The organism is uncultured Phascolarctobacterium sp. (assembly GCF_902463975.1).
Lineage (GTDB): Bacteria > Bacillota > Negativicutes > Acidaminococcales > Acidaminococcaceae > Phascolarctobacterium_A.
On record NZ_CABQHJ010000014.1, the window covers coordinates 1 to 57671 of the forward strand.

At 44.9% G+C, this 57671-nt stretch carries 46 protein-coding genes, 3 tRNA genes, 1 other RNA gene, 3 pseudogenes and 1 CRISPR repeat array (1 of these 54 running past the window's edge); of the genes and pseudogenes, 1 reads left to right on the forward strand and 52 read right to left on the reverse strand.

What is annotated here, in order from left to right; all coding sequences use genetic code 11:
• Nucleotides 1-205 precede the first annotated feature (205 nt).
• Nucleotides 206-1921, reverse strand: a complete 1716-nt coding sequence (locus RDW05_RS05505; protein ID WP_307978136.1) for a hypothetical protein — start codon at nucleotides 1919-1921, stop codon at nucleotides 206-208.
• 690 nt (nucleotides 1922-2611) lie between these two features.
• On the opposite strand from RDW05_RS05505, the gene RDW05_RS05510 reads away from it, so the two are divergent.
• A complete protein-coding gene (locus tag RDW05_RS05510; protein ID WP_307978137.1) occupies nucleotides 2612-4069 on the forward strand; it encodes a hypothetical protein in 1458 nt (485 codons plus the stop codon).
• Between the two features lie 183 nt (nucleotides 4070-4252).
• Here RDW05_RS05510 and rd read toward each other — a convergent pair whose 3' ends face one another.
• From rd to RDW05_RS05755, 51 genes and pseudogenes are all read right to left on the reverse strand, one after another.
• Nucleotides 4253-4411: a rubredoxin gene (gene rd, locus RDW05_RS05515; RefSeq protein WP_009146201.1), complete on the reverse strand. Its 159-nt coding sequence runs from the start codon at nucleotides 4409-4411 to the stop codon at nucleotides 4253-4255.
• A 136-nt stretch (nucleotides 4412-4547) separates the two neighbouring features.
• The gene (uvrC, locus tag RDW05_RS05520; RefSeq protein WP_307978138.1) at nucleotides 4548-6395 is read right to left on the reverse strand and encodes an excinuclease ABC subunit UvrC; all 1848 of its coding nucleotides are present in this window, start codon (nucleotides 6393-6395) and stop codon (nucleotides 4548-4550) included.
• Nucleotides 6392-9241, reverse strand: a complete 2850-nt coding sequence (uvrA, locus tag RDW05_RS05525; protein WP_307978139.1) for an excinuclease ABC subunit UvrA — start codon at nucleotides 9239-9241, stop codon at nucleotides 6392-6394. The genes uvrC and uvrA overlap by 4 nt, the downstream gene beginning before the upstream one ends.
• Nucleotides 9242-9387: 146 nt before the next feature.
• Nucleotides 9388-10110 carry an amino acid racemase gene (locus tag RDW05_RS05530; protein WP_307978140.1) on the reverse strand — a complete coding sequence of 241 codons (723 nt, stop codon included), beginning with the start codon at nucleotides 10108-10110 and terminating at the stop codon, nucleotides 9388-9390.
• 166 nt (nucleotides 10111-10276) lie between these two features.
• Complete coding sequence (gene sepF / locus RDW05_RS05535; protein WP_021720754.1) at nucleotides 10277-10651, reverse strand: cell division protein SepF; 375 nt, start codon at nucleotides 10649-10651, stop codon at nucleotides 10277-10279.
• 112 nt (nucleotides 10652-10763) lie between these two features.
• The gene (gene typA, locus RDW05_RS05540; RefSeq protein ID WP_040565367.1) at nucleotides 10764-12590 is read right to left on the reverse strand and encodes a translational GTPase TypA; all 1827 of its coding nucleotides are present in this window, start codon (nucleotides 12588-12590) and stop codon (nucleotides 10764-10766) included.
• A gap of 266 nt (nucleotides 12591-12856) precedes the next feature.
• Nucleotides 12857-12930, reverse strand: a tRNA-Trp gene (locus RDW05_RS05545).
• Nucleotide 12931: 1 nt separating this feature from the next.
• A tRNA-Gly gene (locus RDW05_RS05550) sits at nucleotides 12932-13006 on the reverse strand.
• 2 nt (nucleotides 13007-13008) lie between these two features.
• Nucleotides 13009-13085: transfer RNA gene (locus RDW05_RS05555), tRNA-Asp, on the reverse strand.
• Nucleotides 13086-13271: 186 nt separating this feature from the next.
• A complete protein-coding gene (locus RDW05_RS05560; protein WP_307978141.1) occupies nucleotides 13272-14078 on the reverse strand; it encodes a hypothetical protein in 807 nt (268 codons plus the stop codon).
• 1237 nt (nucleotides 14079-15315) lie between these two features.
• Nucleotides 15316-15606 (reverse strand): CRISPR-associated endonuclease Cas2, encoded by a 291-nt coding sequence (gene cas2 / locus RDW05_RS05565; protein WP_293847684.1) that lies wholly within the window; start codon nucleotides 15604-15606, stop codon nucleotides 15316-15318.
• 10 nt (nucleotides 15607-15616) lie between these two features.
• The gene (cas1c, locus tag RDW05_RS05570) at nucleotides 15617-16648 is read right to left on the reverse strand and encodes a type I-C CRISPR-associated endonuclease Cas1c (RefSeq protein WP_374111013.1); all 1032 of its coding nucleotides are present in this window, start codon (nucleotides 16646-16648) and stop codon (nucleotides 15617-15619) included.
• Entirely contained in the window at nucleotides 16645-17310 is a 666-nt protein-coding gene (gene cas4, locus RDW05_RS05575; RefSeq protein WP_307978143.1) for a CRISPR-associated protein Cas4, read from the reverse strand. Before cas4 ends, cas1c begins: the two co-directional genes overlap by 4 nt.
• A gap of 84 nt (nucleotides 17311-17394) precedes the next feature.
• A CRISPR array of direct repeats spans nucleotides 17395-19394; the repeat unit is 31 nt; unit sequence ATTTCAATCCACGCTCCCTCACGGGAGCGAC.
• 215 nt (nucleotides 19395-19609) lie between these two features.
• The gene (gene cas7c / locus RDW05_RS05580) at nucleotides 19610-20500 is read right to left on the reverse strand and encodes a type I-C CRISPR-associated protein Cas7/Csd2 (RefSeq protein ID WP_307978144.1); all 891 of its coding nucleotides are present in this window, start codon (nucleotides 20498-20500) and stop codon (nucleotides 19610-19612) included.
• Nucleotides 20501-22270, reverse strand: a complete 1770-nt coding sequence (gene cas8c / locus RDW05_RS05585) for a type I-C CRISPR-associated protein Cas8c/Csd1 (protein WP_307978145.1) — start codon at nucleotides 22268-22270, stop codon at nucleotides 20501-20503.
• Nucleotides 22267-22917: a type I-C CRISPR-associated protein Cas5c gene (gene cas5c / locus RDW05_RS05590; protein WP_304134997.1), complete on the reverse strand. Its 651-nt coding sequence runs from the start codon at nucleotides 22915-22917 to the stop codon at nucleotides 22267-22269. The genes cas8c and cas5c overlap by 4 nt, the downstream gene beginning before the upstream one ends.
• A 217-nt stretch (nucleotides 22918-23134) precedes the next feature.
• Entirely contained in the window at nucleotides 23135-25279 is a 2145-nt protein-coding gene (cas3, locus tag RDW05_RS05595; protein WP_307978146.1) for a CRISPR-associated helicase Cas3', read from the reverse strand.
• A 62-nt stretch (nucleotides 25280-25341) separates the two neighbouring features.
• Nucleotides 25342-26667, reverse strand: a complete 1326-nt coding sequence (locus tag RDW05_RS05600; protein ID WP_307978147.1) for a hypothetical protein — start codon at nucleotides 26665-26667, stop codon at nucleotides 25342-25344.
• Between the two features lie 135 nt (nucleotides 26668-26802).
• On the reverse strand, nucleotides 26803-28128 hold the full coding sequence (locus RDW05_RS05605) for a M18 family aminopeptidase (RefSeq protein ID WP_307978148.1): 1326 nt from the start codon (nucleotides 28126-28128) through the stop codon (nucleotides 26803-26805).
• Nucleotides 28129-28158: 30 nt separating this feature from the next.
• Nucleotides 28159-28992 (reverse strand): deoxyribonuclease IV, encoded by an 834-nt coding sequence (locus tag RDW05_RS05610; protein WP_307978149.1) that lies wholly within the window; start codon nucleotides 28990-28992, stop codon nucleotides 28159-28161.
• A 30-nt stretch (nucleotides 28993-29022) separates the two neighbouring features.
• On the reverse strand, nucleotides 29023-29673 hold the full coding sequence (locus RDW05_RS05615; protein ID WP_307978150.1) for an MmcQ/YjbR family DNA-binding protein: 651 nt from the start codon (nucleotides 29671-29673) through the stop codon (nucleotides 29023-29025).
• A gap of 57 nt (nucleotides 29674-29730) precedes the next feature.
• Nucleotides 29731-29994 carry a DUF1653 domain-containing protein gene (locus tag RDW05_RS05620; protein WP_307978151.1) on the reverse strand — a complete coding sequence of 88 codons (264 nt, stop codon included), beginning with the start codon at nucleotides 29992-29994 and terminating at the stop codon, nucleotides 29731-29733.
• Nucleotides 29995-30096: 102 nt separating this feature from the next.
• On the reverse strand, nucleotides 30097-30276 hold the full coding sequence (locus RDW05_RS05625) for a hypothetical protein (RefSeq protein WP_307978152.1): 180 nt from the start codon (nucleotides 30274-30276) through the stop codon (nucleotides 30097-30099).
• Nucleotides 30269-31549: a hypothetical protein gene (locus RDW05_RS05630; protein WP_307978153.1), complete on the reverse strand. Its 1281-nt coding sequence runs from the start codon at nucleotides 31547-31549 to the stop codon at nucleotides 30269-30271. Before RDW05_RS05630 ends, RDW05_RS05625 begins: the two co-directional genes overlap by 8 nt.
• A gap of 182 nt (nucleotides 31550-31731) precedes the next feature.
• Nucleotides 31732-32604 carry a hypothetical protein gene (locus RDW05_RS05635; protein WP_307978154.1) on the reverse strand — a complete coding sequence of 291 codons (873 nt, stop codon included), beginning with the start codon at nucleotides 32602-32604 and terminating at the stop codon, nucleotides 31732-31734.
• Between the two features lie 58 nt (nucleotides 32605-32662).
• The gene (locus RDW05_RS05640) at nucleotides 32663-33343 is read right to left on the reverse strand and encodes an RNase H family protein (protein ID WP_307978155.1); all 681 of its coding nucleotides are present in this window, start codon (nucleotides 33341-33343) and stop codon (nucleotides 32663-32665) included.
• Between the two features lie 269 nt (nucleotides 33344-33612).
• Nucleotides 33613-33804 carry a hypothetical protein gene (locus tag RDW05_RS05645; protein ID WP_307978156.1) on the reverse strand — a complete coding sequence of 64 codons (192 nt, stop codon included), beginning with the start codon at nucleotides 33802-33804 and terminating at the stop codon, nucleotides 33613-33615.
• Nucleotides 33805-33932: 128 nt separating this feature from the next.
• A complete protein-coding gene (locus RDW05_RS05650; protein ID WP_307978157.1) occupies nucleotides 33933-34097 on the reverse strand; it encodes a hypothetical protein in 165 nt (54 codons plus the stop codon).
• A complete protein-coding gene (locus tag RDW05_RS05655; RefSeq protein ID WP_307978158.1) occupies nucleotides 34090-34455 on the reverse strand; it encodes a hypothetical protein in 366 nt (121 codons plus the stop codon). Before RDW05_RS05655 ends, RDW05_RS05650 begins: the two co-directional genes overlap by 8 nt.
• A gap of 36 nt (nucleotides 34456-34491) precedes the next feature.
• A complete protein-coding gene (locus tag RDW05_RS05660; RefSeq protein ID WP_307978159.1) occupies nucleotides 34492-34944 on the reverse strand; it encodes a hypothetical protein in 453 nt (150 codons plus the stop codon).
• Between the two features lie 164 nt (nucleotides 34945-35108).
• Nucleotides 35109-35458, reverse strand: a transfer-messenger RNA (tmRNA) gene (gene ssrA, locus RDW05_RS05665).
• A gap of 103 nt (nucleotides 35459-35561) precedes the next feature.
• Entirely contained in the window at nucleotides 35562-39236 is a 3675-nt protein-coding gene (locus RDW05_RS05670) for an SNF2-related protein (RefSeq protein ID WP_307978160.1), read from the reverse strand.
• Nucleotides 39237-39322: 86 nt separating this feature from the next.
• Nucleotides 39323-39790, reverse strand: a complete 468-nt coding sequence (gene smpB, locus RDW05_RS05675; RefSeq protein ID WP_009146155.1) for an SsrA-binding protein SmpB — start codon at nucleotides 39788-39790, stop codon at nucleotides 39323-39325.
• A 2-nt stretch (nucleotides 39791-39792) separates the two neighbouring features.
• The gene (gene rnr / locus RDW05_RS05680; RefSeq protein ID WP_307978161.1) at nucleotides 39793-42156 is read right to left on the reverse strand and encodes a ribonuclease R; all 2364 of its coding nucleotides are present in this window, start codon (nucleotides 42154-42156) and stop codon (nucleotides 39793-39795) included.
• An 11-nt stretch (nucleotides 42157-42167) separates the two neighbouring features.
• A complete protein-coding gene (locus RDW05_RS05685) occupies nucleotides 42168-42629 on the reverse strand; it encodes a PaaI family thioesterase (RefSeq protein ID WP_307978162.1) in 462 nt (153 codons plus the stop codon).
• A gap of 28 nt (nucleotides 42630-42657) precedes the next feature.
• Nucleotides 42658-43398: an alpha/beta fold hydrolase gene (locus RDW05_RS05690; protein WP_307978163.1), complete on the reverse strand. Its 741-nt coding sequence runs from the start codon at nucleotides 43396-43398 to the stop codon at nucleotides 42658-42660.
• 312 nt (nucleotides 43399-43710) lie between these two features.
• Nucleotides 43711-43944, reverse strand: a pseudogene (locus RDW05_RS11660) (DUF4160 domain-containing protein); the annotation flags it as partial.
• A 23-nt stretch (nucleotides 43945-43967) separates the two neighbouring features.
• A complete protein-coding gene (locus RDW05_RS05695; protein WP_307978164.1) occupies nucleotides 43968-44246 on the reverse strand; it encodes a hypothetical protein in 279 nt (92 codons plus the stop codon).
• 99 nt (nucleotides 44247-44345) lie between these two features.
• Nucleotides 44346-44750, reverse strand: a complete 405-nt coding sequence (locus tag RDW05_RS05700; RefSeq protein ID WP_307978165.1) for a type II toxin-antitoxin system HicB family antitoxin — start codon at nucleotides 44748-44750, stop codon at nucleotides 44346-44348.
• A gap of 19 nt (nucleotides 44751-44769) precedes the next feature.
• Nucleotides 44770-44963 (reverse strand): annotated as a pseudogene (locus RDW05_RS11665) (type II toxin-antitoxin system HicA family toxin).
• A gap of 91 nt (nucleotides 44964-45054) precedes the next feature.
• Nucleotides 45055-45653 (reverse strand): annotated as a pseudogene (locus RDW05_RS05705) (zeta toxin family protein).
• The gene (locus RDW05_RS05710) at nucleotides 45625-45837 is read right to left on the reverse strand and encodes a hypothetical protein (protein ID WP_021720543.1); all 213 of its coding nucleotides are present in this window, start codon (nucleotides 45835-45837) and stop codon (nucleotides 45625-45627) included. Before RDW05_RS05710 ends, RDW05_RS05705 begins: the two are co-directional and overlap by 29 nt.
• 200 nt (nucleotides 45838-46037) lie before the next feature.
• Nucleotides 46038-46529, reverse strand: a complete 492-nt coding sequence (gene cptIN, locus RDW05_RS05715) for a type III toxin-antitoxin system CptIN family toxin (RefSeq protein WP_307978167.1) — start codon at nucleotides 46527-46529, stop codon at nucleotides 46038-46040.
• 299 nt (nucleotides 46530-46828) lie between these two features.
• Nucleotides 46829-48079: an S-layer homology domain-containing protein gene (locus tag RDW05_RS05720; RefSeq protein ID WP_307978168.1), complete on the reverse strand. Its 1251-nt coding sequence runs from the start codon at nucleotides 48077-48079 to the stop codon at nucleotides 46829-46831.
• 423 nt (nucleotides 48080-48502) lie between these two features.
• On the reverse strand, nucleotides 48503-50503 hold the full coding sequence (locus RDW05_RS05725) for a sodium-translocating pyrophosphatase (protein WP_009145825.1): 2001 nt from the start codon (nucleotides 50501-50503) through the stop codon (nucleotides 48503-48505).
• Between the two features lie 115 nt (nucleotides 50504-50618).
• Nucleotides 50619-50849 carry a preprotein translocase subunit SecG gene (gene secG / locus RDW05_RS05730; protein ID WP_210684771.1) on the reverse strand — a complete coding sequence of 77 codons (231 nt, stop codon included), beginning with the start codon at nucleotides 50847-50849 and terminating at the stop codon, nucleotides 50619-50621.
• 166 nt (nucleotides 50850-51015) lie between these two features.
• Entirely contained in the window at nucleotides 51016-52302 is a 1287-nt protein-coding gene (eno, locus tag RDW05_RS05735; RefSeq protein ID WP_210684772.1) for a phosphopyruvate hydratase, read from the reverse strand.
• 17 nt (nucleotides 52303-52319) lie between these two features.
• On the reverse strand, nucleotides 52320-53834 hold the full coding sequence (gene gpmI / locus RDW05_RS05740; protein WP_374111014.1) for a 2,3-bisphosphoglycerate-independent phosphoglycerate mutase: 1515 nt from the start codon (nucleotides 53832-53834) through the stop codon (nucleotides 52320-52322).
• A 55-nt stretch (nucleotides 53835-53889) separates the two neighbouring features.
• Complete coding sequence (gene tpiA, locus RDW05_RS05745) at nucleotides 53890-55815, reverse strand: triose-phosphate isomerase (RefSeq protein WP_307978169.1); 1926 nt, start codon at nucleotides 55813-55815, stop codon at nucleotides 53890-53892.
• Between the two features lie 18 nt (nucleotides 55816-55833).
• Complete coding sequence (gene gap / locus RDW05_RS05750; protein WP_307978174.1) at nucleotides 55834-56841, reverse strand: type I glyceraldehyde-3-phosphate dehydrogenase; 1008 nt, start codon at nucleotides 56839-56841, stop codon at nucleotides 55834-55836.
• 83 nt (nucleotides 56842-56924) lie between these two features.
• Nucleotides 56925-57671: the 3' portion of a sugar-binding domain-containing protein gene (locus tag RDW05_RS05755; RefSeq protein WP_307978170.1), read on the reverse strand. The gene runs 288 nt beyond the window's last position; only the last 747 of its 1035 coding nucleotides appear in the window; its start codon lies beyond the right edge, outside the window — the gene reads right to left on this strand; it ends in the stop codon at nucleotides 56925-56927.

Sequence of the window (57671 nt, forward strand, 5' to 3'; positions counted from 1 at the left end):
GCATTAATATCATCCTCTCTACTAAATTGATATAAGAATTGTATCGTAATACTAATAGCAGTCACGTTTCAAGCTAAAACCATTACCCATACTATTCATATTAATATTTTTAAGATGCGTTCCTATCATCACCCAATAGCTTTCTATCCTCTTATTTTCCTAACATAGTACTCACAAAAATACCTTCATCTGCTATGTATTCAGTCTATTTTTTAATAGGTGTCAAATACTTTCCTTCTACAACCATATTGTTAAAATTACTGTTATCAGAATAAACAATGTAAGAATAAGCTTGTTGCTCATGAGAAATCTTAAAATAGTCTTGTTTTAACACCATGCCATAGCTTTTACCATCTTTTTTTAACGAGCAAAAATAATCATCAGTTATACCTTCGGTACGTGACAAACTTCTATGATTTACTATAATCTTGTCACCGACAGCAAATTTTACATGTATATCTTTACCATCTTGGATATCTGTACCTGTAATAGGCTTTACTAAAGTAGCTACCGCATTAAAAGGATATTCATTTACCAATTTTACAGTAAATATAGTAGCTAACCTCTCATTGTCACTAGCATTAAAAGTTCTATGGATATTATTTGTAATATTATTAAAAGTAACGTTGTTTGCATTAAGAATACACTTCGTTCCTACTTCCAGCTTTCTATCTGCACCCGTATAATCTGCATATTGCGTTTGTTTTGCTATTACTTCATTTTTAGTTTCTCTATTTAATTTGTTCAACATACCTTGTTCAAAACTAACTTTGCTTTTAGAAACATCTGTCAGATGTAGTTTAGTACCAATATGCTGGTAAATAACATCAACAGGACTTCCCTTAGGAATATTTTTCGTTTTATAATAGTCTTCCTCTACCTTTTCTCCTTCCATATTTATATCAACATAAGCGAATTGATTAACAGAAACAGGATACTGAAAATCAAACAAATAATATCCTTTTTTATCTTTACCATCAGCTCTTTTTATTACAACATTAACTATATTTGTGTTATTATCAAGCGCCAATGCGTTTTTATCAAGATAATATTCCGTTTTTCCATCAACTGTGCAAATATATTCCCAATCTGCATTATTATCAATATTATCAAAACTCTGCAATTGAGTTAAAAATACTTTGTTCTCTGCAGCATTAATAACTCTCATAGTATTAAATGAATTTATACAACCTATAATTAAAAAGATAGAAAAAATTATTCCTACAATTGCATGTATCCATTTTTTGTATTTTTCTTCTAATGCTATTAATGTATCAATCCCATTACCATCGCTCGGGAAAAATACGGGTATCTCTACTTTATCCTGTGGTTCCAGCAATCCATTAAAATTAGTTTGTATATGCAAAGCGTCACTAACAACATCAACAGCTATAATTTCAGCAACTGCTCTCCCTATCCCCCAATTACCGTTTCTTGTATTTTTATTTATGTTACTGACTGCCTTATACATAAGAAAACCAGGTATAATCTTATTAATAATCCAAGCATTTAAATTCCATATCACTTTAAGCCAAAAAATAGGAGCTGCTAAAAACATAATACACATAGGTATCAAAAATATATTTAATTTATAGCCAGCATAATTTACGATTAAATAAATCCCTATATTAATAGCAAAGAAAACAGTTGCATAAAAGAACGACTTATAAAAAACTATATTGGTTTCATATATGTCATCCCAAATTTTAATTTTTATATCACGGTAATTATCGCAATAAGCCCAAAGTCCAAAAGTTAGTACAATCCATACGATAATATCAAAAAAATTATTCACTAATGCTCCAAATGGACTATGCCAAAAATCAAAACTGGTTAATCCTGAGATAAAGCTAATTCCCATAAAAAGTAAGAGCATGAAACCAACGGAAATTTTTCTATAATAAAAGAGTTCTTTAAGCATGATAATACCTCGCAATCATCACCATGAATATAAGCTTCAATTTATCAAACCTATTAATTTGATTTGCCTAATTACTTTAATTCGTAATCTTATAAAATTTAGGAGAACCAATAACACTTTTCAGAATGAGACTTTCACCTATGAATACTCCGCTTAGTATGCGAAGATGATGCTATGTCATTATAATGTGGGACACACAGCGATTAGCGTTCGAAAAGCCAATATCTATTTGATGAATTACCAAATTTCATGACTCTTCCCTCCTAATCAACTTAAGCTCAGTACGGTCAATAGTCAAATTGCCTCCACATTCATTTCGCCATGTTTTATGAAAAGAACCATTAAAGTATATCCTAGCTCTACAATCTGCGTTACATACAAAACCGAAACGCTCTCCGATGTATACTTCTAATACCCATTTTACCCCCCCCACTACACAATAGCGTTTTTCCAAAGTACTTGTCTTTTATTTCACAAAGCATCGCCATATAGGGGTATCTCTTATCAATCCTCTTTTATATCATTATAAAACTTCCATCATACTCTTAATTTTAACCAAATTGACATACATCTGACACATGTGACAACTTTTGTGACAGGCTTTTTGCATATTCAAGACTTTATTATTGTCACAAATTCATCTATAATATATATATTGACGATGAACTATTTTTAGGGAGGGTTTTGCTTATGACATTATTTGCAGATACGCTCAAAAAGTATCTAGAAACCAAAAATACAACAATTTACACTATCTCAAAAATTAGTGGTGTAGATAGAACAATGATACAGCACATGAAGGTTGGTAAGCGTATGCCTGCGAATGTTGCAGACGTAACTGCTATTGCCAAAGCCATGATGCTCAACCCCAGTGAAACAGCAGAATTACTGCGCGCCTATCATATATCACATATGGGAGAAGAAAACTTTTTCCGTCGTGAGCACGTCAGCAAAATCATCTCCGGTTTTTACGATATGAATTCTGCCGACGAGCTTGTGATTCCCACAGGCGTACAGGATATGCTCGATATGCAGGAACAATTAAAAACTATCAACGGTCAGGCTAATATCAATCGCATTTTGAAGGCGCTTTTGGAAATTGAAGCCAATAAAAAATCAGGCCACATCAAACTCATGGTGCAGCCTGAATATCAGTATGTTTTCGATTGTCTTACTTCCATTGATTTTAACCGCAACAATACGCTTGTGGAAGCAATTATCGTTTTTGATAAAAACGAAGGACATAAAGGCACAACCTACAATCTGAATATCCTGCAAAAGCTTGTGCCAATTTTATTCCAATGTGAAGTTTTCCATCCTTACTATGTTTATGATAATGTTGATACACTGTTCAACAACACCAGCATGCTGCCGTTCAAGATTATCACCAGTGATTTCATGCTGGCAGTGTCCTATGAACAGGATAAGGCTGTGCTTTGCAATTCGCAGGATATGGTAGCACTCACCGGTAACACCTTTCAAAAAAGCCTCAGTGTTGCCAATCCTATCTGCCACACCTTCCATCCTACTCCGGAGGAATATTTGCAATCTACCTTCCTCAGCGATGAGGAAATAAACGCTGAAGAAGTGCATGAGCTTTTCTACCAGCCTTGCTTCCCCAGCTTCTGCCCGGAAAGTATCCTCATGGATAGATTGAACACTGACATTATCCCGCCAGAAATGCAGGGAGTTATTGCCGATTACTTTGCTAAAATCCGCTCAAAATACAGCTCTCACAGTATTTCCTTTACGCTTGAAGGCTTAAACCTCTTTATGGAAACAGGACGCGTAACAGAAATCCCTGATTTCATGTACACCTACCTGACGCCGCCGCAGCGCCTGGAGCTTTTAAAGAATATTATCAACAGCGTTGATGATGGCACCTTCACGCCAAGGATTGTGCGTAGCGAAAAGCTCTCCGTACCTTCTCCCATCTGCATTTGCGCGCCAAGCGAACAAAATATTATTATATATTACTTCAGTCACAATAAAGGACAGTATATCTTCCATCTGCAGGAATTGAGCTTGGTGCATGCATTCCATGATTTTCTAGTTTACCTGCCGGAAAGCAGCATGGTTTATTCTGAAGAGGAAAGTAAAGAGCTTCTGCATTCTGTCTACGAGAAATACAATAATCTTTATAATTGATAAGTAACATCAAAGAAGTTGAGGCAACCCAACTTCGACAAATTAAAGAATCGCTAGAGTTAAGTATTTTTTAATTTTTTGCACTAAAAAACCAGTGGAAATTTACCTGACGGTAAAGCTCCACTGGTTTTTCTTTTAAGGTTAGGTTTTATCCCAACCTCGTTTGCTATCTACTCTTAAATTTTACATTTCCGAGAATTGGTCCTTGCCTACGCCGCAAAGAGGGCAAACCCACTCTTCCGGTACATCTTCCCAGGCAGTGCCTGCTGCAACTCCGTTATCGGGATCGCCAACCTCAGGATCATACACATAACCACAAACGTCACATACCCATTTTGCCATAAGCTTCGTCCTCCTCTTGCCATAGCCTGCGCTTTTAAGAAAAGCTAAGCGCGAGCTACATAATAATTATTATTTTTGACCTATAATTATTATAGCATAGTATGCGAGGATATTCTGCAAAATAGCTGTGAACCTTTTACTGCAGCGCCTGCTGCTTTTCCGGCAAATCCAAACGGAAGAAATCGTACAGCGTCTGCGCCGCCGCATGGTTCATGCCCTCTACCGCAGCCAGCTCTTCGACGCTGGCTGCCCGCATAGCGTCCAGCGTTTTGAAGGCCTTCCACAGCTCCTGGCGACGCTTGGGGCCGATGCCCTCCACATGGTCGAGCACGGAAACAAGATTACGCTTACCGCGCAGCTTGCGGTGGTAGGTAATAGCAAAGCGGTGCGCCTCGTCGCGGATGCGCTGGATGAGGTGCAGCGCAGCGCCATCGCGGTCCAGCATGATGCTTTCGCTTTGGTGCGGCTTAAAGATTTCCTCCTCGCGCTTGGCCAGACCTACTACCGGCAAATCATCAAGGCCCAAGCCGCGGATAACCTCCAGCGCCGAGCTCAGCTGACCCTTGCCGCCGTCGATAACCACCAGGCTAGGCAAATCCTCATAATCCCGGTAACGGCGGTAGACAACCTCCTGCATGGATTTGAAATCATCAGGCTTGCCTTCTGCCGAAACGATTTTATACCTGCGGTAGTCTTTTTTACTGCTGGTGCCGTTGCGGAACACAACCATGGAGGCAACGGTTTCGCTGCCCTGCGTATGGCTGATATCGAAGCAGTCCATGCGCTCTAAAGGATGCTCCAAGCCCAAGGCCTGCTGCAGCTCTTCGGCTGCCTGCAGGTCATTTTTCAGCGATAGGCTGCCCTTACGCAAGCGTTCGTTCAGCAGCTTGACGGCATTTTCATTTGCCAGCTTCAGCAAATCCTTTTTCACGCCGCGCTGTGGCAGCAGCAGCTCCACCCGTCGCTGCGCCTTGTCCGCCAGCCACGTTTCAATAAGCTGTTTTTCTTCCTCCTCGGGCAAATACGGCAGCACCACTTCCTTGGGAATAAAGGTTGCCTCGTTATAATACTGCTTAACGAAGGCTGTCATAACCTCCTGTGGCGAATCGCCGCCGTCGGGCATAAAGAAGTTATCTCTGCCGATGAGCTTGCCCTTGCGCACGAAGAACAACTGCACGCACAGTCCCGTCATATCCTGCCCCAGGCCGAAGATATCCATATCACCGCCGTTATTGGTAACAGCCTTCTGCGCTTCATTCAAACGTGCCACAGCCTGCAGCTGGTCGCGCAGTCTGGCAGCCTCCTCAAAGGCATAATTATCCGCTGCCTCCTGCATCTGCTGCTTCAAATCGCGCTCCAGCTCCGTCGTGCGTCCGTCCAGCACCATGCAGACGGATTTAATCATCTTATGATAATCCGCCTTGCTGATGTAACCGGCGCAGGGCGCAAGGCAGCGCTTAATATGGTAGTTCAGACATGGTCGGTCCGGATTCATTTTGCGGCAGGTGCGCAGAGGGAACATGCTGCGCAACAGCTTTACCGTGGCATGCATAGCGCCGGCGTCAGCGTACGGTCCGTAATAACGTGCGCCGTCACGCAGATGTCTGCGCGTAACATATAAACGCGGAAAATCCTCCTGCAGCGTAACCTTAAGATAGGGATAGGTTTTGTCATCCTTCAGGCTGATGTTGTAACGCGGGCGATATTTTTTGATCAAATTACACTCTAAAATCAGCGCTTCTACCTCGCTGGAGGTAACAATCGTTTCAATCTCCGCTATTTTCGCCACCATCGCCTTTACCTTCGGCGTATGGCTGGCCAGATTACGGAAATAGCTGCGCACACGGTTTTTCAGCACAACGGCCTTGCCGACATAGATAACCTTGCCGGAGGCATCATGCATCAGGTAAACGCCAGGCTTTTCCGGCAGCACTGCCAGAGCATTTTTTATATTATCGCTAAAGCCTGCGGCTAATTCTGTCATACGTACCACCCGTTCTTTTTCGCCTTAGCCAGCTCCTGCTTTATGTACTGTCCGGTGTAGGATTTTTTGACCTTCGCTACCTCCTCCGGCGTACCACTGGCCACCAAGGTACCGCCCTTGTCGCCGCCCTCGGGACCGAGGTCGATAATGTAATCCGCCACCTTGATAACGTCCAGATTATGCTCGATGACGATAACGCTGTCACCGCCTTCTACAAGACGCTGCAGCACATCCAGCAGCTTGTGGACATCCGCAATATGCAGGCCTGTCGTAGGCTCGTCCAGGATATACACAGTGCGTCCAGTACTGCGGCGCGAAAGCTCCGTTGCCAGTTTAACGCGCTGCGCTTCGCCGCCGCTTAGCGTCGTCGCTGCCTGTCCCAGATGAATGTAGCCAAGGCCTACATCCTCCAGCACTGCCAGCTTGCGGTAAATGCGCGGCTGGTTCTTGAAGAACTCGCAGGCCTCGCTTACCGTCATATCAAGAACCTCCGCGATGGATTTGCCCTTGTAATGCACCTCCAGCGTATCGCGGTTGTAGCGTGCACCGTGGCAAACCTCGCAGGGAACGTAAACGTCCGGCAGGAAGTTCATTTCTATCTTATTCATACCATCGCCCTTGCAGGCCTCGCAGCGTCCTCCCTTCACGTTAAAGCTGAAGCGTCCTGCCTTATAGCCTCGCAGCTTGGCCTCGTTGGTCTGGCTGAAGAGCTCACGGATAAAATCAAAGACGCCGGTATAGGTTGCGGGATTGGAGCGCGGTGTGCGTCCGATTGGGGACTGGTCGATGTTAATGACCTTATCCGTATATTCTATGCCCTCGATGCTGTCATGCTCGGAAGCACGCAAGCGTGCACCGTTGAGCTTGGCAGCCAGGGAGTTGTAGAGAATATCATTTATCAATGTGGATTTGCCGCTGCCGCTCACGCCTGTTACCACGGTAAAGACTCCGAGCGGAATGCTGACATCAATATTTTTGAGATTGTTGGCGCGGGCACCGTGAATCGTCAGCATCCTGCCATCGCACTCGCGGCGATGCTTGGGAACCGGGATAAATTTGCGGCCGCTAAGATAGGTACCGGTAACGGATGCAGGCACCTGCTTAATTTCTTCCACCGTACCCTGTGCCACTACTTCACCGCCATGCTCGCCTGCTCCCGGACCGATGTCGATAATCTGGTCGGCAGCATACATCGTTTCCTCGTCATGCTCAACGACAATCAGCGTATTACCCAAATCACGCAGATGCTTGAGCGTTTCCAGCAGCTTGCCGTTGTCGCGCTGGTGCAGGCCGATGCTAGGTTCGTCGAGGATATACAGCACGCCTGTCAGACCGCTGCCTATCTGCGTTGCCAGACGTATGCGCTGCGCTTCGCCGCCACTGAGCGTACCGGCGCTTCTGTCGAGCGTCAGGTAATCAAGGCCTACGTCATTGAGGAACTGCAGGCGTGCCATAATCTCCTTCAGCACCTGATGCGCAATTATTTGCTGCTTCGGCGTCAGCACAAGCTTTGTAAAGAACTGCAGGCAGTCGCGCACCGTCAGTGCCGTAACCTCGCAGATATTTTTACCGCCGATAAGAATTGCCAGAGCCTCCGGCTTCAAGCGGCTGCCATGGCAGGCCGCGCAGGGAGTGCTCGTCATAAACTCCTCCAGGTCCTGACGCATAGCATCGCTGAAGGCTTCACGGTAACGACGGCGCAGCACGTTCAAAATGCCGTCATAGGTTGTGTTGTGCTCCTTGACCTCGCCCTGCAGGTTTTCGTACAGAAACTTAAACTTGCTCTCACCGGCACCGTCCCACAAAAGCTGCTGCATCTCGGGCGAAAGCTCATTCCATTTGGTGTCATAGCTATAGCCATAGGCAGCAAGAACTGCGCCCAACTGCTTCATGAAATAGGAATTCAGATTATTGCTGAAGCAGGCAATGCATCTTTCTGCAAAGCTTTTATCACCGTCAGGCACAATCAAAGCCTTGTCAAACTCCATATGCATGCCAAGACCGGTGCAGTCCGGGCAGGCACCGAAGGGATTATTAAAGGAAAACAGGCGCGGTTCAATTGCCGGCAGGCTGATGCCGCAGTCATTGCAGGCAAAGTGCTCGCTGAAAAGCTGCGTTTCCGTTGTTTCACCCAGCGTTGCCACCTCTGCAAAGCCGTCTGCCAGCTTCAGTGCCGTTTCTACGGAATCCGTCAGGCGCTGCCTGATGCCATCGCGCACCGCCAAGCGGTCGATGACCACCGAAAGGCTGTGCTTTTTATTTTTCTCCAGGCGGATATACTCATCCAGTGTGCGCACCTCACCGTCGATGAACATACGCACATAGCCTGCACGCCGCATATCGTCGAGCACACGCATATGCTCACCCTTGCGCCCCCGCACCAGCGGTGCCATCACCATAAAACGGCTTCCCTGCGGCAGCTCCAGCACCTTGTCGACTATCTGCTGCACGCTCTGCTGCTCGATGAGCTTGCCGCATTTAGGGCAGTGCGGTTCACCTGCGCGTGCGAACAAAAGACGCAGGTAATCGTATATTTCCGTTACCGTACCTACGGTAGAACGCGGATTGCGGCTCGTGGTCTTCTGGTCGATGGAAATTGCCGGGCTCAGGCCTTCGATGTAGTCCACATCAGGCTTGTCCATCTGTCCCAAGAACTGGCGGGCGTAGGCCGAAAGGGATTCCACATAGCGGCGCTGGCCTTCGGCGTAAATCGTATCAAAGGCCAGGCTGCTTTTGCCGCTGCCGCTGAGGCCTGTGATAACTACCATTTTATTGCGCGGTATTTCTACCGTTATATTTTTCAGGTTGTGCTGTCGCGCACCCTTTACAATTAAAAATTCTTGCATATGTTTTACCTCTGTTAAATCATGAACGAAGCTTCTAAAGCTGTTGATATCGATAGTATGTTTATATTATAGCACACTGCTAGGATAAACGCAGTAAAATAAAAACCACCTCAGCCTCAAGCCAAGGTGGTTGCAGTACTCAGATATTATTTTACTTCTTCATAAAGCGCGCGCACGCAGACATCTGCCAGCGCACCGATGCTGGAAACGCTGCGCTCCTGCGGCAGTCCGGATGCATCATAGCCAAGCGGCAGCTCGGTGCAGGCGGTCATTACAGGGATATCACGCTCAGCCCACAGCTCCTCTACCAGCTCCTTCATAATAGCGCCAGCCTTTGCCAGCTGGTTAGCCTTAACGCAGTTGATAACCTCCTGAGATTTATCGCTCTGCTCCTCATTCGGAATGTACAGAGTCAGTCCGCGCTTTTCGGCATATTTCTGGTACAGTCCGCAAGCACGTGTGCCTTTGGTGGACAGCATCCAGGCACCCTTTTCCGGAGAAAGCTCCTTGGCAGCCTTTACGGTTTCGTCAACGATATGCAGCAGCGGCACCGGCAGCTCGTCAGCGAACTGGTCGATAAAGAAGTGTGCGGTATTGCAGGGAACAGCAAGCACATCTGCACCCATATCGCACAGCTGCAGCAAATCAGCCTTCAGCTTCGGCAGCGGTGATTCCCCCTTGCCGAAAATTGCTGTGCCGCGGTCCGGGATATCGCAGTCACCGATCATATATACAACAGGATGCTCCTGGTCGCAGCTTGCCGGGCATCTCATAGTAAACTGACGCAGAAACTCTGCAGCAGCGGCAGGGCCAAGGCCACCGACAACACCTAATTTTTTACCATTCTTCTTCATTTTCATTTCGCTCATATATACCTCTTCTTTCCTGTTTAGCATTACCTGTGGAATTAATAAATTTCTTATAATTTTAGCACACCAGCCTATTATTTGCAAATATTGCCAGACTATAGCCATATGCAAAAAACCGTTGCTGGCCACCCCGCAAGGCGACAAGCAACGGCTAACTTTTTAATTATTATTTACTAAGCCAGGAACGTACACTGGAAGAAGCTCTTGTCTCTTCCTTATTAACCTGTACCTGTTCAGGTGCATAAAGCAGCAAATCATCGTTAATTTTTTTCACATCGGCATTTACTATGTAGCTTACGCCGTTCAGATAATCAAAAATGCGATATCTGAGCGCTTCGTCAACTGCATCAAAGCATACCATAATAGCACTGCCGTTCATCAGAGAATCTGCATACTCACGCACATCCGCAAAGGATTTAGGCGTACGCACCATAATATTCAAATGGCCGGATTTCAGCAGACGCGGACGGGTATATACCTCCTGCTGCTCTTCCTGTCCATCTGACCAAAAGAATTTCATTGCTGTATTTTTTAAACCCATGGCCATCAGCCTCCAAACCAAAACAGTTATTTAGACTATTATTCGCTGCCTATAGGCAAAAGTCCTGCTTAGTAATATTAATTGTAGCAGATTTTTAACAAATTGTCAAAAATTATGCCTGAACATTCTTCATACGGCCACGCATCTTACCGCGCTCCAGACGGTCCAGAACCTTCTTACGCATACGGATGCTCTTCGGAGTAACCTCAACCAGCTCATCGTCATTGATGTGCTCCAGAGCCTGCTCCAGAGAGAAGGTCTGAGGCGGAATCAGACGGATAGCGTCGTCACTGCCGGAAGCACGCATGTTGCTGACATGTTTCTTCTTGCAGGGGTTAACATCCATGTCGTCCTCACGGCTGTTTTCGCCAACCAGCTGGCCTTCGTAAATCTTTTCAGCAGGAACAACGAACATGGTGCCGCGCTCCTGAGCGTTGCCGATACCATAGGAAGTGGTTTCGCCGGTTTCAAATGCAACCAGGCTACCACGGGTACGGCCGGGGATTTCACCCTTATATTCTTCATAACCGGCAAATACGTGGTTCATAATGCCGTTACCTTTAGTATCAGTGAGGAACTGGTTACGGAAGCCGATCAGGCCGCGAGCAGGAATCTTGAATTCCATACGCAGATAGCCTGCCATTTCGGTCATGTTCTGCAGCTCAGCCTTGCGCAGGCCCAGGCCTTCCATAACAGCGCCCATGAAGTCCTGCGGTACATCGATAGTCAATGCTTCCATAGGCTCCATCAGCTTGCCGTTTTCATCGCGGTGCATAATAACCTTAGGTTTACCAACCTGCAGCTCAAAGCCTTCACGACGCATGGTTTCAATCAAAATGGACAGATGCAGCTCGCCACGGCCGGCAACCTCATAAGCATCCGGGCTTTCGGTTTCGGTAACACGCATGGAAACGTTGGTTTTAACCTCTTTGAACAGACGGTCACGCAGATGACGGCTGGTAACAAATTCACCTTCACGGCCGGCAAACGGACTGTTGTTAACGTAGAAAATCATAGACAGGGTAGGTTCGTCAATCTTGATGCCCTTAAGAGCTTCCGGATTTTCGCTGTCAGCGATGGTGTCGCCGATGTTAGCGTCCTGCAGACCGATCAGAGCAACGATATCACCTGCTTCAACCTCAGGCACTTCTACACGCTTCAGGCCCTGGTAGGTGTACAGACGGCCGATTTTGCCGTTACGGTTGCCTGCTTCGTCCATCAGAATGATGTTTTCGCCGTTGTGGATGGTACCACGAACTACACGGCCTACAACAATACGGCCTACATAATCATCATAGTCCAGGGTGTTAACCAGCATCTGCAGCGGTGCATTAACGTCAACATCCGGAGCAGGAATGTTTTCCAGAATTACTTTGAACAAAGGCTCCAGAGAATTGCTTTCCTCGTCCATGGACAGTTTGGCAATACCGTTACGGGCGGAAGCCAGAACAACCGGGAACTCCAGCTGATCTTCATCTGCATCCAGCTCAATGAACAGGTCCAGAACCTCGTCAATAACTTCATCAACACGTTGGTCGGGGCGGTCAATCTTGTTGATTACAACAATCGGCTTCAGGTGCTGCTCCAATGCTTTACGCAGTACGTATTTGGTCTGCGGCATCGGACCTTCATAAGCATCAACCAGCAGCAGTACGCCGTCAACCATGGTCAGCACGCGTTCAACCTCGCCGCCGAAGTCAGCATGGCCCGGGGTGTCCAGAATGTTGATTTTTACGCCGTTGTGCATTACAGCGGTGTTTTTAGACAGAATGGTGATACCACGTTCACGCTCCAATGCGTTGGAGTCCATAACGCGTTCTTCCACGCGCTCGTTAGCACGGAAAACGCCGCTTTGCTTCAGCATAGCATCAACCAGGGTAGTTTTGCCATGGTCAACGTGAGCAATAATTGCTATATTACGAATATCATTTCTAATCATTATTCCTTTTCTCTCCTTCATAAAAGACAAGAAAAAGGATGCTTGTCAAGTGCATCCTTTCACAGTATTACTAAACTATTTTATTATATGCTTTTTTGGGGTTACTGTCAATAAATTTGTCCTGTAAGTTACAGAAAAGCTGGTAAGGTGCAGGGCAAAGGGGTTAGCGGCAAAGCCTTGCATAAACTGTTTGCTAATAAAGTAGTATCTTGCTAAACGCAGGCACAAAAAAGCCTGAGAGCTGAACTCTCAGGCTACATTTGCTATGGCAGGGGCACTAGGACTCGAACCCAGATCGACGGTTTTGGAGACCGTTGCTCTACCATTGAACTATGCCCCTATGGAGCGGAAAACGAGATTCGAACTCGCGACCCCCTCCTTGGCAAGGAGGTGCTCTACCACTGAGCTATTTCCGCATTGGCGACCCGGATGGGACTCGAACCCACGACCTCCGCCGTGACAGGGCGGCATTCTAACCAACTGAACCACCGGGCCAATGTCAGTGTGTCTGACAGTTATATATATTACCATACGTTTAACGTTTTGGCAAGTGTTTTTTGCAAAAAATTTTAGAAAAGCTTTTTCAGCTGCCAAAGCAGGGCTTTTAAGCAAAAAAGTGTTGGCAGTCTTAACCTGAATCAGGTCAAAACCCCAACACTTATTTTAGAGAATCAACTATGCTTAGTATTCAGCTAACTTTGCAGCAGCTTCCGGGCAGCCTTTGGCAGCAGCCAGCTCGAAGTAGGTCTTGGAGCAGATTTTGTGGCCCATTGCCAGATATTGCTCGCCCAGCTTGTACATGTCTTGTGCGTATTCGATGTCCTTCAGCTTTGCAGCAGCCTTCGGGCAACCTTTGGCAGCAGCTAATTCAAAGTAGGTCTTGGAGCAGATTTTGTGGCCCATGCCCAGGTATTGTTCGCCAAGCTTGTACATGTCTTCTGCATATTCCATGTCCTTCAGCTTAGCAGCAGCCTTCGGGCAGCCTTTGGCAGCAGCCAGCTCAAAGTAGGTCTTGGAGCAGATGCAATGGCCCATTGCCAGATAATGCTCGCCAAGGTCGTACATGTCTTGTGCATATTCCATGTCCTTCAGCTGTGCGATTGCTTCTTCAGAGCCTTTGGCAGCAGCCAGCTCCAGATAGGTTTTGCCGCTGATGCAGTGGCCCATACCCAGATATTGTTTAGCAAGCATCAGGCAACCTGCAACGTATTCTTTTTCTTTAGCTTCGGCAGCAGCGATTTCCTCATCGGTAACGCCGGCTTTTTCTTTGAACCATGCCATAATAGCATCCATATCTTCAGCCTTGTGCAGCACGCTTCTGAATTTATAGTCAATCACCTTGGTAGTATACAGGTACTCAACACCAAGATCCAAGTCAAAATAATCCAATCCGAAAAATGTCAGAATACCATCAATAACAACCTCTGCATTAGCAGGATCCTTCGCCAGCTTAGCAATTTGTAAATACTTTTCAGCAACAGTCGTCATTTAAAAAACCTCTCTTTTTCATTCTTTTGTAAGAATAATCAATTATTAGTTCCTTAGGAACCAATATAATCATATCACGATTGAAATTAATTATCAACTATTATATGGGAAATAGTGGGAGAAAGAGGGTGAAGGCGTTTTGCCGGCACTGTGCGCTGCGCAGGAAACACCCACGGCAAGCGTTGCGCTAATTTTTTGATAACTTTAATTTTGTTTTCAAATACTTTTTATATATTAAATATAAGTGCTGTAATGCGCATAATATAGGCGGATTTGCAGAAAGTGCTTGTCAAATTCTGTTCGATGTGTTATAGTAAATTTATTACAGGAGGCAAACGGTTTGCCAAAATGCTGTAAGGCTTGCGCCAGGCGCGTTTTGCTTTTGACGGAGGCGTAAATGTACCGCTCTTGTGAGCATTTTTGCTGTTTTTGCTATGAACAGCGTTTTGATTTTCCATTGTAGGGCTTTAAGCCCGCTCTGTGAGCCGTGTGCGAGCCACAGGGTTGAAGGCCAGATTACCGCTTGCGGTTTTGTAACTTGAGTACTGCAAACAGTACTTTTACAGTACGGTAGGTTGAAGGCCAGATTACCGCTTGCGGTTTTGTAACTTAACCCAAGAATTGTGGTTTAATCCGCAGATGACTTGTTGAAGGCCAGATTACCGCTTGCGGTATATGTTGAGAAGAGGCTCCCCTTGGGGGGAGCTGTCACCCGTCAGGGTGACTGAGAGGGGTTTGCTGTCTTTACTCTTGCTATTATTCCCCCTCTCCGTCATCGCTTCGCGATTCCACCTCTCCTCTAGGAGAGGCTTTTTTGTTGCTTGCGGTATAGTACGAAAAAAGACCTGAAATCCCTATTCTTGCGGACCTCAGGTCTTTTCGTTTGCGTAAAAATATATTGTGTTAGATAAAAATTAGGCGTTCTACCGCAGTTCGGTAGAACGCCTTGAGTATTTTTTACTTTATCATATAATCGCTGCAATATTCCTCGATGAGCTCCTCCAGCTGCCTGATATCCATCTCCGAATACTTTTCGGCTATCTGCATCAGATACTTCACATCCAGCAGGATACCCTAAATATATTCGCACTCCTTGTCCTGCCATCACCCTTGTTTTCCTTCCACAATGCTACAGCTTCGCCTACATGCTCCCCTGCCCATTCGTTTTTCTCAAATGGCATGAAAAAGGCGTTGTAGATGACGCTGTCCAGATTTAGGAAAAAGGGACAAGGAATATTCAAAACATTAAAACGCCTTCGGGATCATATGACATTTTAGTTCCAAAATGTTCTATTTTCGTATTATATTTAGCACCCAAATTGTAAAAACGCAGGCTATCCTTGTTTAAATCAGCTATTTTCAATAGTTCATTTTGTAAAAGAACATAGTCATGTGGTTCTACCAGGCATTCAAATACAGAATTCTGCACTCTTTGCCCATATTTTAAACACATTTTGGCAATCTTATTAAGTCTTCTCCTGCCAGCCGCATCCTGTGTATTAACATCATAGGTTACCAATATCAGCATTCTATTTTCCTCACTTCCATAAATAACTTGGATATTCATCAATATCGCCACGTATATATCTGGCTAGAAGCTGTGCTTGAACAAAAGGTATTAAGCCCCATGGTATTTTCTCTTGCAAAAATGGATGCATAATTATATCTTGCTTGCGCTTCTGCCATGCTTCCAAAAATATTTTGCGTCCGTCGTCCGTCAAAAGCACACTACCGTTTTCTTGATTATTGAATGACTTTTCATTAATCACACGATTGTTAATCAATGTAAGCACAAACCTGTCTGCTGTAATGCTGCGAAATTCTTCCATCAAATCAAGAGCTAATGACAAACGCCCCGGTCTGTCACGATGCAGAAACCCAATATATGGATCCAGCCCGGCTCCTTCAAGTGCTGCAGCACAATCATTAGCCAAAATAGTATATGCAAAGGATAATAAAGCATTTACAGGATCAGTCGGAGGCCTTTTATTTCTGTTTTTAAACCTAAAATAAACCTTATTTTGCAATACAAGCTCGTTAAACTGAGCAAAATATAAGCTGGCAGCATCTCCCTCTAAACCTCGCAGAACAGCTAAATCTGTACATTTTCTTGACAACCTAGTCAAACGCATAATTTCGCGACTTGCTTGTTCTAAATTAGCTACATCAACAGTCAAAGCATGGTCTCGCTTCGCCCGTTCTAAAACACTGTGTGAGTTATAAAGCTTTCCAACAATAAAATTCCTCGCTATTTTACAGCTAAGCTCTTCTGAATCGGAAATTCTATACTGTTCTTTACGTAACAACACATTACTATTATGGTTCCCCATTGCTCTCGCTAAAAATCTTCCGCTAGGTTTATAAAAGCATACGGCTATACCATATTCAGCACACTTTCCCAATAATGCAGGACTCGCTCCCATATAACCAAAATATAAAATTTGCTCAAACATCCGCAATGGTAATTTTTTTACTACTGTACCTTCCCTATTTATTACAACATTCTCATTATCCAGCGACAAATAAATATCTTCACTTGTCACAAATAAAGTATTCATTAAGTGTCTCATAATGCATCCTCATTTAAAAATTTTGCATAATAATCTGCTACATCTGTTTTCTTACATATAATTGGTAAGCAAATATCTTTTAAAGAGCATAAGCTACAGCCTTTTTTCGGTTTAACATTAGGCGTATACCCTTGTTTATAATAGTTATGCATTTCGCGCAGCATAGCTTCAACAGTTTCACGCATAGAAATAGTAAAATCAATTTCTTCCCGCCGATGTGTTTCATTATAAAACAAAGCTCCCTTAGGTATTTTCACATGCAGCATTTCTTCCAAACACATAGCTTGACAACATAATTGCAATCTGTCCGCATCAATCAGCTTGCTCTTTCCACGCTTATACTCTATGGGGTAGGGTTGCCAAATTCCTTCGCGTCCATATAGCGTGCAGCCATTTTCAGACTGTGTAAACTCTACAACATCACATTGTCCCGAAACGCCTAACTTTCTTGAAAAAACGTTCAAGGAACGTGTAATTAGCAAATTGCCACGTTTTTCTATAATGCTTTCATCATGGCAACGTTCATGTACTATGTTACCTTCAATTGTTCTTACATTTTCCTGCCATTGATTCTCTATATGAATCAATGCCCATTGTCTGCGACAAAAACAAAAATGCTGAATTCCAGAAAGCTGTAAGAATTCGTCTTCGCAATACTCCATAAGAGTTCCCCTTTCCCTTTAGGCTCATCAGAATACGCCATTTACATTTACATTTACAAAACCGAAAATCAAACTGTGTTCAGGATTTCAATCCACGCTCCCTCACGGGAGCGACGGCGCGGGACCTGCCTGGTATAACCGGTATTATCGATTTCAATCCACGCTCCCTCACGGGAGCGACAGTGGCAGCGGAAATGCATGTGTGAGAGTGCCAATTTCAATCCACGCTCCCTCACGGGAGCGACTGCGTTCCTCGGTGAGCAGGCTGTACTTAACAAGATTTCAATCCACGCTCCCTCACGGGAGCGACCCATAGCAATAGTTGTTGTCTTTGTGCTTTCCATATTTCAATCCACGCTCCCTCACGGGAGCGACCGACTGAGTATCGCAGATACCCTGTATACGCAAGATTTCAATCCACGCTCCCTCACGGGAGCGACCTAATGTTGCTCGTGAAAATGCTAAGTTAGCGGCTATTTCAATCCACGCTCCCTCACGGGAGCGACTCTAATTCTATTGCTCAGACTAAAGCCCTTGTTGAATTTCAATCCACTCTCCCTCACGGGAGCGACCAACACGAGTTATAATAGACTCAAGAAATCAAGATTTCAATCCATGCTCCCTCACGGGAGCGACTGTCAGTGCAATACTCTTCCCGTCGTCGGCTATGCATTTCAATCCACGCTCCCTCACGGGAGCGACTCGACCGCATGAGCGCTATCATGTGTGAACCGATAATTTCAATCCACGCTCCCTCACGGGAGCGACCTTCAAAATTTTTTGCAGTAGAAGCATTAAGAAATTTCAATCCACGCTCCCTCACGGGAGCGACCTGCAAATTAACAAGGTCATCCTGCATAGCAAGCATTTCAATCCACGCTCCCTCACGGGAGCGACCCGTTTGGTATAGTATATACAAGCAAAATAAGGCCATTTCAATCCACGCTCCCTCACGGGAGCGACCATTAATTAAACCGATAACATAACCAAATTCGCTATTTCAATCCACGCTCCCTCACGGGAGCGACTAAATTTTTTTACCTTTATCAAGCAACTTGGAAAAATTTCAATCCACGCTCCCTCACGGGAGCGACACAACGTGAAGAAGAGGAAGAGAATAAGAAGTCTATTTCAATCCACGCTCCCTCACGGGAGCGACAATGCCTGTATGTATGATGCTCTTGGTATAACTCCGATTTCAATCCACGCTCCCTCACGGGAGCGACAGCGAGAGAGGCAGCACAACGTAATATTATAAATTATTTCAATCCACGCTCCCTCACGGGAGCGACAGGGGGAGCAATGTGATGGACAGATATGTTGTTATTTCAATCCACGCTCCCTCACGGGAGCGACTATCATGCGTGGCTACATTTTGCTACATTTTTTTGAATTTCAATCCACGCTCCCTCACGGGAGCGACAGAGAGGAGGTTATATAATAATGTATGATAATGATATTTCAATCCACGCTCCCTCACGGGAGCGACAAATTGATAAGTTAGCACAGCAATTAGAAATAGCTATTTCAATCCACGCTCCCTCACGGGAGCGACCACACTACATGTCAATACATTACACAACAAAAAACATTTCAATCCACGCTCCCTCACGGGAGCGACATCGGGGGGGCACTTTCTTCCATGTCCAAATCAGGATTTCAATCCACGCTCCCTCACGGGAGCGACCACACTTTGCTCTTTTTGCCTAAACTCGGGCATACAATTTCAATCCACGCTCCCTCACGGGAGCGACTTAACAGCTTTAATAATATTATAGGAGGTGTTACATTTCAATCCACGCTCCCTCACGGGAGCGACGCATCCGGAGCATTATTACCTGCGCAGCGGACGCGTTACATTTCAATCCACGCTCCCTCACGGGAGCGACTTGACGAATCTTCACCAAAAGAAGAAGAAGTTTCAATTTCAATCCACGCTCCCTCACGGGAGCGACTTGGAAGCTAAACGCTATTGGAAACTTTGCAAGATTTCAATCCACGCTCCCTCACGGGAGCGACGGCAATTAAAAAGACAATTCTTTAAAAAGGAGGTATTTCAATCCACGCTCCCTCACGGGAGCGACAGCATCAAAACAAATTACTTCTCTATTCATTTAAATCAAGCATTTTTTGCGAACTAGCTCAACTCAAATACTCAAAAATTTATTTTGATGTGAGAAAACTTATAGTTTCCCATTCTAGCTTAAGTTGCGAACCTAAGCTAAATTTTATGTTTCATATAACTTCGCACCATGAACCTAAATTACACAAACGCTAATTGCTCACATAAGAAATCACCTTAAATCATACGTGTACAGCTTACACCTTCAGGGAGTTTATTTTCTGCAACTTCAACTTCATAATCATTATAGCTTCTAGCAGCAATAACTCCTTCCTTACGCTTAACACTCACAGTATCAAACAACTTATATGCAGGAGCATTACCCAATTCCGTGGCATGCTTAAATACTATAAGCTCACGTACAGCCATATTGCCACGAGCAGCAGAATGATCGTATTCAAACATATTGATAATTGCCTGCCACAACAAAGCCAAATCATCTTCACTAAATCCAGTTACTTTACGTGCAAGATTTGCAGAAATATAACCATCTACACGGTATAATGCGTAAGGAACAATATATTTACGGCCCATTTCTGTGCTCTTATTTTCTGCATCCTTTTTAGTTGTAATAGCAACTCTGGTAATTGTAACTTCTTGTGTCACAATCGGATCAATACTACGAGCAAAGCCCAACTGCACAGGACCGCGAACCTGACCACAATTCAAAGCAGCCTTTACGAATGTAGTCATAACAGCACCAAAAGTACGAATATCAAAGAAATTATTGCACATAAATTGGCAAATTTTCTTATCAATTTCAGGATCATCTTTTTTTAATTCCTTAATTTTCTTTTCATCAGTGTCAAACGCAATATATGCAGTATTATCGCTTTCATTCAGAGGCACACCATCTTTAATATAGATTTTGTAGCCTTCTTTATCTTCGCACATCGTCTCGACACAATTTCTGATTTTGCGTTTCAGGCAAACATCAGTAACAATGCCATAACCAGTTTCAGGATCAATACGCGGCATGTTGCCTGCATCCGGGTCACCATTCGGATTACCGTTTTCTACGTCGAACAAAATTGTAAACTCATATCTGTTTTTGATTACTTCAGCCATTTATTTTTCCTCCTTTTTCTCGTAGCGTTTTTGCACTTGATGATAATATCCGAGAACAAATTCACCTTGTTCCGGTAAGCTTAAACGAGCTGGCATCGCATTGTCTGCAACGTCAAGTTTATTCATAAGTTCACCAATTAACTTTTCAAAATAGATTACAGTACCTTTTTGTGATGAAATTTTCTTCAAATGCGTATTGGCAAGCTTAGTCAACAGTGGAAAAGTCATGCTAGGATTAGCACAAGCAGAATTAAAGTAGCGATCCTTTATAGTACTATTAATACCAGGATTAGCTTTTTCCTGCAAGTCCTCAAGTACCGCAAACAATCTTCCTAACACATAAGGTACTTTTTTACATTCTTCATTCAAAGCCACAGTAACAACCTCCTCATTATATTTGTAATTTCTTATCAAACAAGCTTTAATGATTGCCGCCTTAATTCTACTGATTTTAGTAATATTTTTATCAGGATTATCCTGATCAGCCTTTGCTCGTAAGATTGTACTCTGATACAACGCTTCAGGATATTTTTTGCCGCTTAAAATACTACGTAAAACAGCACCTGTCAACAACGGTGTAGCTGCTTTATCTTTGGAATTTTTATTAGCAGTTTCCTGCAGAATCTGCCATAATGGTATACTTACTCTGTTATCAAAGCCCGGTTTGATAATTTCAAATTCGCGAAAATATTTTTCGTAATTCTTAATAAAATCACCAAATGTATTGGTAAAGAAAAACCGTACTGAAATTCTTGCAGCATTAGGCGACAATCCTAAAATATAAAACTTGTTATCCGGCTTAACCGTAAAATCACTAATTTCAAACGTATTACCGACTCGAACTTTTTCGAAAAAGCTCTTGATATCATCGTCTTTGATAATCTCATTGGCACTGCTAATAAGATCAGCAAAAACATCTTCATTATCTTCATCTGCTTCTTCTGCCCAAAACACAACAGTCATATCACCAATACGTAGATAATTTCTGTCGTTCGACAATAAAGTATTCAACGCTGTTGTATAAGCAAAAGCAGCATACTCACTGACCGGTGCATTGTCGCCCTGCTTATGCTCGTATGATTCATAAGCAGGAGCATTGAACGCTACCAAAGCTGCGCCAGAAGACTGTGCTCCATACAACCCTTTAATACTAGGATGCAAACGAGCTACAGGAGCAGTCTTGCCTGTAACTAAACAAATTCCTTTAGCTACATCCGTAGCTTGCTGGCTTTTATAAGAATCCCACGCCCGTTTGATTTCTTCATCCTGTTCTACACTTTCGCCATCAACCTTAAACATCAAGTTAGCGGAACCCAGTAAATCTTCCATATAAGGCTGCAAAAGCATATTTTCTTGTGCTAATTCTGGTTGCCAAGTTGCGAAAAATGCTTTTAGTGCCATTGCTTTTTCACCAACAGCATCTGCTAATATTTCCTGACATTTTTGTGCCATTGCCTCAAAGCATTGCTTACTACGCTCAGTTTTACCACTGGCATCTATACCCAAAACATATTTTGCGTTATCCCATAAAAACTGTGCAGAAACTCCTGCAGTACGTTTAGTTGCTTCCGGCAGCAATATGTTCTGTGGCAATTCGACTGTTTTCTTGCCTTTTTGCACAGAAATTTTCAAAGAAAGAAGGTTTAGTAACCTTCCCTGTTTATCAATATTCAGCGCATAAGATATTTTGGCATTTCCCCAACCTGGTTTAGCCACCTTTCCTTTAGCAGCTAAAGCCTCATAATAATCTACTAATGCTTGCAGTATCATTTGTATACCTCACATTGCGTAAGATCTATTACGCCATTGACAAATACAGCTCTAAAAAACATAGGCTTAATGCTGTTTAAATCGCTATAATCCATGTCATACAGCATCAATCCTAAATCACGATTTTCAGCAATCGTAGGCACATTGTTAAAATCGTACATACGATAATTCACCGGAAATTCTCTACAACCAAAGTATGGTGTATGGTAACATTGGCCTTTAGTAATGCGTCGTTTGATTATATCCTGAAACTTACCAGGATTATCGCCTGCATTAGCTTTATCCGTCATTTCAAAATGCGCTTCGATAACATAATGCACATCCTTGAGCACCATTGACGCACGCTGCTGAATTTCATCTTTGGTATTAAGATATAAATCTTTACCATCAGCTCCGTTAATCACACTTCTTGCCTTGCTGCCACTAGCTTTTGCTTTAACCTCATTACGCCTAATGTTAGTAAAACGAATAGGACTAAGCAGATAGATTTTATCGATTCGCCAGCACATACCTGGATGCCAATATATGCTTTCCAAAATACCACGTGCAGCCGATGGAGTAATTACATCATAAGACATTCTTTCGACAGAAAGTTCAGGTCTGCTAAACAATGCATAATCACCCCAAACCTCTAATTTAATGCTCACGTTATCACCGCCTTTTATATATTCATTGTTGATTTACTTTAATTATATATCTAGATCTATCCTTTGTCAAGGATACCACAATAGTCTTGCATATATTTTTCTTCTCTGATATTATACATATGTCATGAAATTCTCATGTGGATAGAAATATTGTCGATTTACTTTTATAGTAAAACAAATAGAGACGGGTACCTCCGTCTCTATTTGTTTTTAAAAGTTAAAAGAACACACCAACACCATCATCAATATTTACTATCAATCCCTTATGGACATCATAAATACTCATATCAGCCAATACATTAATATTTTCGTCAACAACATCAATAACTCCTGCTCCTTGCAACTTAAGAAATTGATTTTCATAAACATTTACTATATACTGTCCTGCTTTTCTCATCAATGAACGGTTACGTACGCCAGCACGCAGTTGTTCCAATAACTTCTTGCTGGCATCATCACATGGAATAAAAACTCCTCGACCAGTTTCGCCTATAATCTTAAAATCCGAAGCAATATCTTTAAACAACATCCTCTTATCAGACATCCCCAAAATATTGTGCATATCTAGGCTTTCGCCTTTATTTACATGTAACTGATCAAAATATTTTTTTATTGCCGCTGTAGATGAAATATCATTAAAATCACGCATTATCATTTGCGTAATTTCTCTTGGTAATCTTATAAAACTAGGGATTTTAGTATCATCATTCTTAATTTCAAATATATAAACAATACTCTCTTCTAATGGTCTTTTATTTTCACGATTACACCTGCCGGCTGCCTGAATTATACTATCTAAGCCGGCAATTTCACGATAAACTACCGGGAAGTCCACATCGACACCAGCTTCAACAAGACTGGTAGCTACAAGCTTACACGGCAAATTATTCTTAAGTCGTTCCCTAACTTCAGCCAAAATTTTTCGTCTATGCTGCGGATACATAAAAGTTGATAAATGGTAACAACCATCTCCGTTCAAGCCATCAAAAATTTTCTGTGCAGCTTTTTTAGAATTAACAATACATAGTACCTGTTTATGTATATTAAGTTGTGCAACCAAAGCTTCTGTGTCCTCAAAATCAGTCTTTTCATAATGAACACGCCTAAAAAAATCATACAAATCATCTACATTAGAACAAATTTCATGTAGTTGTACATCTTCAGTAAAGTATTTATTCAAACTAGGCTGCGTTGCTGTACACAATACCGCAGTCACATGATAATTACTTACTAATTCCCTTATAGCTCGCATACAAGGAATTAAATAATCATTAGGCAACATCTGTGCTTCATCAAAAATCACAATACTGTTAGCAATATTATGCAATTTACGACAACGACTCGTTTTATTGCCATATAATGATTCAAAAAACTGCACATTAGTCGTTACAATAATCGGTGCATCCCAATTTTCCGTTGCCAACTTTTTACGTTCATTTTCTTTTTGTTTATTATCACCAAATTCTGCATCATCATAATCAACATTCATATGATGCTCAACTACATCCTCACTTCCTACGATAGAACGAAAAACATCAGCGGTCTGCTCAATAATGGAAGTATAAGGAATTACATAGATAATACGTTCCTTATTTTTATGCTGCATAGCATGCTCCAAAGCAAAACCAAGCGATGCGATTGTTTTACCACCACCAGTAGGAACAGTTAACGTATAAATGCCTTCTTGACCATGAGCTGCATTAATACATTCTTCACGAATTTCCGTACGTTTTTCATTCAATTTATTTGTAGGATTACCCCAAGCCATAATATAGGCATTATATCGTTTGTATAGCTCTTCTAAACTGGAAAATTCCCCCCGCTTCAAAGTATTAGGTCGCATAAACCTTTCCGTATCTAAGAAATCAGCATCTACCAAACAGGAAAATAGCATTCTTGTGAAAAACATAGCTGAAAAGGTATCATTGAAAGCCGGAAAAAGTTTTTTGTTTACACTTAATTCAGGTAATTCGTTTTTAAAGGCACTATAATCTAAAATGCCTACTAATTTCTTTCTCATGCGAGCTACCAAAGTTCCGTTATCAATATCACCTCTTACGCCAAGGTTCATTAAACCACTATGATGTCCTGCAATACAAAAAGCAAATGGCACAAAATATTTTCCAAGTAATTGTGCCCCTGCAGTTGAATGATCTACTTTAGGTCCATTCTGTTGAATACGTTTTTGAAAACCAGTAGAATACTTTCCAACATCATGATATAAACCAAGCAGTTTTCCAATTTCTTCCATTGTAAATCTTCTGGCAAACTCAGAACATAAAGCACTTGTTCCATTTAAATGTTCAATCAGAGCCTGTTCTCTATTTACGCCATCATCACTTTTATGACCAATATATTCCATCTAAATAATCCTCCTGACATTAAATTTTTTGTATATTTATTTTCTGCTAAATACTACTCCCCCTACCTCACGCGTATACGCCGTCCTTCACCATTCGCCAAAAAAATCTCGCCCAGCTGCAATCTGCCGTCCACAATCTTAAAGACATCACTTTCAAACGTGCCCACCTTGGTTTCAATCTCTACATTACTAAAGGCCAGCTCGCCGCTCTGGTCGCTGAAGCTGCCGCGCAGGCTCAAAAACGGCACCAGCAAATACGTTCCCTTGCCCGTAGAAAAGCTGCCGTATACCAGGTTATTGCCCTTAGGCCCCTCATTGCGAAACTTTATCTTCAAATCAACGCTCGTATTTATCTTGCTGCTTTTGGCAGCCAGCGAAGCCATCAGGTTCTTGCCGTCAACATCAATCTTGTAATAGCGCTTATCAAAATGATACAGGCCTATCGCATCAAAGGTACCGCCAAAAATACTGCCCGTCACATCCTGAAAGGTTATCAGCGCATTTTCATAATGGTAGGTACCGTTGATATTCGTAAAATACAAATCGTTCAGATGCAGCTCCTTCAGCGCCAGCGCACCGTCAATCAAAGGCTTCCTTAAGCTACCTGTCATCTGCCCCGTCACCGTCATCGCATCCTTAACATTGCGCATGCCCAGCGAATCGGGGATAACATCATACAGGCAAATGTTGATATTCGTCCTCTGCTCCCCCTTCAGGTCGCAGGTGCCGTCAATATTCAGTCCCTTGCCTGCAATGCTGCCGCCGTAGCGTCCTGCAGCCAGATGCAGCTCCAGCTTTTGATGCTCATGGATCTGCGCCGTGCCGTCCACATCATTCAAAATAAAATGGCGCTTTTTATATTCTGCCGACAGCACCGTATCATGCAAAATCAGCTTAATATTCGGCAGTCTGCCTCTAATCTGCAGATGACGCTTTTCCGGTGGCACCTCGTCCGGCAGGATACTTTCCTCCGCCGTCTTTTTATTCTGCAGAATATCCAGGCGCATTTTATCATCAAAGCCAAGATGAATATAAGCACCGCTCAGCTCCACCTCCTGCACCGTGTCAATGCCGGCAATACGCAGGATGATATCCTTCGGCTTGATTTTAATGCGTCCCTCCGGCACATCCAGCAAGCGTTCATGCTCCGGCGAATCCCAGGTCAGGTTTTTAAAATACACATTGCCCCAGATATCGGCACGCAGCTCCTCGGCCGTCACGCTTCCTGCCAGCACCTGCTGCTTGGCCATATAATAGTTAAAAAGCTCTGCCGCATGACGGCTGGCACGCTGCGCCAAAAAGAAATAAACAGCGCCGCCCACCGCCAACAGGCAGACTGCCAGCATTGCCAAATGTGTTTTAGATAATCTGCGTATTGCCTGCAACATACAATCACCTCTTTCGCTTCTAAACTTCCTAAGCTCAGTATAGCACCACGCCGAACTGCCAGCAACTAATAACAAAGGCACAGCAGACCTGTCACCAGCATCTGCTATGCCCTTTGATATACGCATATTAAATTGTTACTTCAGGCAGTACGTTCCGTCGGCAGCCTCCGCAACAGCGGCGGCAAAAAATGCCTGCGCCAGCTTTGCCAGATACGCCGTATCCTTAACGCCTGCCATCTCGTAGGCGGAATGCATCGCCAGCTGCGCCAGGCCGATATCCACCGACTTGATTGCTACCTGAGCGGTGGAGATATTGCCTAAGGTTGAACCACCTGCCATATCCGAACGGTTATAAAAAAGCTGCAGCGGCACAGCAGCCTTTTTAGCCAGCAGCTGCACCAGCGCGCCGGATACCGCATCCGTAGTATATTTTTGGTTAGCGCTGTATTTGACAACCACACCCTCATTGGGATAGGTCTTGTTCGTCAGGTCATTTTTATCCGTATGATTAGGATGCACAGCATGAGCGTTGTCCGCCGAAAGCATCAGGCTGTTGGCCAAGGACACCAGATAATCCTCCTCGTCCCTGCCCAGTGCCATGTTGATGCGCTGCAGCGCATCCTTTAAAAAGGTCGCCGCCGCGCCCTGCTTCGTACCGCTGCCAACCTCTTCGTTGTCCAGCATGCAGAATACCGGCACACTTGCGCCTGCTTCTGCCGCCAAAAAGCCCTGCAATCCGGCAAACACGCACTGCAAATCATCCAGCCTGCCGCCGGCAACATATTCCTGCTCCAGCCCGACTGTAGTCGCCGGCATTCTGTTGTACAGGAAAAGCTCCGTATCTACAATCTGCTCTGAGGTAACGCCGCAGGCCTCCGCCAACAGCTTCTGCAGGCCGTCCTTAGTCGCAGCACTGCCGATAAGCGGCAGCATATCCGTCTGCGCGTTCAGCTTTACGCCCTCGTTAGCTTCCCTGTTCATGTGGATTGCCAGATTCGGAATCATCATCAGGTCCTGCTCAATATTAACAAGACGCGCTTCCAAGCGGCCGTCAACATTGCACAGCACGCGTCCGGCAACGGAAAGCGGCCTGTCCAGCCAGGTGTTGAGCAGCATGCCGCCATACATTTCCACATTCAGCTTCACATACCTTTCGTCTACTACGATTTCCGCATTATTCTTCAGCTTGAACGCCGGGGAATCGCAGTGGCAGGCGTAAACCTGAAAGCCCAAATAATCATTTTCAGGAATAACAAAGGCCAGCAGCGCCGAACCGTTACGGCTGACATAATATTTGCCGCCAGCCTGCAGCTGCCACCTGCTGTTTTCCTGCAGCTCGGCAAAGCCTGCCGCCGCCAGCTCCTCCTTAATATTTTTCACCGCGAAAAAGCTGTTAGGCGTTCTGTCCAAAAAAGCGCACAGCTTCGCATTCAGCTCCGTATAAGCCATTTCCATTTCCATCGCTCACCTCTGTAAAAATTTCTCAGTATATTACTCCACAAAGCGCTCACGCAGCAGCTTAATTTCCGCAGCGTAACCCGGCAGCTCGTTCGGCGTTTCCAGGTAAAACGGCAAGGCGCGCAGCGCCGGGTGGTTAATCACCGCCGTCAGCGCCTCCAAACCGATATTGCCTGCACCGATGCACGCATGACGATCCTTATGACTGCCGCAGATGTTCAGACTGTCGTTCAGATGCACAGCCTTCAATCGCTCCAAGCCGATAATTTTATCAAACTGCGCCAGTACGCCGTCCAAATCGTTGACGATATCATAACCGCCGTCAAAAATATGGCAGGTATCAAGGCAGACGCCCATCTTTTCATTAAGCTGCACCCTGCTCAAAATCGCCGCCAGCTCCTCAAAGCTGCGGCCAACCTCCGTGCCCTTGCCTGCCATCGTTTCCAGCAGTACGGTAGTGTGCAAATCCTTGTGCAGCACACTGTTGAGCAGCGCCGCTATTTTTTCTATGCCAACCTCAGCTCCCTGCTTCACATGGCTGCCGGGATGAAAATTATACATATTCCCCGGCACATATTCCAGCATCGCCAAATCGCCCTCCATCACCATCTGCGCAAACTCCAGCAGCTTGGCATCTGCCGCGCAGGGGTTCATCGTATACGGTGCGTGTGCCAAAATCGGCGCAAAGCTATGCTCCTGCATCAACGCATTCAGTGCCGCCGCGTCCTCCGGCTTCACAGCCTTCGCCTTGCCTCCGCGCGGATTGCGCGTAAAAAATTGAAACGTATCGGCACCGATCGACAGCGCCGTTTTCCCCATCGCCAAAAAGCCCTTCGATGAGGATAAATGACAACCTATATGTAACACTTGCTCAATCTCCTTTGCTATTTTCTGCTGCTATTTTTCCACCAGCTGATAGCTTTCCGCCAACAGCTCCTGCACCAACGAAATATCTGCATCCTTTTGCAGCAGCACCGTCAGCCAATGCTTTTTGTTCATATGATACGCAGGATAAAAATGCTGCCTGTCCACCAGCTGCAAAATCTTTGCCGGCGGCAGCTTAATATTCAAAACATCAACCTTCCCCGCCTTCGCTAGGCCCAGGCTTTTATAGGGAATCGTCATAAACAAAGCGTACCATTTATTTCTCCGCGCCGTCTTAAAGGTAAAATTCTCCGGTGTTTCCGGCCACGGAGCGTCGGGAACAGTGCCGAAGCGCTGCGAGCAGTAATCCATCAGCTGCAGCTTGACGTTGCTCTTCACCAGGCACTGCGCTTTTATTTCCTCCAGCAATGCCTCTGCCTTCTCGCGCACGCTCATCACGTAACCGCTGATGTTATCGGCAACGTTAAAGGGCAGGTACGCTTCGTCCGTATCACTGTCAAAAACATTTACGGATAGCGCCTTGCCTGCAAGCGTAACGACAGCGTAAAATTCCGTTTCCGGCAGCGGCTTGCGCAGTGCCAGCCCTGCGCCCTCCTGCACAAAGCCATAGGCCAGCGCCTTTTTTATATCAACATCATATTGCTCTAAAATAGGATAAAGCATTTCCGTTCTCTCCTGCAAATAAAATTATATGCACCACCGGTATAATCGCCTAAGCAATCAGAACTCCTGCACAACCTCAAAGCGATACTTTTGTTTAATCGCAGGATATTTTTCGCGGTCCACCTCGCTCATAAACATAGCGCAAGGACGGGCGCAAATCTTGAACGGAGCATACAGTGCCTGATACACCACCAGCCTTTCGCCTGTTTCCGTATGCTCGGCAAAGGCCAGAATCTTATATAAGTATTCCGTCGTGGGATTTTCGACAGTCTCTCTTTTAAAATGGCGCACAATGTCGCCCATATGCATTTCTCTAGTCATAATATTAACCTCCGAAAGTATGTAGCTTATATAATTATACTACAAAACACGTCTGCTCTGCCACGTGCTGTAAAGGATAATAGCATATCACCATGAAACCTTTTACCCGTCGTACTCTTCCTCCGCTGCCTCTATCAGTTCCCGAAACCCCTTCAAAGCGTCAAAAGCAGCAAACTGCTTCGCACGCACGCTGTAATCTGCATTATCCTCTGTCTCTGCCTTAAACGGATTATGCACCGCCTGGCGCCTGCCGCCCTTGCGAAAATACTTATCATCATTCACCGTTATGACCTCCAATCAACGTATTCCTCAGCTTGCCCGTCGCCTTTTCCCGATAGCTGATTCCGCGCAGGATAGCATTCTTGCCATACTTCCCCTTAATATCCAGCAGCGCCTGCTGCACGTCCCGGTCCTTGTCCTCATCAACATCATACGGCGCAAACAGCGATTGCTCCGCACTGCCCAGCCAGGCAAGATTATCCGCACAAACCGACAGCTTTCTGATTGGTTGATTTGGCAGCGTCTTTTCCTTATACAGCGCAACAAAAAAATCCTCCAGCACCTGAAACGAATCCGTTGGCTGCGGCAAACGCCTGCTGCCGCCTGTCGGTACATAGCAATCCTTGCTGTAGCCTATCTGCAGGCTTATCGTGTTGCACAGCATCTGCTTTTCCACCAGCTTCAGCGCCAAAAGCTCCACCATCTCCATCAGTACAATCAGCGCATCCTCATAAGCATAATCCTCAAAAAGAATCTGGCTGTTGGAAATACTGTGCGACTTGGGCCTGTACGCCTTAAGCTGCTGCATCGTGCAGCGTTCTCGTCCCCAGGCGTGGTCGATCAAATACTCCGCATTCACGCCGAATTCCTTATACAGCCATTTTTTGTCCGCCTGGCAAATGCCGTAAAGGTCGCAAATGCCATGACGCTCCAATCTTCTGGCAATCCCCTTGCCGATGTTCCAGATATCAGTCAGCGGCTGGTGATGCCACATCGTCTGCTTAAAAAGCTCTTCGTCAAGATATGCTATATTATCCGGCTTGTGCTTGGCCTGCACATCCAGCGCCACCTTCGCCAAAAACATATTAGTGCCCACGCCGCCGGTAGCACAAATACCAAAATTAGTATATATAGAATCCATCAGCAGCTTCGTAAACTCCCGCGGGGATTTTTTGTAGAGCCGCAAATAGGGCGAAAGATAAAGAAAGCACTCGTCAATGGAATATACGTGAATATCCTCCGGACTGAGGTAATCCAAATAATTGCGGTAAATAGCAGTGGAATATTCCATATACTTTTTCATGCGTGGCTTGGCTATCGTGTACTTAATCCACGAGGGGATTTCGTACAGCCTGCACCTGTTGCGCACGCCCAGCTGCTTCAGCGCCGGGGAAATTGCCAGGCAGATTGCGCCGCGTCCGCGCGCAGCATCTGCTACCACCAGATTCGCCTTGAAGGGACCAAGCCCGCGCTCCACGCATTCTACGGAAGCAAAAAAGCTCTTCAAATCTATACAGGCATAGTATTTTTCTGTTTTCTGCTTATTGGCTTCCATGACAAATTCCTCCCGCGCTTTAAGCGAACATTCGTTGTGTTTTTGTAATGCTATTATAGCACTTTGCGAACATAATTTCAATATAAAAAGCTTTAGTCAGTGTAGCAGCTGCCAGCAAAAAAAGCGCCCTGCCTTTTTTTCGGCAGAACGCTTTGCTTAAACTTCTTATTTTTATTGATATACTAGGGCCTTCTGGGAAAACCTCTTATGAAGTCCCTATCTAACTCACTAGAAATCTGACGGGCTTGCTGCCCTGCTTCCGAAAAGAATACATAGTAAATAAATGCAAATATCAATAAATAAATCACACAATCCTCAGCAAATTTATAATAATCCTCTTTCATCCATATACCTAAAGATTTCTTAGCCTTGATTATTTCCGAATCACTGATTATTCTATCAACATACCTGAAGCTCGTTCGAGAAGAATTCAGCTCAGCATACGTTCCTTCAAATATTTTTTCAACTCGCCCATATCCTGGATAACAATTTCTTGCATTCTCATTTACATAAACGAAATCACCCTTTTTCACGCATAACATATCTGTAATAAACCAATCGCGCCTAATATTCATTCCAAGCTTATACCTAAGCAACAAAAATTTATGCTTTTCTTTATCTGCATGATTATCATAAAGCAAAAAATTTCTGTTATCCTTGCCACGACGAATTCCTCTGGCACTGTCAATAACCACAAAATACTGATCATAAACAGAAGCTTTATTTTGCGGAGTGTCCGAAGCGCAAGCAGGAGACTTCTTTATTTTCGGTGACAAAGCTTTTTCTTTTGCAGCCTCAGAAGCTTGTTCAAAAGCATCCGGCTCTTTCGTTTGCACCTTCGGCGGCAAATATTTTGTATCTACACTTTTATAACAATATTCCGGCAAGGGCATATCCGCCAATTCACTGTAAAAAATACCACGAACCGTTACAACCTTACTGCCATCACGCGTAGTAACATAAACCCTATCCCCTTTTTTGATATCATCTATGTCGCACATATAATCATACAGCTTGCTGCTGTTATAAAATTGCACTCTTACAAATTTGCGCATTACGAACACTCCGTTCTTTTATAAAGCTCTTCAGCTCCAATCCGTTTACTCTCTTTATTTAACCGCAAATCTTTACCTTAGCCAAAGCCTCTTGAAACTTATCACCCAAGGAAAAGAACAGCGGTGTATTCGCACGCTTCACTCGCTCCGCCTTCAGCGCTTTATATGCCAATCTATCTGCAAGCTCGTTAAAATACTCCTTGGAATGTCCTTTGACCTTTTTAAAGGTTATACTCATGCTTTCTCTATGCTTATAAACAAATTGCTTATACCATTCCTCGGTATCAGTCTTGGTTACCGCATTACGCTTAGCCAAATCGCCGATGGAATTATTATCATGCTTAATAATAAGATTCCTGACGTGTCTTTCCTTGGCCATTTCAATTGCCTTCGCTGCAGCAAGCAGCTCATGATTAGTAGAGGTAAGAGCGCAGTCCTCCAAATTCTCCGGAATCTCCGAATACTGAATAACCTCATTGCTTGTAAGCAGTACTATACCGATAGAGCCAAAACGCTCATTGTCGCTATAGCTTGCATCAACATAAGCAATAGCGCTGAAATTATCTTGGGGATAATCTGCATTCGTCATAAAAAGCTGCTTCATATAGCTCATCGACTTTGCTTCAAAGGCTGACAACTGCTTTTTAAGTAATTTTATAGCTTTTTTATTCTTTGCTGCCTGCTTGGCAGATTTTTTCAGTTGCTTCTTTAATTGCTTTTTCAATGCTTTCTTCGTCATAATCTAGCCGCTCCTTTTGATATATTCAACGCTCTTTTTTCATTTAAGGAATCTGATAAGTAAATTATATATGGCTCCATAGACAGAAACTGTCATCGCTCTAATAAAAAAGCGCTTTGTAATAAAAATTTTGCACCACCAATGCTTAAACTCATGCTAAAAGCAAAACAGAGGACAGCGCACCATAAAGGCACACTATTCTCTCAGCTCAGCGACAAAAATACAGCAAGTTAATTATTTTATTTTTCTCCCCGTCCGGCTTCTGCATTTTATCGTTTCTCTTCTTCATCCTCAAGGAATTCCTTATACTTTTCTGTTTTCACAAAAAGGATGAGCAAGGCTACGGCAGCAATCGCAAGCTCAATATCTGCCTGACTGCCTCCAGCACCGCTTATACTAATAGTAAACTTGACAACGAACAAATACATTCCGTAAGTTAGTAATAAATTTACATACTGCAATTTTTTCCACGCTCCTTTTTTTGATACTAGCATCGCACTCTTGAAGCCTTCTGACAGCCTTCGGTCTTTTTCTTACTATTATATTTAATCGAGCAAAAATATCATGGAAAAAAGAGTGCGCAGTTCAGTCAGAAAGCTGCCTGCAGCCTAACCGCAGCGCCTGTCGCTCCCGGACTGCTCAGGCAAAGCATAGGAATAGATGTGCAGCCTGCTTGTTGTTGCCGCGTAAAATTCAGGACAATAGAAAAGCGTCCTGCCGATTCTTCGGTAGAACGCTTTTCAATACTATGCACTAAGCTTGGAGGCCAGCTCGCGCACCTCTGCTTCCGAAAGCTTGGAAAGACGAACTGTTCTTTCGATGCTTTCTCCTTCGCTTAAAAGGTCTTTGGCTAATTCAATGTTACGTGCCTGTGCTTCTTTTGCTGCTTCCTTAGCAAGCTTTTCTGCTTTTCTTGCTGCATATTCCTCAATTACATCTGTCATTTTTTCTTCTCCCTCCTTGCTGTATTTCAAAAACTCCATGCGCTCGGCAAATTCATGGTAATGCAAATTTTTAGGTTCTGTACAATACAAATCCTGCATGAGCTTTCCCAATGCTGTATCATCACGACGCAGAAAACCGAAATCAACAGTGTCAGGCTTCTGAACCATATATCAGAAATTACCACTGTCCAAACCGCCAGCTTACTACTTCAACTCATTATAGCGATTATAACTATCAGTCCAGGTCCACGGCAGCGCCAGCAGGCTCAGCTCCGCTTCCTTCCAGGGATACTCCGGCTCCTCCTCCTGCTTCTCGTAGCTTTCACATATTTCCTCGTTATACTGATCGAACACAAGATAAATCATTCTCTGTGTTTGCAGCCAAAATACTCGCATAACAACAAAATGCAGGAAAATAAACAAAGGCAGCACATAATCACCTCGGTACAATTGGTGTCTGATGGGCAACCCCAGAATAAAGATGGTCGCAACCAGTACTAAAAAGGAGCCACGTTTTCCCAGCATCGTTTCGCCAGCCTCCTCCAGCGCAGGTGCCACATAATCACAAAACGTCCACTGTATTTCAAACTTGCGCATCGCCAAAACCATGTTAATACAGCCTAACGCCCCTAAAAGATATTCGCCAAAATTTTCCACGCTATAACCCTCTTTCCTTTTCCATTCCCAGCCAGGAATACGCTACTCTATGCCGAGACTCCTGCATATAAAAGCATTTTTCAAACAAAAACAGAGAATAGTGCTGTTATACACTATCCTCTGTTTTTTATTCCACCAATCAACTGTCACGATTGGACTAATTCTGGTGGAGGTGAGGGGAGTCGAACCCCTGTCCGAAAATATTGCCATACAACTTTCTCCGAGCGCAGACGTCATACTTTGTTTCGCGCTGCGACTGCCTGACGACGGGCCTTCACATTGCTATCCTAAAGAGTTTCCCTTAAAGCCTATAGGAATCAGCCTTAAGGTATCCCACTATTGACTGTCATTCCTCACCCGCGGGAGGAGGCTTGGAGACAGTTAGCAGATTAAGCTGCTAAAGCGTATTCTTGTTCAGCGTTTATATTTAAACGTGCCCACCGATTATCGTGCAGATGGAACCACGGCTCGCTTATCATACCGCACCTACCCCCGTCGAAACCAGTACACCCCCAAATGGGAATATATCGGTGAAAGAGCCGATACGCTACAATGATATTGTACTATGCTTTAGTCAAAAAGTCAAATAGCATATTATGAATAAATTGTGACGGTTTTTACAATAAATTCAGCAGCTCTTCTTTAGACATCGTAAAGATACTATTGCGTCCATCAACAGACAAAATGCTTTCAGCCAAATTCTGTTTATCGTTCTGCATCCTTAAGATTTTTTCTTCAATAGAGTTTTTCGCCACCAGCTTATAAACAGAAACAACCTTTTCCTGTCCAATGCGATGCGCTCTATCTGTCGCCTGATTTTGTGCTGCAACGTTCCACCACGGATCATAATGAATCACCACATCTGCTCCGGTCAGATTCAAACCGGTACCACCAGCCTTGAGCGAAATAAGAAATACAGGTGTAGCATCATTATTAAAGGCACACACCAGTTCAAGCCTTTTCTCCTTAGGCGTTTCACCGGTAATCGTATAGTAGCCAATGCCTTCTCGCTGCAAATCATCAGCCAAAAGCTCCAGCATAGATTTAAACTGAGAAAAAATCAGTACCTTATGCTCGCCTGCAATCGCACTTTGCACCATCTCCAGGCACAGTTCCCGCTTAGCAGAAGCACCTTCATAATTACTGAACGCCAAACCAGGATCACAGCAAATCTGACGCAAACGCATCAGCTCTGCCAAAATCTGTATTTTGCTCTTAGAAAGCTCTTCTTCACTCTGCGACTGCACCAATTTGAGCGTTTTCACAACCTGCCCATCATAAAGCGCCTGCTGCTTGGCATCAAAGCATGCGATACGCACCTCTTCGATTTTTTCCGGCAGTTCGTTTAAAACATCCTTCTTTAAACGTCGCAAAATAAATGGTGCTATTAATTGCTTTAAGCGCTTGGCAGCAGTTTCATCATTGCTTTTAACAATAGGCTGCTCAAGCTCCTTTTTAAAACAACTATATTCATACAAATAGCCCGGCATCAGATAATCAAAAATGCTCCAGAGTTCACTTAATCGATTCTCGATAGGTGTGCCCGTAAGTGCAAAGCGGTGCTTACTTTTAATCAGCTTAACCGATTTTGCTGCAGCCGTAGTATGATTTTTTATAAATTGTGCTTCGTCGATAAATTCATAATTAAAGGTCTTGCCATCATAAGCAGATATATCACGCTTCAATAAATCATAAGAGGTAATAGCTACGTCATAACCGGTAAGCTGAGCAATTTTTTCTTCCCGCTCTTTTTGTGTCCCAACAATTAAAATAATCTTTAAAGCTGGTGCAAAACGTGTAAATTCTTCCTGCCAATTATAAATAAGCGAAGCAGGACAAACTATCAGCGATGTGCCCTCTTCACCTGCTTCTTTAGCAGCTGCTAAAACAGCTATGCTTTGCAGGGTTTTGCCAAGCCCCATGTCATCTGCCAAAACACCGCCAAAACCATAAGCTGCCAAAGTTCGTAGCCATTTATAACCATATTCCTGATAATTGCGCATTATTTTAGTTAAAGATGGCGACACTTCAAAGTCAGATTCATTGATAACCTTGAATTCCTTAATAAGCCTGCGAAAATTGCTGTCACGCTCTGTATATAAATATGCATTTTGCTCCAGCATTTTATCCAAATAAAATGCCCTGTAAGCAGGCAACTGCATTTTTCCTTTAACAAAATCTTTGGGGGCAATCCGCATAGCCGTAAACATATCTGCTAATTCTTCAACAGCTTTATTAGTAATATTGACAAAGTCACCATTACGCAGACGATGATATTTTTTCTTGTTTTTATAACTGCCTATGATAGCCAACAAATCCTCCATCGAAATTTCACTGATACTCAGCGACAAATCCATTAAGCCGCTGTCAATGCTTACACCCACACTGACACTAACTTTATTGTGGATTTTAATACGCTGAAAAGAATCCGTGCTGTTCACGTCACCTAACTCCATAAGCTGGGCAACACCATTTTCCAGGAACTGCCACATGACGTCTTCATCTTTATCAATAACAAAAGCAAGCTCAGTCATATCAACGTCATTAAAATAATAGTGAAGCAGTTCTACAAGCTGCTTTTCCTTATCTTCGTCTCTGCTGGCAGCAATCATGTTACCAGCTAAAGCATCCAGCAGATTATATTGCTCTTCACCATAGCAGGCTTTGGCCACACAAAAAATTTTGCCTTGCTGATAATCCAAAAAGAAGGAAAATTTTACCTCCGGCTGCAGATATTTTTCAATAACAGCCGCATCATGTTCAATTATCTGTGCACAGCTTCCCAGCTCCGGCAATACCTGATAATAAAACCTGTTCAAATCCTTATGACCTATTTTCAGGCTAACCTTACCATTTTCACTATGTTTAAGCAAAGGCTGTAATTTATTAAAAAGAGCAATATCCATACGGTTCAAATAATATTCATCAGCAAAGTAAGCAAATTTAGAACCCTGATACACCTTAGGCAGCTTGCCCTCCACATTGATTCCTTTAAATACACCCTTCTTATTCATATCAGGAGAAAGAATCAGGGTTACATCCAGATTTTTATCACGAAAGCCTAAGATAAGCTTTTTGCTACTGTCGTTAAGCTTACACGTTGCTTCAATTTTTGTACCGCTCGCCAGCTCGTAAAAACTGTCTAACGTCTTGCCAAACAGCAAAATACTGTTTCCTGAAGCAATGCTTTTAACCGGTACGCCATAACTGCGATATTTCATATTTTCAGCAGTACGAAAATTATCTTCTTCAACAACCTCCCTAAGCAGTGTGTAATACTTATCTGCAGCTTCCGTAAATTTCTCTATAGCAAAATTTATACTGTCCTTGCTGCCCAAAGCATGTTCTGCGCTAAAGCTATATTCCTTCACTAACAAGGGGATATTTTTGACAACGAACAGCTTGTCCCTGCCAATTTTAAAGGAAAGATTTAACTCATCCTCACTAAGCTCCAACCGAGGCACAAGCTGCACCATTCTCGCATTAGCATGCTTTTGCATAACAGGTATTAACGATTTCGGCTTGCTGCTATAAAGCTCCAGCAATTCCCTTCCGGCAGTACTGGTGTAATCGCCAGGATTATGTTCTTTAATGTAAGCATCAATCAAAAAAAGAAAAGCCATAAGGTAGGCATTAAATTTAAACCTCTTAGCTTCCGGTGACCAATGCGCAAAATAACTAAACTGTGCTCGCGGCACGCTGCATTCTATAGCTAAAATATCATCTTCTGAAAAAACAATCTTTAACGGATAACGTCCATTGCTAAAGAAGGCATATCCTTCTATACGGGCTGTTAAGATTTTTTTCGAACCAGGCGAATAGAAATTATTTTCTTCTGTATCACAAGCTGTCAAAACAACTTCCTGCTGCTGCACCAGTTTTTTAGCTTTTTCATAAGCTTCTTCAGTGCAACAAACTTTGCTGGTTATTTCTGTCAGATTAAAAATGCATTCATCATAATCGCTGGCAGAAAAAGACGGCTTAATGAATGTCTTATTATTTTTAGCCAAAAATTCATTAATGCGCTCATCATCAAAAAATCCTTCCTGCTCGGCTAAAAATAAGGCAGCAGCCAGATGCTTACATGGTCCTGTAGCATTATATGGACAAGAGCAGTCCATAGCAAGCTTATGGCCTTCAGTTATTTTTACATGCACATGGTATAACTCTCTGCCAAATACATAAGCCTCCAACGCCAATCCATCGATAATTAAATCATCTATATTGCCTGCACAATAATATTCTCTGCCTCTTTGTAGTATTTTCCAAGGAAAATAATTCTGCCACTTCACTGTCGCAACACTCCCGTACCCTACATGCAAAAAGCTCTCTTAAGCACACCAATAGACTTCCGGCGCACTCAAGAGAGCTACCTGTTTTACCTGTTTCTGTCCTTCAGCGCGCGCTCCATCTCACGCTTAGCGTCGCGCTTGGCCATGTCCTGACGCTTATCGTACAGCTTCTTGCCTACTGCCAGCGCCAGCTCCATCTTCACCAGACCATGCTTAAAGTACAGCTTGAGCGGTACAAGCGCATAGCCCTTTTCCTTCACCTTGCCGATGAGCTTGTTAATCTCTGCACGGTGCAGCAAAAGGCGGCGGCTACGCAGTGGGTCATGGTTAAAGATATTGCCATGATCGTAGGGACTGATGTGCAGATTATACACAAAGACCTCCGCCTGGCGTGTTACCTGCGCATAGCTGTCCTTCATATTCGCCTTGCCCGCACGCAGGGACTTTACCTCCGTACCGGTCAGCGCAATGCCTGCCTCAAAGGTTTCGTAAATGGTAAAGTCATGGCGTGCCTTACGATTTTCTGCTATAATTTTAATCTTTTGTTCTGCCATAATTATCTGCTTTTCCTATTCTTTTTTCTGCTCTTTTTGCCGGATTTGCTGCCGCCCTTAGAACTGCTCTTAGGCGCAGGCTTGCCGTGCTTGGCGCTGCGGCGTCCGGCCTCTTTATTCTTCGCACCCTTGTGCTTTTTCTTCTGCGTTTCCGCACTCAGAGCGATGCTCTGCGTGCTGCGTCCGCTGCTCGGCTTCTGTTTCATCAGCAGCTGCTGGCGGATGTGCTCGCGCACGCCTGCGTTCTCCCCTGCCATGATGAAGTCGATGCTTACATCGCTGATATTTACCTGCAGCACCTCAATGCGCACCTTATCACCCAGTCGATAGGTGTGACCGCTGTGCGTGCCGACAAGGGCATAACGCTCCTCGTAATATTCGTAGTAATCATCCATCAGGCTGGAAATATGCACCAGGCCCTCAACACCGTTCTCCAGCTCGACGAACATGCCGAAGGCCGTAACGCCGGAAATAACGCCGTCAAATTCTTCACCGATATGGTCTGCCATATATTCGCACTTTTTGAGGTCGACGGTAGTACGCTCCGCGTCTGCTGCTGCACGCTCACGAATAGAAGAATGGTCAGCAATAATATCCAGCTTATCACCCAGCTTTTCGGCATCTGCCTCCTTCAGTGTGGGCTTTACCATCCAGGCGCGCAGCAGGCGATGCACAATCAGGTCCGGATAACGGCGGATTGGCGAGGTAAAGTGCGTATAGTACTTCGCTGCCAGGCCAAAGTGACCGATGTTATCCGTCTGGTAAACGGCCTGCTTCATGGAACGCAGCGCTACCGTAGTTACCAATCGTTCCTCCGGACGGCCGGCGATTTCCTTCACGGCCTGCTGAATATCCCTCGGCTCCGTTTCTTCCTTGGGAATAAATTTAATATTAAAGTTTGCCAACAGCTTGGCGAACTCCTGCATTTTCTCTTCATTCGGAATATCATGCACGCGGTAGATAAACGGCCAGTGCTGGTTAAACATATGCTGCGCAACGGTTTCGTTGGCTGCCAGCATGAACTCCTCGATAATCGACTCCGCATTGCCGTAGATGCGCTGCACAATTTCAATCGGGTGCAGCTTTTCGTCTAGAATAACCTTCTGCTCCGGCAAATCAAAGTCTACTGCGCCACGGCGCGCACGCTTGTCATGCAAAATCTGGCGCAGAATATCCATACGCGCAATCATCGGCAGAATATCCTCATACTTGTCGCACATTTCCTTGTCGCCTGCCAAAATTGCACGCACAATATTGTAGCTCAGGCGGTGACGTACATTGATAACCGCCGGGAAAATCTCGTAGCTAAGCACCTTGCCCATTTTGTCGATATGCATCTCGCAGGCCATGGAAAGACGGTCCTCACCGGCATTCAGGCTGCAAATACCGTTCGACAGACGCTCCGGCAGCATCGGCAACACGCGGTCGACAAGATAAACGCTTGTGCCGCGCTCTCTTGCTTCCTTATCCAGCACGCTGTCTTCGGTAACATAATAGCTGACATCCGCAATATAAACGCCCAGCAGGTATTCGTTGTCGCTTATCTGCTCTACATAAACTGCATCGTCCAAGTCCTTGGCGTCCTCGCCGTCGACAGTTACCACAGTGCGCTCACGCAGGTCACGACGGCCTGCCAGCTCGCTCTTTTTAATAGACTTCGGCACCTTGCGCGAAGCCTCCAGCACCTCATCCGGAAAAGTCAGCGGCAAATCATTCTGCTTGATAATCGACAGAATCTCCAGTCCTACATCACCGATGTTGCCCAAAACCTCGGTAACCTTGCCCTCAGCCTTGCGGTGCTCCTGCGGCCATTCGGTAATTTCTACAACTACCTTTTGTCCCTCCTTGGCACCATTAAAATGCTTGCGCATAACATATACGTCCTGACCGATGCGCTTATCGTCAGGCGTTACAAAGGCAAAATCACCGGTCTGGTGAAAAACGCCTACCACCTTATTATTAGCATGCGTGATGATACGCAGGATTTCTCCCTCAGGCTTTTTGCCCTGCGCTGCATTGTTCACACGCGCCAGCACACGGTCATTGTTCATCGCACCATGCAAAGCGCGCGGTGGAATGAACACGTCCGGTCTGTCGCCCTTGTTATCCGGGATGACAAAGCCAAAGCCCTTGCTCGTCAGCTGAAAGCGTCCTGCAACCAGGCCCATTTTCTCAGGCAGGCCGTATGTTTCAAAGCGTGTTTTGATAATCTCGCCGTTCTGCTCCAGCGCCAGCAGCTCATCCCAAAACTTGTTGGGATTAACGTCATGCCCCAGCGCATCCACCAATTCCTCCGAGGTCATCGGCGCATAGCTGCCATCACGCATCAGGCTTAAAATTTTTTCTCGTACGTCCTTCGTCTGCATAATCTTTACCTCTATTCTTCTTCACCCTCGCCTGCGGCGAGCTTACGCGACGGTTGCGGCGTTTCGTCCACAATCATCATCTTCGACAGACATTCTGCTAAAAGCGTGCCATCCTTTTTGCAGATTGTACCTTGCATCTCCACCATGCGTCCCTTGCGCTTCAGCTCGCGCCCGGTGCAGACAACCTCCTCGCAAATCGCCAGTGGCTGGCGGTAGCGGATTTCAATTTTTGCCGTATAGGAAGGCTTGCCCTCCTTGGCAAAAAGATAATTGCCTGTCACCTCGTCCAGCAGCACTGCTACCAAACCGCCATGCATACGTCCGGGATAGCTTTGGTGCTCCCTGCGCGGCGTAAAATACGCTGTGCACTTGTCGTCGTCAATTTCAAAACGCATATGTAACCCGCTGGGATTATCCTTGCCACAGGCAAAGCACCAGCTGTATTCGTTATTATTCAATAGTGACTTATCCATATTTCTTCGTTTACCCTTCAATATCCTTTTATTCAGCAAAAAAATCGGCGATTTCCTTAAAAACTGCCTCATGCTCGCGGTCCAGTGTCAGAATGTGCCCGCTATGCTCAAACCATACCAGCCTTCTGCCGGCGGCTGCAGCTAATTTGTTATAGATATATTCGGCACTGCGCGGCTGCACGGTATGCTCTGTTTTCGACTGCAAAATCAAACAGGGGATTTTTATTTCTGCCAACAGCTTGTTTTTGCATTCGTTAAGCAGCTTAAAAAGGCTCACCAGCGGCTTCGTCGGCATTTTGGCATAGGATATGCAATACTTCTGCAGCTCCTGATAATTCTTCTTATGCTTAGGCAAGTAGTGGATGAAAAAGCGCAAGAACGTCAGCAGCGGAGCGCGCTTATCCTGCACAAAAATCGGTGCCGAAATAAAGGCAGCCTTCTGCACCGGCAGCTTTGCTGCCAGCTTGATGGCCAGCAGTCCGCCCATGGAAAGGCCTGCCACGTACACGCAGTCAAAGCGCTCCAGCAGCTCCTGGCAGGCCGCTTCGGCAGCACCATACCAATCCGTCGCGGTGGTTGCTTCCAGGTCTTTGATGCTCGTGCCGTGGCCGGGAAGGCGCACACAGCTCACAGTGTAGCCAAGCGCATGCAGATAATCACCCAGCGGCCGCATTTCCGACGGCGCACCGGTGTAACCATGCAAGAGCAAAACTGCCTTATTATTCTTTCCTTCCAGCAGAAATGATTCTGCACCTTCAATTATCCGCACTGGCTTCACCTCAAAATTATTCTATACTAATTTATATTATATCATAAAAAAAGCATACTGATTACAGCATGCTTTGATTTTGCAAGAACTTCATACATTGCGATGTAGAAAAGCACCGATTTTTGCTAATTACATACATTGCAATGTATGTAACTAGGATTATTAGAAGATTTTACACATTTCAATGTATGAAATACTTGGGATAATTTGGCTTGCAAAATAAAATCGTCACGTTCGCCAAATATTAAATACAAGCCTGGCGCATGCAAAAAGAGGACGGTGCGCATCGTCCTCATATTACCATTATAAAAATCAGCAAAAATAACTCACTTTTCCAAAATACTCTTGCCACTTGTTCACAACAGTTTGACTTCTTGCCTCGATAATAGCCATAATGTTTTTCAAAATCCGCTCAGGTATATGCGAATTATTATGGCATAAATAACACTTTCCTGCCCTTGTAATCCAAATTTTTGTAGCATTTGCTCTTGGTGAACCATGTGACACATGAACATGTATAGGCTCCAGAGGTTCAATTGCATTTGTCCAAAAATAAACCCATTAAGAGCCTATCCTAATAAACCTGAGGCATTATCGAACCCACCTTCTTGAGCAAATTGCATAATTAAATGCGCTGTTGATTCAATAATTTCCTGATACTTATCTATTTCTTCTTTTGAAAAACCAAAAATATCTTCCCACTTATAATCGGGTAAATAGCATGTCGCATGATGAAAGCAATCCTTTGCATCAGGCTTTTCAATATAAACTTTTACAGAGCCATCACTACGCATCTCCGAATGTACAATCTCTGTATTATCATCTAAGGTTAAAAACGGATACATCAAAACAATCCCCTCCTTTTAGTTTTAGTGTACACAAAACTTTATCAAAAAGTAAGAGGAATATTCCTTCCCCAGGCAAATGCGCACCGTCCTCATATCATTTTACACACCAAGCTGCGCTCTCAGCGCACTTTGCAGCAGCTGGGAAAAGTTGATTTTTTTCTTTTCGGCTAATTCATTTAAGTACCAAGGAATAGATAGAGTCTTTTTAACGGAACGGTTATCCATTTTGGCACGTATGCAAAACATATTCACATCAATAAAGCAGATGGTTTCATTGGCAGCAATCTGCATATCTCTATATTCAGGAACAGGAATAACCTCATCGTCCTGCTCCATCCCCCAAAGATGCAGCTCCAGCGCTCCCTTAGCCTGATTAACAGCCTGAGGGATATCCTCACCGGAAGCAACACAGCCCGGTAAATCTGGAAAATATATATTGTAGTTTTTTTCATTTTTTTCTATAATGGCTGGAAAAATATAATTGTCCGGGTAGTTTTTGTACATAGAAAATCCTCCTTGTAATTCACTTTAATCCGGCTTGCTTTAAAATACTTGCCTCTGTTTTTAAGCTTATGTCATCACTTATTTTATACGCAGCAATGGTTACGCGACCAGGTTTAGTAGGATGCTTGTACTGCCTGTGACTGCCAACCTGCGCAACCAACACCCACCATCCTTTTCAATGAGCTTGATAATGTCTTTAAACTTGCGTGGCATGTCATCACTCCCTAGTTTTATTATAGCATACGTACTGAATACGTACAAGCTTTGGATATGCAAAAAGAGGACGGTGCGCACCGTCCTCTTTTCATTTATTTAAGTTCTTATACTGCATATTTTCGCTACCAGTTAAAAGCTTAATATCTTCTTGATGCCACTCATCGCAAACATCAAAGAATTCCTCACTCTTACGTTTTTTAAAAATACGAAAAGGTTGCTCTGTCGAGTTGTCGTATATATGACAAACGTCTGCAACATAAACAATATCACAAACCTGAGCCAAAGCCTTATCATAGCGTTCTATTATTTTCTCGACCGGCACATCATGTCCACCTTCTGCGACACGAGATTTTACTCGATAAACATTAATAAAAGGGTCAACAGTTAAAATATAGTAACAACGTATAAAATAACCTGCTTCCTTAGCTCGTTGCAATAAATTTAAATTTCTAGGTGTAGACATAACTGTTTCAAAACAGAAGTCCTCTCTATTTTTCAAGTGATCCTCTCTCTGCTTTTCAGCAATTTGCGCTGCAGTCAAATCATCGCATTTTAAATTTTTCTTGATTTCATATAGTCAACAGGTGGTTTTAACAAATCTGTGAAAGTACTCTTACCAGAACCGTTTGGTCCAGCAAAAACGATTATCTCCGGCTTTTTATTTGACTCTTTCGCTATAGCGTCCATGATTATATCTCCCACATACCTGAGTTTTGCTACCATCACTGCCAATTACACAAATACTCTGCGTTTCCCTATCATATGTAAAAATAGGCACATCCATAGCACGTTTCTTTTCTAATGCAATTTTTACGGCACAATTAGCACGTTTTACAACCTGCTCGTCAGAAATATATTTTTGTTGACTCATAAGACACCAACCTTTCTAAACACACTATCCTACTTACATAGTACTGTATTTCAGCCAAAAAGTCAAAAGCTATCTTGCGTATGCAAAAAGAGGACGGTGCGCACCGTCCTCTTACTTTAATAAAATTATTCATGCTTTCGCTGTAACTTACTCCCTTTGGCTTTTCCAGAGAAATGCTATCAGGTATAGATTCATGAGGCTCATTTAGAGTTTTCCTTGATTTGCAATAATAATTTTTCCAGGTGAATGACATCGGGAAAAATAAGACCTATTCCTTTTCTATGCATAGCTAATATCCGTTTAGCTTTTTTAATAATTTCCTTCTCAACAGAAAATTTTACTTTTACAGCTTCCCCAGCCTTATTACAATATTCATTTTTAATATATTGCTGCGATATAGGGCACATATTTTGCAACAAGAAGACCTTTTTGTAACCTAAAACTTCCGCAAAGACTAACGTATCACATCGTTTATACTTGGCTACTTTCTTATCGTAAATAGCTTCATATTTTTCAACTTGTGACGATATAGGGATAAGCCAAAAAAGTCCTGTTTTCTTGTCTTCAAACGCATAAAAACATGGTCTGTCATGAGACTGTCCTTGAGAAATTTCTTTATTAGACATCAGTTTTTCATCTTGAAAATCACGGAAATACTCATCTCTTATATAATAAAAATGACCAGTTAGCATCTTACACCTCGAAAAAAAGACTTCACTCAATACGAATGAAGTCTTTAACATTTGAACTTGACTATATTTTAGTTGCATGTCAAGCAGCAACAAACATTTGAACTTGACTATATTTTAGTTGCATGTCAAGCAGCAACAAACAGGACTATGCCTTTATTTATAGTATAAAGGTAAGTCTTTAATCTGTCAAGAAACATTTCTCCCTCAAGCAACTGCAAAAAGAGGACGGTGCGCACCGTCCTCTTTTAATTTATGCATATGCGTTTTTTTGCTTTTCAGCGGATTGACGTAAAGTCAGATTAGAAGCTGAATACTACTTGGCTCCACAGAGTTTGAGCGTCCGGAGTGCCTTTTGCTTCTTTGGATTCCAGATCATAGTAGGTTACGCCTGCTACGATGTTTTTAGCCAGTGCATAGTTAGCACCTACGCTGTAGCCTTTGAAGCCTTCGTCGAAGTAGATACCATCCATGGTGTGAGCAACAACGGTGCCTGCACCTTGATCATAGTAGGAAGCGTTCAGGCCCCAAGAACCAGCTTTAGCAGCTTTAGCACCTTTGTATGCCAGAGCAACTACATAACCGTCTTTGTCAACATCGTTATATTTAACATTGTCAACAGTTACAGTATCAACATCGCTTCTCAGGTATGTACCGGTCAGCTTCAGGTCTTTAGCCAGGTCAAAGCCCAAGCCTACAGTCCAGATAGCATCGTCATCAGCAGCTTTCAGCAAGTTGTCAAATTTGTAGTAGCCAGCGAATGCATCAACAGCACCCAGTTTAGCGCCCAGTTCTGCATAAGCAACGTCTTTGTTTTCACCTGGAATTACATCAACACCGGTTGCTTTGCCGTAGCCAGCAGTCAGTTTAACGTCTTTGCCATAAGAAACTTGTACGCCATCAACACGGTTATCATGGATGTTACCACCGGTGATATCGGTTTTGTTGTAACGGCCGGCTTGAACAGCCAAACCACCAACACGGCCATTTACATAAGCGCGTTGGAAAGCAACATTTTCTTCGCCGGCATTGCCTTTGTCATTAGAGAAGAATTGTTGGTTACGGAACATAGCACTGTAGGTCCAGTCATCATTGATGTCACCTTTTACCCACAGGTCGGAACGCAGACGGGAAGCATGGTTTGTATTTTGAGCAGGATCTTGTCCATCTTTAGCCACTTTGTCTACATCATAGGAAGCATAGGAAGCTTTGATGGTACCGGTAATTTTAACGTTGTCAGCTTTTTTCTCCAGGTTAGCTACGCGAACGCCCAGGTTGTCCAGTTCGTCAGCGAATTCAGCAGCCAGTTTGTCAACATTAGCGCCTTTTGCCATTGCTTTTGCAACGATTTGAGCCATTTCATAACGAGTCATCAGCTTGTCGCCACCGAAGGTGGAGTCGCCGTAGCCTTCGATTACGCCAGCAGCAGCCAGCTTGTTGATGCTGTCATATGCCCAGTGGCCAGCAGGTACATCAGAGAACGGATTTGCAGCATAAGCAGAAGCGGTTACGCCCAGTGCCATAGCCATAGCGAGTACTAAGGATTTTTTCATTGTTGTTTCCTCCTCAGGAAGTAGCAGTATTATCAGACTGCTAATATTATATTTTTACAAATCACCTTCCGGAGTCTCCCGCAAATTCCGCTCAAGAGTTGCCTTGTTTCCTCTGTCATCCTTTGCCGGTTTTTCCTTCACAATGATTTATAAAGCAATAGTTGTCAGTAAGAAAACCACATCTTTTTCTTACCGATAGTTGCATTATACCATGCATCAACATTTAGCGCAAGTCTTTTTCTGTTAATCTGTTATTGTTTTTACTTGAATTTTGCTTTACTGTTACACTTGTATTTTAAAGTAAAAAGCATTTGCCTACAAACGTACACTTTTCACAAAGAAAGCTGTATTACAGCATAGACGCAACAAAAAAGCTGCTGCAGCTAATGCTGCAGCAGCGTGGATTATAGCTTAACTATAAAGTTATTTGAACAGGCCAAGCAGGATGCCGCCATTTGCTGCCAGTACAGGAGCAAATACCAGGGATACAATGGTCATCAGTTTGATCAGGATGTTCATTGCAGGTCCGGAAGTATCTTTGAACGGGTCACCTACAGTATCGCCTACAACGGTTGCGTCATGCACCGGAGTGTGTTTACGGCCGGAAGCTTCTACGAACTTCTTAGCGTTATCCCATGCACCGCCAGCGTTAGCCATCAGGATTGCAACCAGTACGCCGGAAGCCAGAGAGCCGCCAATCAGGCCGCCCAGAGCTTCAGTACCGAACAGGAAGCCAACCAGCAGAGGAGCAACGATAGCGATAACACCAGGCATAATCATCTCGTGCAGAGCAGCTGCAGTGGAGATGTCTACGCATTTTTGGTAGTCAGCTTTAGCTTTGCCTTCCAGCAGGCCGGGGATTTCGTGGAATTGACGACGAACTTCCTCGATCATCTGGTAAGCAGCTTTACCAACAGATTCCATGGTCATAGCACCGAATACGAACGGCAGGGTTGCACCGATGAACAGACCAATCAGGGTTACAGGGTTCAGCAGGTCGATTGCTTTCAGGCCTACAGTGTGTGCATAAGCAGAGAACAGAGCCAGAGCAGTCAGAGCAGCGGAACCGATAGCGAAGCCTTTACCGATAGCAGCGGTGGTGTTACCAACGGAGTCAAGGGTATCGGTGATTTCACGTACTTCAGGAGGCAGCTCGGACATTTCTGCGATACCACCAGCGTTATCAGCGATAGGACCATAAGCGTCAACTGCTACGGTCAGACCGGTGGTGGACAGCATGCCAACTGCAGCCAGGGAGATACCGAACAGGCCCATGCCTGCATCTTTAGCACCGCCCATGGTGAAGAATGCCAGGATTACACCAACGCAGATGAAAATCATCGGCAGGAAGGTGGAATACATGCCAACAGCCAGACCGGAGATGATGGTGGTTGCCGGACCGGTTTCGGATTGCTCAGCAATCTTCTTAACGGAAGCATAATCAGCAGAGGTGTAGATTTCGGTGATTTTACCGATTAACAGACCAACTACCAGACCGGAAGCAATAGCTACGAATGCAGCAGTGTTGCCGAAGATGGAAGTGGACAGATAGTAAGCAGCAGCAATTACGATTACGCCGCCAACATAGGTACCATGGTTCAGAGCAGCCTGCGGGTTGGTGGATTTGCTGCTGCGAGCATAGAATACACCAATCAGGGAAGCAATGATACCAGCGAAAGCCAGCTCGAATACGAACATAATGCCTTCGCCGCCAGGATATGCAACAGCACCCAGAGTAATAGCGGAGATGATAGCACCTACATAGGATTCGAACAAGTCAGCGCCCATGCCTGCAACGTCGCCTACGTTATCGCCTACGTTATCAGCGATGGTAGCCGGGTTACGCGGGTCATCCTCAGGCAGACCTTCTTCAACTTTACCTACCAGGTCAGCGCCAACGTCAGCAGCTTTGGTGTAGATACCGCCGCCAACACGAGCGAACAATGCAATGGAGCTTGCGCCCAGACCGAAGCCGGTAACGATATCAATGTTGCCGAACAGCATGTAAGCTGCTGCAACACCAACGATACCCAGACCAACAACGCCCAGACCCATAACAGCACCGCCGGAGAAAGCAATTTTCAGAGCTTCCGGCATGCCGCCATGTTGAGCAGCTGCAGCAGTACGAACGTTAGCTTTGGTAGCAACGGTCATGCCGATGTAGCCTGCACATACGGAGAATACTGCACCTGCAACGAAGCATACTGCAGTAAGCGGAGATAAGAACATAGAAATTACGATAGCAACAACGATTACGAAAGCAGACAGTGCTTTGTATTCGCGGAACAGGAACGCCATAGCGCCCTCGTGGATGTAACCGGCAATTTCCTGCATACGTGCTGTACCAGCAGGAGCCTTACCGATTGCGCTGCTCAGCATCAGTGCAACTGCGAGTGCAATGAGGCCGACAACAATGGAGATCATTAAGAAATTCAAGACCCAAACCCCTTTCTTTTTATAAAAAAATTTAAAATTTTAAGAGTGCGGTTGCACTCTTGGTAACATGATGAGTGCGGCAAACAGGAAAATCCCGTCAGCCTTAAGCGTTGATTTTTGCCAGCGCCAATGTAATAACAGCAAATGCAACACCTAAGTAAATCGTGGCCTTCGCCATGAGTGTATCCAGATCATTGCCCTTGCCAAAAAAAGCACCGTCACTGCCGCCGAAAGTACTGCCCATACCGCCGCCTTTTCCGGACTGCAGCAGAACTGCGCCAATGAGTGCTATGCAAACGATAACTTCAAGAACCATCAAGACAGTTTCAATCACAGAGCTTACCTCCTCATATTTTTGTACCATAGTATTTTACCATAAAAGACATGCTCTTACAATCTACTTTTGCAAAATATTTTACAAAAACGCCCTAAATAAAGAAAAAGGTGAGAGTCAGCGCTCTCACCTCATCTTTTACAGCAAACAAGAAAGCTTTGTCTGCTTATTTTTTAATATTGTAGAAAACCTTCATGCCGTTATATTTTGCAGCCTTGCCGAGATCCTCTTCGATACGCAGCAGCTGGTTGTATTTGGCAACACGGTCGGTACGTGCCGGAGCACCGGTTTTAATCTGGCCTGCGTTTACAGCAACAGCAATATCTGCCAGAGTGGTGTCTTCGGTTTCACCGCTGCGGTGAGAGATAATGCAGGTATAGCCTGCGCGTTTAGCGGTTTCGATAGCATTGAAGGTTTCGGTTAAGGTACCGATTTGGTTTACCTTAATCAGAATAGCATTTGCTACGCCCTTTTCAATGCCCTGAACCAGACGCTCTTCGTTGGTAACAAACAGGTCGTCGCCAACCAGCTGTACTTTTTTGCCCAGCTTTTTGGTGAGCTTCTTCCAGCCGTCCCAGTCATCCTCTGCCATACCGTCTTCGATGGAGATAATAGGATATTTCTCGCACAGGCCTGCCAGATAATCAACCATTTCTTCGCTGGTCATTTCTACGCCTTCGCCGGTCATTTTGTATTTGCCGTCTACATAGAATTCGCTGGAAGCAACGTCCATTGCCATAACGATGTCTTTACCGGGTTTATAGCCTGCACGCTCGGTTGCTTCGAGAATAACCTCGATAGCATCTGCATTGCATTTCAGGTTCGGTGCAAAACCGCCTTCATCACCCAGAGCAGTGCTCAGGCCTTTTTCCTTCAGCAGTGCCTTCAGGTTATGATAAATCTCAGCGTTCATGCGCAGTGCTTCGCTGAAGGATTTAGCGCCAACCGGCATAATCATGAATTCCTGAATATCAACGTTGTTGTCTGCATGCTCGCCGCCGTTTAAGATGTTCATCATCGGAACAGGCAGCTCTTTGGCAGCAACACCGCCTAAGTACAGGTACAGCGGCAGGCCTACGGAAGCAGCGGCAGCCTTTGCTACAGCCATGGAAACGCCGAGGATAGCGTTAGCGCCGAGGCGGCCCTTGTTCGGAGTGCCGTCCAAGCGAACCAGCAGCTCGTCAATTTCGGTTTGGCGGGTTGCGTCCAAGCCGATAATTGCTTCGGCAATAATGTCGTTAACATTATCAACTGCTTTAGTAACGCCCTTGCCCAGGTAACGCTCTTTGTCGCCGTCACGCAGCTCTACAGCTTCGTGTACGCCGGTAGATGCACCGGAAGGAACAGCAGCGCGTCCCATAGCGCCGTCTTCCAGGCATACTTCAACTTCTACGGTCGGATTGCCGCGGGAATCCAGAATCTCGCGAGCGTAAACTTCAGTAATCATTGCCATTTCTTATCACCTCATGATTAATCTATCAAAGTTTTACCTGTCATAGCGGCAGGCTGTTTAATATCAAGCAGCTGCAGCAGTGTCGGCGCAATATCGGCCAAAATGCCGTTATGCAGCTTGTGCTGCTCCTTGCTTACTAAAATAAATGGTACAGGGTTTGTAGTGTGCGCGGTGTTCGGAGAACCGTCGCTTTCGGCCATCTTCTCCAGATTGCCGTGGTCCGCGGTAATGCACACGCTGCCGCCAAGGGACAGCACCTTGCGTACAATACGGCCGGCACAGTCATCCACCTTTTCCATAGCGGTAATCGCAGCGCTGAGCACACCGGTATGACCAACCATATCCGGATTTGCAAAGTTCAGGATAATCGCATCAAATTTATCCTTATCCAGCTCTGCCAATAGTGCCTGCGTAACCTCTTCGGCGCTCATTTCCGGCTGCAAATCGTAGGTTGCAACCTTCGGCGAAGGAATCAGAATACGCTCCTCATTAGCATTCGGAGCTTCCACACCACCATTGAAGAAGAAGGTTACATGCGCATATTTTTCGGTTTCCGCAATACGCAGCTGGTGCAGTCCATGCTGTGCCAACACCTCACCCAAGGTATCCTTAATCTCCTCCGGAGGAAAGGCTACCGGTGCGGTAATCGTAGCATCATACTGCGTCATGCACACATAGTTTACCGGGCGTGCGCCCTCGGGACGTGCAAAATACGGGAAGTCCTCATCATGCAGCGCACGGGTAATTTCACGCGCTCTGTCAGGACGGAAGTTGAAGAAAATCACACCGTCACCGGCAGTGATTTTGCCATCTACGCCGTCAACAGTGAAGGGTTCAACAAACTCATCCGTTACGCCTGCGGCATAGGATGCCTCTACGCCGGCAGCAGCGCTTGCAGCTTTGCCGCCCTCGCCCAGCACCAGCGCTTTATAGGCACGCTCCACGCGCTCCCAGCGCTTGTCGCGGTCCATTGCGTAATAGCGTCCGCTGACGGTAGCAATCTTGCCTACGCCAATCTGCGCCATGCCCTCCTCCAGCTCATGGATATATCCCAGCGCTGTTTTCGGACCTACATCACGTCCGTCAAGGAAGGCATGCACATAAACATCGGTCAGGCCTTTAACCTTCGCCATGCAGATAAGTGCCAGAAGATGCTCGATGTGGCTGTGAACGCCGCCGTCGGATAACAGTCCCAGAAGATGCAGCGCCTTGCCTGCCTGCTTCGTTTCGTCCATCACCCTGCTGAGCTCTTCGTTCTTATACAAATCGCCATCCTCAATTGCCTTGTCAATGCGTGTCAGGCTCTGGTAAATAATACGTCCAGCACCGATATTCAGGTGACCTACCTCAGAATTGCCAATCTGGCCTGCAGGCAGACCGACAGCCTTGCCGCTGGCTTCCAAGGTTGTATGAGGATAATTTGCAAAATAACTGTCCAGGTTGGGAGTTTTCGCCATTGCCGCAGCGTTGGTTTTATCTGCGGGAGCAATGCCCCAACCATCAAGAATCATTAGTAAAACTGGTTTTTTCATTATCAAATTCCTAAAGACGAAGGAGAAAGCAACAGGTGCTTTCTCCGAGGTCTTATTAAAAGCTTCTTACGATTGCGGCAAAGGTGTCAGCCTTCAGGCTTGCACCGCCTACCAGCACACCGTCAATACCGCTGAGGTTGAAGGAAGCAGCGTTCTTTTCATTAACACTGCCGCCGTAAAGAATACGAACCTTACGGGCAATATCGGGAGTAAAGATTTTGCCGATTTTTTCACGAATCAGGGTGCATACCTCCAAAGCGTCCTCCGGCGTAGCAGCCTTACCACTGCCGATAGCCCAGATAGGCTCATAAGCAACAACAAGGTTTTCTGCATCCTCTGCAGTAATTGCACGCAGAGCGCTCTTCAGCTGCATATTGATTTTGCGGGCAGTTTTGCCTGCTTCACGCTCAGCCAGATTTTCACCAACGCACAGCATCGGCTTCAGACCATTGCGGTAAGCAGCAATAATCTTGCTGGCAACAATTTTTTCGTTCTCACCGAAAATGGTACGGCGTTCGCTGTGACCAACGAGAACATATTCAGCGCAGATATCGGCAATCATCGCACCGGAAACAGCGCCGGTGAAGGCACCCTTGTCTTCCCAATGCAAATCCTGTGCACCGTAGCCTACATGCTTGCCGTCAATAGCGTCTGCAACAGTTTCCAGAGCAGTGAACGGCGGGAAAATAACAACCTCGTTCAAGGTACCGTTAGTTTCCATAACGATGTCCTCAGCAAGCTCTACAGCTTCGCTTACGGTTTTGTGCATTTTCCAGTTGCCGGCAATCATTTTGCGGCGCAGGTCATCAAGTGCAGCAACGCCGGGCAGCACCTTGCCCTCCAGATATTCCAGAGAAGCACCGCCGCCGGTAGAAATATGGGTAATGCGTTTAGCCAGGCCCAGCTTTTCGATAGCAGCAACGCTGTCGCCACCGCCGACAATGCTGGTAGCACGGCTCTTAGCTACAGCCTTCGCTACAGCCTCGGTGCCCTTGCAGAACGCGTCCATTTCAAAAACGCCCATAGGTCCGTTCCAGACAATCATCTTAGCATCAGCCAGAGCTTCCGCATAAGCCTTGCTGGTTTCCGCACCGATATCCAGAGCCATATAAGCCTGATTCAGGTTTTTCACCTTTTCGGTTACATGCTCAGCGTCGGGAGCAAATGCAGCAGCCATTACCAGATCGGTAGGCAGCAGCATATTAACTTTATTTTTCTTAGCCTTAGCCAGAAGCTCTTTAGCCAGGTCCAGCTTATCCTCTTCTACCAGGGACTTGCCCATTTTGTAGCCCTGGGCAGCTAGGAAGGTGTTAGCCATACCGCCGCCGATAAGCAGGGTATCAACCTTATCAAGCAGGTTGCTGATAACGCCGATTTTATCGCTTACCTTAGCACCGCCGATAATAGCAACAAACGGATGCAGCGGATTGGTTACAGCCTGACCTACATACTGGATTTCCTTTTCCAGCAGGAAGCCTGCAGCAGCAGGCAGGAAGTGAGTTACGCCTTCTACAGAAGCATGTGCGCGGTGAGATACACCGAAGCCGTCATTGACATACAGGTCTGCCAGAGAAGCCAGCTTTTCGGCAAATTCCATGTCGTTCTTTTCCTCTTCCTTATGGAAACGCAGGTTTTCCAGCAGCAGGATGTGGCCCGGCTTCAGCTTGCTGGCAGCAGCCTGTGCAGCCTCGCCTACGCAGTCCGGAGCAAGAAGAATCTTTTTGCCCAGCAGCTTGCCCAAATGCTTAGCTACAGGAGCCAAAGACAATTCCGGTTTAACCTGTCCTTTAGGACGGCCGAGATGTGCCATTAAAATAACGGCAGCCTTTTGCTCCAGCAGATATTGAATGGTCGGCAGAGATGCGGTGATACGGGTATCATCGGTAATCTCGCCTTTATCATTCAGAGGAACGTTAAAATCTACGCGTACCAGTACCTTTTTACCGGCAACGTCTAAATCACGTACAGTTTTTTTATCCACGGATAAGAATCTCCTTTATTACAGACCTTTTTTAGCAATATAAGCAGCCAGGTCAACTACGCGGTTGGAATAACCCCATTCGTTGTCATACCAGCTTACAACCTTAGCCATACGCGGACCAACCATCATGGTGGACAGGCCGTCGATAATGGAGCTCAGCGGGCAGCCGTTGTAATCGCGGGATACCAGCGGTTCGTCGCTGTAGCCCATAATACCTTTGAGTTCGCCTTCAGCAGCTTCCTTAAGCACTGCGTTGATTTCTTCGGCAGTGGTGTCTTTTTGCAGCAGTACAGTCAGGTCAGTAATGGAAACGTTCGGAGTCGGAACGCGCATAGCGAAGCCGTTCAGTTTGCCTTTCAGTTCCGGCAGAACCAGAGCAACTGCTTTTGCAGCACCGGTAGTGGTCGGGATAATAGAGCAAGCAGCAGCGCGTGCACGACGCAGGTCTTTATGCGGCAGGTCCAGGATTCTCTGGTCATTGGTGTAGGAGTGAACAGTGGTCATCAGACCGCTTTCAATGCCGAATTTGTTCAGCAATACTTTGGTGAACGGAGCCAGGCAGTTGGTGGTGCAGGAAGCGTTGGAAATGATGTTATGTTTAGCAGCATCGTATTTGTCTTCGTTAACACCCATAACGATGGTAATATCTTCGCCTTTAGCAGGAGCGGAGATAATAACCTTTTTAACGGTGTCATGCAGATGAGCTGCAGCCTTTGCAGCTTCGGTGAAACGGCCGGTGGATTCTACAACAATTTCAGCACCAGCTTCGCCCCAAGGAATCTGTGCAGGATCCAGGCAAGCAAATACTTCGATTTTGCGGTCGTCAACAATAATGTAGTTGCCTTCGATGCTGACTTCATGGTTGAAGGTGCCATGGATAGAGTCATATTTCAACAGGTGAGCCAAAGCGGTGATGTCGCCAGGATCGTTGACAGCAACAATTTCCACCTCAGGATTGTTGAATGCTACACGGAAAACCTCGCGGCCGATACGGCCAAAACCATTAATACCTACTTTTGTCATAATAATTTCCTCCTTAATTTTAAGAGAATCTAAATTTTGCACAAATGTGCTTAGTAACAAATTAATACTTAAAGAACGGCGCTTGTTTATTGCTCTTTAGCCATTTTGAGAATCTCATGCGCTGCAGCCTCATCGGTAATCAAAATATCCTGTCTGGAAGCACGGATAACCGATAAAATTGCGGCAGCCTTCGATTTGCCTCCGGCAATACCGATAATGGTGCCGATGTGTTGCAAATCCTGCAGCATCAGGCCGGCATTATTAGTCATATAAACCTGTCTGCCGTCTAAAGCACAGTACTGACCAAACGCCTCGCCTACAGCACCATCTGCCTCCAGCTTGGCAATTACTTCACTGCCTAAGCGTCTGTGCCTTGCCATAACGCTGGCACGTCCTACACCGTGGACAAGAATATCCGCCTGCTTGATAATATCGACAACAGCGCGCACACCGATATCCTCTTTAAGAATACTGTTTAAGATATCCTCGCTTACACAGTCGGGAACGTAAAGCTGACGGTAGGATGCTCCGAGCTTTTGCGCCAGGACAGTTGCAATCGTATTGGCCTGCAGTTCTACATTATCACCCAAGCCGCCGCGTGCCGGTACAACCACCGTATTAGGCTGCGAGCCGGAAACATTGGCTGCCATAGCCGCCATAGTAGTGCCGCCGCTGACAGCAACTATATGCTTGTTGCCATCGCTCAGCAGCTTGCTGAGAATATGTGCTGCAGTACGGCCGATTTCGCGTTTGACAACATTCTCTTGGTCCGAATCACCGGGAAGAATGACAACCTTGCCAATCTTCAGTGTATCACTGAGAGTACTTTCCAA

Bases quoted from the DNA above. Each gene is read 5' to 3' on its own strand.
- RDW05_RS05505 (WP_307978136.1), bottom strand. From the start codon at position 1,921: ATGCTTAAAGAACTCTTTTATTATAGAAAAATTTCCGTTGGTTTCATG.
- RDW05_RS05510 (WP_307978137.1), top strand. From the start codon at position 2,612: ATGACATTATTTGCAGATACGCTCAAAAAGTATCTAGAAACCAAAAAT.
- rd (WP_009146201.1), bottom strand. From the start codon at position 4,411: ATGGCAAAATGGGTATGTGACGTTTGTGGTTATGTGTATGATCCTGAG.
- uvrC (WP_307978138.1), bottom strand. From the start codon at position 6,395: ATGACAGAATTAGCCGCAGGCTTTAGCGATAATATAAAAAATGCTCTG.
- uvrA (WP_307978139.1), bottom strand. From the start codon at position 9,241: ATGCAAGAATTTTTAATTGTAAAGGGTGCGCGACAGCACAACCTGAAA.
- RDW05_RS05530 (WP_307978140.1), bottom strand. From the start codon at position 10,110: ATGAGCGAAATGAAAATGAAGAAGAATGGTAAAAAATTAGGTGTTGTC.
- sepF (WP_021720754.1), bottom strand. From the start codon at position 10,651: ATGGGTTTAAAAAATACAGCAATGAAATTCTTTTGGTCAGATGGACAG.
- typA (WP_040565367.1), bottom strand. From the start codon at position 12,590: ATGATTAGAAATGATATTCGTAATATAGCAATTATTGCTCACGTTGAC.
- RDW05_RS05560 (WP_307978141.1), bottom strand. From the start codon at position 14,078: ATGACGACTGTTGCTGAAAAGTATTTACAAATTGCTAAGCTGGCGAAG.
- cas2 (WP_293847684.1), bottom strand. From the start codon at position 15,606: ATGCTGATATTGGTAACCTATGATGTTAATACACAGGATGCGGCTGGC.
- cas1c (WP_374111013.1), bottom strand. From the start codon at position 16,648: ATGAGACACTTAATGAATACTTTATTTGTGACAAGTGAAGATATTTAT.
- cas4 (WP_307978143.1), bottom strand. From the start codon at position 17,310: ATGGAGTATTGCGAAGACGAATTCTTACAGCTTTCTGGAATTCAGCAT.
- cas7c (WP_307978144.1), bottom strand. From the start codon at position 20,500: ATGGCTGAAGTAATCAAAAACAGATATGAGTTTACAATTTTGTTCGAC.
- cas8c (WP_307978145.1), bottom strand. From the start codon at position 22,270: ATGATACTGCAAGCATTAGTAGATTATTATGAGGCTTTAGCTGCTAAA.
- cas3 (WP_307978146.1), bottom strand. From the start codon at position 25,279: ATGGAATATATTGGTCATAAAAGTGATGATGGCGTAAATAGAGAACAG.
- RDW05_RS05600 (WP_307978147.1), bottom strand. From the start codon at position 26,667: ATGTTGCAGGCAATACGCAGATTATCTAAAACACATTTGGCAATGCTG.
- RDW05_RS05605 (WP_307978148.1), bottom strand. From the start codon at position 28,128: ATGGAAATGGAAATGGCTTATACGGAGCTGAATGCGAAGCTGTGCGCT.
- RDW05_RS05615 (WP_307978150.1), bottom strand. From the start codon at position 29,673: ATGCTTTATCCTATTTTAGAGCAATATGATGTTGATATAAAAAAGGCG.
- RDW05_RS05620 (WP_307978151.1), bottom strand. From the start codon at position 29,994: ATGACTAGAGAAATGCATATGGGCGACATTGTGCGCCATTTTAAAAGA.
- RDW05_RS05630 (WP_307978153.1), bottom strand. From the start codon at position 31,549: ATGGAAGCCAATAAGCAGAAAACAGAAAAATACTATGCCTGTATAGAT.
- RDW05_RS05635 (WP_307978154.1), bottom strand. From the start codon at position 32,604: ATGCGCAAATTTGTAAGAGTGCAATTTTATAACAGCAGCAAGCTGTAT.
- RDW05_RS05640 (WP_307978155.1), bottom strand. From the start codon at position 33,343: ATGACGAAGAAAGCATTGAAAAAGCAATTAAAGAAGCAACTGAAAAAA.
- RDW05_RS05655 (WP_307978158.1), bottom strand. From the start codon at position 34,455: ATGGTTCAGAAGCCTGACACTGTTGATTTCGGTTTTCTGCGTCGTGAT.
- smpB (WP_009146155.1), bottom strand. From the start codon at position 39,790: ATGGCAGAACAAAAGATTAAAATTATAGCAGAAAATCGTAAGGCACGC.
- rnr (WP_307978161.1), bottom strand. From the start codon at position 42,156: ATGCAGACGAAGGACGTACGAGAAAAAATTTTAAGCCTGATGCGTGAT.
- RDW05_RS05685 (WP_307978162.1), bottom strand. From the start codon at position 42,629: ATGGATAAGTCACTATTGAATAATAACGAATACAGCTGGTGCTTTGCC.
- RDW05_RS05700 (WP_307978165.1), bottom strand. From the start codon at position 44,750: ATGTACAAAAACTACCCGGACAATTATATTTTTCCAGCCATTATAGAA.
- RDW05_RS05710 (WP_021720543.1), bottom strand. From the start codon at position 45,837: ATGAGTCAACAAAAATATATTTCTGACGAGCAGGTTGTAAAACGTGCT.
- cptIN (WP_307978167.1), bottom strand. From the start codon at position 46,529: ATGCTAACTGGTCATTTTTATTATATAAGAGATGAGTATTTCCGTGAT.
- RDW05_RS05720 (WP_307978168.1), bottom strand. From the start codon at position 48,079: ATGAAAAAATCCTTAGTACTCGCTATGGCTATGGCACTGGGCGTAACC.
- RDW05_RS05725 (WP_009145825.1), bottom strand. From the start codon at position 50,503: ATGATCTCCATTGTTGTCGGCCTCATTGCACTCGCAGTTGCACTGATG.
- eno (WP_210684772.1), bottom strand. From the start codon at position 52,302: ATGGCAATGATTACTGAAGTTTACGCTCGCGAGATTCTGGATTCCCGC.
- gpmI (WP_374111014.1), bottom strand. From the start codon at position 53,834: ATGAAAAAACCAGTTTTACTAATGATTCTTGATGGTTGGGGCATTGCT.